This is a genomic window from Allobosea sp. AAP35 (assembly GCF_001295925.1).
Taxonomy (GTDB): domain Bacteria; phylum Pseudomonadota; class Alphaproteobacteria; order Rhizobiales; family Beijerinckiaceae; genus Allobosea.
The window spans coordinates 1-48,435 of the sequence record NZ_LJHQ01000044.1; the positions used below are offsets into that span (position 1 = coordinate 1).

The 48,435-nt window shown below is 66.8% G+C and carries 51 protein-coding genes, 1 pseudogene and 1 riboswitch; of the genes and pseudogenes, 17 read left to right on the forward strand and 35 right to left on the reverse strand.

What is annotated here, in order from left to right:
* The coding region (locus IP69_RS14900) for an inositol monophosphatase family protein (RefSeq protein ID WP_282568243.1) at nucleotides 1-505 on the reverse strand (505 nt) is incomplete at its 3' end.
* A gap of 250 nt (nucleotides 506-755) precedes the next feature.
* On the opposite strand from IP69_RS14900, the gene IP69_RS14905 reads away from it, so the two are divergent.
* A complete protein-coding gene (locus tag IP69_RS14905) occupies nucleotides 756-1,277 on the forward strand; it encodes a DUF6101 family protein (RefSeq protein ID WP_054143625.1) in 522 nt (173 codons plus the stop codon).
* A gap of 7 nt (nucleotides 1,278-1,284) precedes the next feature.
* Here IP69_RS14905 and ubiA read toward each other — a convergent pair whose 3' ends face one another.
* On the reverse strand, nucleotides 1,285-2,265 hold the full coding sequence (gene ubiA, locus IP69_RS14910) for a 4-hydroxybenzoate octaprenyltransferase (protein ID WP_054143626.1): 981 nt from the start codon (nucleotides 2,263-2,265) through the stop codon (nucleotides 1,285-1,287).
* A gap of 19 nt (nucleotides 2,266-2,284) precedes the next feature.
* Nucleotides 2,285-2,734 (reverse strand): hypothetical protein, encoded by a 450-nt coding sequence (locus IP69_RS14915; RefSeq protein ID WP_054143627.1) that lies wholly within the window; start codon nucleotides 2,732-2,734, stop codon nucleotides 2,285-2,287.
* 264 nt (nucleotides 2,735-2,998) lie between these two features.
* Here IP69_RS14915 and IP69_RS14920 point away from each other — a divergent pair, with 264 nt between their 5' ends.
* The 4 genes from IP69_RS14920 to IP69_RS21510 all read left to right on the forward strand — a co-directional run bounded on the left by IP69_RS14920 (nucleotide 2,999) and on the right by IP69_RS21510 (nucleotide 6,919).
* The gene (locus IP69_RS14920; protein WP_054143628.1) at nucleotides 2,999-3,745 is read left to right on the forward strand and encodes a 16S rRNA (uracil(1498)-N(3))-methyltransferase; all 747 of its coding nucleotides are present in this window, start codon (nucleotides 2,999-3,001) and stop codon (nucleotides 3,743-3,745) included.
* Nucleotides 3,746-3,914: 169 nt separating this feature from the next.
* Nucleotides 3,915-5,084, forward strand: coding sequence for a carboxylate-amine ligase (locus IP69_RS14925; RefSeq protein WP_054143629.1), 1,170 nt, complete (start codon nucleotides 3,915-3,917; stop codon nucleotides 5,082-5,084).
* A gap of 177 nt (nucleotides 5,085-5,261) precedes the next feature.
* Entirely contained in the window at nucleotides 5,262-6,659 is a 1,398-nt protein-coding gene (locus tag IP69_RS14930) for a glutamate--cysteine ligase (RefSeq protein WP_054143630.1), read from the forward strand.
* A gap of 86 nt (nucleotides 6,660-6,745) precedes the next feature.
* Nucleotides 6,746-6,919: a Flp family type IVb pilin gene (locus tag IP69_RS21510; RefSeq protein ID WP_082359355.1), complete on the forward strand. Its 174-nt coding sequence runs from the start codon at nucleotides 6,746-6,748 to the stop codon at nucleotides 6,917-6,919.
* A 35-nt stretch (nucleotides 6,920-6,954) separates the two neighbouring features.
* Here the strand turns inward: IP69_RS21510 and IP69_RS14935 are convergent, their stop codons facing one another.
* Nucleotides 6,955-7,836 carry a LysR substrate-binding domain-containing protein gene (locus tag IP69_RS14935; protein WP_054143666.1) on the reverse strand — a complete coding sequence of 294 codons (882 nt, stop codon included), beginning with the start codon at nucleotides 7,834-7,836 and terminating at the stop codon, nucleotides 6,955-6,957.
* A gap of 172 nt (nucleotides 7,837-8,008) precedes the next feature.
* Between IP69_RS14935 and IP69_RS14940 the strand changes: the two genes are divergently transcribed.
* Nucleotides 8,009-8,428 carry a DUF1127 domain-containing protein gene (locus IP69_RS14940; RefSeq protein WP_054143631.1) on the forward strand — a complete coding sequence of 140 codons (420 nt, stop codon included), beginning with the start codon at nucleotides 8,009-8,011 and terminating at the stop codon, nucleotides 8,426-8,428.
* Between the two features lie 70 nt (nucleotides 8,429-8,498).
* Here IP69_RS14940 and IP69_RS14945 read toward each other — a convergent pair whose 3' ends face one another.
* The 5 genes from IP69_RS14945 to IP69_RS14965 form a co-directional block, all read right to left on the reverse strand.
* Nucleotides 8,499-9,416 (reverse strand): DUF937 domain-containing protein, encoded by a 918-nt coding sequence (locus tag IP69_RS14945; protein ID WP_082359356.1) that lies wholly within the window; start codon nucleotides 9,414-9,416, stop codon nucleotides 8,499-8,501.
* Between the two features lie 3 nt (nucleotides 9,417-9,419).
* Nucleotides 9,420-10,865, reverse strand: coding sequence for an MATE family efflux transporter (locus tag IP69_RS14950; RefSeq protein WP_054143633.1), 1,446 nt, complete (start codon nucleotides 10,863-10,865; stop codon nucleotides 9,420-9,422).
* Nucleotides 10,862-12,721 (reverse strand): monovalent cation:proton antiporter-2 (CPA2) family protein, encoded by a 1,860-nt coding sequence (locus IP69_RS14955; protein ID WP_054143634.1) that lies wholly within the window; start codon nucleotides 12,719-12,721, stop codon nucleotides 10,862-10,864. The genes IP69_RS14950 and IP69_RS14955 overlap by 4 nt, the downstream gene beginning before the upstream one ends.
* A gap of 136 nt (nucleotides 12,722-12,857) precedes the next feature.
* A complete protein-coding gene (locus IP69_RS14960) occupies nucleotides 12,858-13,163 on the reverse strand; it encodes an addiction module antidote protein (RefSeq protein WP_054143635.1) in 306 nt (101 codons plus the stop codon).
* A 1-nt stretch (nucleotide 13,164) separates the two neighbouring features.
* Entirely contained in the window at nucleotides 13,165-13,461 is a 297-nt protein-coding gene (locus tag IP69_RS14965; RefSeq protein ID WP_054143636.1) for a type II toxin-antitoxin system RelE/ParE family toxin, read from the reverse strand.
* Nucleotides 13,462-13,593: 132 nt separating this feature from the next.
* On the opposite strand from IP69_RS14965, the gene ispH reads away from it, so the two are divergent.
* From ispH to rnhA, 3 genes are read left to right on the forward strand one after another with little or no spacing between them, the layout of a single operon-like run.
* Nucleotides 13,594-14,559 carry a 4-hydroxy-3-methylbut-2-enyl diphosphate reductase gene (gene ispH, locus IP69_RS14970; RefSeq protein WP_082359358.1) on the forward strand — a complete coding sequence of 322 codons (966 nt, stop codon included), beginning with the start codon at nucleotides 13,594-13,596 and terminating at the stop codon, nucleotides 14,557-14,559.
* A gap of 24 nt (nucleotides 14,560-14,583) precedes the next feature.
* The gene (locus IP69_RS14975) at nucleotides 14,584-15,549 is read left to right on the forward strand and encodes a homoserine kinase (RefSeq protein ID WP_054143638.1); all 966 of its coding nucleotides are present in this window, start codon (nucleotides 14,584-14,586) and stop codon (nucleotides 15,547-15,549) included.
* 11 nt (nucleotides 15,550-15,560) lie between these two features.
* On the forward strand, nucleotides 15,561-16,007 hold the full coding sequence (gene rnhA / locus IP69_RS14980) for a ribonuclease HI (RefSeq protein ID WP_054143667.1): 447 nt from the start codon (nucleotides 15,561-15,563) through the stop codon (nucleotides 16,005-16,007).
* 35 nt (nucleotides 16,008-16,042) lie between these two features.
* On the opposite strand, the gene IP69_RS14985 is transcribed toward rnhA, so the two are convergent.
* From IP69_RS14985 to IP69_RS15000, 4 genes are all read right to left on the reverse strand, one after another.
* The gene (locus IP69_RS14985; protein ID WP_054143639.1) at nucleotides 16,043-17,116 is read right to left on the reverse strand and encodes a PAS domain-containing sensor histidine kinase; all 1,074 of its coding nucleotides are present in this window, start codon (nucleotides 17,114-17,116) and stop codon (nucleotides 16,043-16,045) included.
* Between the two features lie 238 nt (nucleotides 17,117-17,354).
* Nucleotides 17,355-17,804 (reverse strand): GNAT family N-acetyltransferase, encoded by a 450-nt coding sequence (locus IP69_RS14990; RefSeq protein ID WP_054143640.1) that lies wholly within the window; start codon nucleotides 17,802-17,804, stop codon nucleotides 17,355-17,357.
* A 153-nt stretch (nucleotides 17,805-17,957) separates the two neighbouring features.
* On the reverse strand, nucleotides 17,958-18,443 hold the full coding sequence (locus IP69_RS14995; RefSeq protein WP_054143641.1) for a peroxiredoxin: 486 nt from the start codon (nucleotides 18,441-18,443) through the stop codon (nucleotides 17,958-17,960).
* Nucleotides 18,444-18,494: 51 nt separating this feature from the next.
* Complete coding sequence (locus IP69_RS15000; RefSeq protein ID WP_054143642.1) at nucleotides 18,495-19,346, reverse strand: protein-disulfide reductase DsbD domain-containing protein; 852 nt, start codon at nucleotides 19,344-19,346, stop codon at nucleotides 18,495-18,497.
* A 163-nt stretch (nucleotides 19,347-19,509) separates the two neighbouring features.
* Between IP69_RS15000 and IP69_RS15005 the strand changes: the two genes are divergently transcribed.
* On the forward strand, nucleotides 19,510-20,121 hold the full coding sequence (locus IP69_RS15005; protein WP_054143643.1) for a YqgE/AlgH family protein: 612 nt from the start codon (nucleotides 19,510-19,512) through the stop codon (nucleotides 20,119-20,121).
* A gap of 234 nt (nucleotides 20,122-20,355) precedes the next feature.
* On the opposite strand, the gene IP69_RS15010 is transcribed toward IP69_RS15005, so the two are convergent.
* The 14 genes from IP69_RS15010 to coxB form a co-directional block, all read right to left on the reverse strand.
* Nucleotides 20,356-20,940 carry a Fic family protein gene (locus tag IP69_RS15010; RefSeq protein WP_054143644.1) on the reverse strand — a complete coding sequence of 195 codons (585 nt, stop codon included), beginning with the start codon at nucleotides 20,938-20,940 and terminating at the stop codon, nucleotides 20,356-20,358.
* The gene (locus IP69_RS15015; RefSeq protein WP_054143645.1) at nucleotides 20,937-21,158 is read right to left on the reverse strand and encodes a hypothetical protein; all 222 of its coding nucleotides are present in this window, start codon (nucleotides 21,156-21,158) and stop codon (nucleotides 20,937-20,939) included. The genes IP69_RS15010 and IP69_RS15015 overlap by 4 nt, the downstream gene beginning before the upstream one ends.
* 59 nt (nucleotides 21,159-21,217) lie before the next feature.
* Entirely contained in the window at nucleotides 21,218-24,127 is a 2,910-nt protein-coding gene (locus IP69_RS15020) for an EAL domain-containing protein (protein WP_248306848.1), read from the reverse strand.
* A 121-nt stretch (nucleotides 24,128-24,248) separates the two neighbouring features.
* On the reverse strand, nucleotides 24,249-24,848 hold the full coding sequence (locus tag IP69_RS15025; protein WP_054143646.1) for a GNAT family protein: 600 nt from the start codon (nucleotides 24,846-24,848) through the stop codon (nucleotides 24,249-24,251).
* A gap of 3 nt (nucleotides 24,849-24,851) precedes the next feature.
* Entirely contained in the window at nucleotides 24,852-26,225 is a 1,374-nt protein-coding gene (locus IP69_RS15030) for a pitrilysin family protein (protein ID WP_248306849.1), read from the reverse strand.
* Nucleotides 26,222-27,637 (reverse strand): threonine synthase, encoded by a 1,416-nt coding sequence (gene thrC, locus IP69_RS15035; RefSeq protein WP_054143647.1) that lies wholly within the window; start codon nucleotides 27,635-27,637, stop codon nucleotides 26,222-26,224. Before thrC ends, IP69_RS15030 begins: the two co-directional genes overlap by 4 nt.
* 200 nt (nucleotides 27,638-27,837) lie before the next feature.
* Nucleotides 27,838-28,611 (reverse strand): SURF1 family cytochrome oxidase biogenesis protein, encoded by a 774-nt coding sequence (locus tag IP69_RS15040; RefSeq protein WP_054143648.1) that lies wholly within the window; start codon nucleotides 28,609-28,611, stop codon nucleotides 27,838-27,840.
* On the reverse strand, nucleotides 28,608-28,982 hold the full coding sequence (locus IP69_RS15045) for a DUF983 domain-containing protein (protein WP_054143670.1): 375 nt from the start codon (nucleotides 28,980-28,982) through the stop codon (nucleotides 28,608-28,610). The genes IP69_RS15040 and IP69_RS15045 overlap by 4 nt, the downstream gene beginning before the upstream one ends.
* A 163-nt stretch (nucleotides 28,983-29,145) precedes the next feature.
* Nucleotides 29,146-29,985 (reverse strand): cytochrome c oxidase subunit 3, encoded by an 840-nt coding sequence (locus IP69_RS15050; RefSeq protein ID WP_054143649.1) that lies wholly within the window; start codon nucleotides 29,983-29,985, stop codon nucleotides 29,146-29,148.
* A 52-nt stretch (nucleotides 29,986-30,037) separates the two neighbouring features.
* Nucleotides 30,038-30,688 carry a cytochrome c oxidase assembly protein gene (locus IP69_RS15055; protein ID WP_054143650.1) on the reverse strand — a complete coding sequence of 217 codons (651 nt, stop codon included), beginning with the start codon at nucleotides 30,686-30,688 and terminating at the stop codon, nucleotides 30,038-30,040.
* Entirely contained in the window at nucleotides 30,688-30,861 is a 174-nt protein-coding gene (locus tag IP69_RS22165; protein WP_197279895.1) for a hypothetical protein, read from the reverse strand. Before IP69_RS22165 ends, IP69_RS15055 begins: the two co-directional genes overlap by 1 nt.
* Complete coding sequence (locus IP69_RS15060; RefSeq protein WP_054143651.1) at nucleotides 30,858-31,805, reverse strand: heme o synthase; 948 nt, start codon at nucleotides 31,803-31,805, stop codon at nucleotides 30,858-30,860. Before IP69_RS15060 ends, IP69_RS22165 begins: the two co-directional genes overlap by 4 nt.
* Nucleotides 31,806-31,955: 150 nt before the next feature.
* Nucleotides 31,956-33,587: a cytochrome c oxidase subunit I gene (gene ctaD, locus IP69_RS15065; protein ID WP_054143671.1), complete on the reverse strand. Its 1,632-nt coding sequence runs from the start codon at nucleotides 33,585-33,587 to the stop codon at nucleotides 31,956-31,958.
* Between the two features lie 85 nt (nucleotides 33,588-33,672).
* Nucleotides 33,673-34,458 carry a cytochrome c oxidase subunit II gene (gene coxB, locus IP69_RS15070; protein ID WP_248306850.1) on the reverse strand — a complete coding sequence of 262 codons (786 nt, stop codon included), beginning with the start codon at nucleotides 34,456-34,458 and terminating at the stop codon, nucleotides 33,673-33,675.
* A gap of 505 nt (nucleotides 34,459-34,963) precedes the next feature.
* Here coxB and IP69_RS15075 point away from each other — a divergent pair.
* The 6 genes from IP69_RS15075 (at nucleotide 34,964) to gcvPB (ending at nucleotide 41,102) form a co-directional block, all read left to right on the forward strand.
* Nucleotides 34,964-35,473: an invasion associated locus B family protein gene (locus IP69_RS15075; protein ID WP_054143653.1), complete on the forward strand. Its 510-nt coding sequence runs from the start codon at nucleotides 34,964-34,966 to the stop codon at nucleotides 35,471-35,473.
* On the forward strand, nucleotides 35,470-36,081 hold the full coding sequence (locus tag IP69_RS15080) for a hypothetical protein (RefSeq protein WP_156323483.1): 612 nt from the start codon (nucleotides 35,470-35,472) through the stop codon (nucleotides 36,079-36,081). Before IP69_RS15075 ends, IP69_RS15080 begins: the two co-directional genes overlap by 4 nt.
* Nucleotides 36,082-36,191: 110 nt before the next feature.
* Nucleotides 36,192-36,291: riboswitch (glycine riboswitch) on the forward strand.
* 162 nt (nucleotides 36,292-36,453) lie between these two features.
* A complete protein-coding gene (gene gcvT / locus IP69_RS15085) occupies nucleotides 36,454-37,611 on the forward strand; it encodes a glycine cleavage system aminomethyltransferase GcvT (protein WP_082359360.1) in 1,158 nt (385 codons plus the stop codon).
* A gap of 36 nt (nucleotides 37,612-37,647) precedes the next feature.
* Nucleotides 37,648-38,022 carry a glycine cleavage system protein GcvH gene (gene gcvH, locus IP69_RS15090; protein ID WP_054143656.1) on the forward strand — a complete coding sequence of 125 codons (375 nt, stop codon included), beginning with the start codon at nucleotides 37,648-37,650 and terminating at the stop codon, nucleotides 38,020-38,022.
* 165 nt (nucleotides 38,023-38,187) lie between these two features.
* Nucleotides 38,188-39,528, forward strand: a complete 1,341-nt coding sequence (gcvPA, locus tag IP69_RS15095; protein WP_054143657.1) for an aminomethyl-transferring glycine dehydrogenase subunit GcvPA — start codon at nucleotides 38,188-38,190, stop codon at nucleotides 39,526-39,528.
* The gene (gcvPB, locus tag IP69_RS15100; RefSeq protein ID WP_054143658.1) at nucleotides 39,528-41,102 is read left to right on the forward strand and encodes an aminomethyl-transferring glycine dehydrogenase subunit GcvPB; all 1,575 of its coding nucleotides are present in this window, start codon (nucleotides 39,528-39,530) and stop codon (nucleotides 41,100-41,102) included. The genes gcvPA and gcvPB overlap by 1 nt, the downstream gene beginning before the upstream one ends.
* A 5-nt stretch (nucleotides 41,103-41,107) precedes the next feature.
* On the opposite strand, the gene IP69_RS15105 is transcribed toward gcvPB, so the two are convergent.
* Nucleotides 41,108-41,530 (reverse strand): type II toxin-antitoxin system VapC family toxin, encoded by a 423-nt coding sequence (locus IP69_RS15105; protein WP_054143659.1) that lies wholly within the window; start codon nucleotides 41,528-41,530, stop codon nucleotides 41,108-41,110.
* On the reverse strand, nucleotides 41,527-41,790 hold the full coding sequence (locus tag IP69_RS15110) for a type II toxin-antitoxin system Phd/YefM family antitoxin (RefSeq protein ID WP_054143672.1): 264 nt from the start codon (nucleotides 41,788-41,790) through the stop codon (nucleotides 41,527-41,529). The genes IP69_RS15105 and IP69_RS15110 overlap by 4 nt, the downstream gene beginning before the upstream one ends.
* A 180-nt stretch (nucleotides 41,791-41,970) precedes the next feature.
* Here IP69_RS15110 and IP69_RS15115 point away from each other — a divergent pair, with 180 nt between their 5' ends.
* The gene (locus IP69_RS15115) at nucleotides 41,971-43,209 is read left to right on the forward strand and encodes a L,D-transpeptidase family protein (protein ID WP_054143660.1); all 1,239 of its coding nucleotides are present in this window, start codon (nucleotides 41,971-41,973) and stop codon (nucleotides 43,207-43,209) included.
* Nucleotides 43,210-43,401: 192 nt separating this feature from the next.
* Here the strand turns inward: IP69_RS15115 and IP69_RS15120 are convergent, their stop codons facing one another.
* The 6 genes and pseudogenes from IP69_RS15120 to IP69_RS15145 all read right to left on the reverse strand — a co-directional run.
* Entirely contained in the window at nucleotides 43,402-43,878 is a 477-nt protein-coding gene (locus IP69_RS15120) for an ATP F0F1 synthase subunit B (protein WP_054143661.1), read from the reverse strand.
* Between the two features lie 112 nt (nucleotides 43,879-43,990).
* Nucleotides 43,991-44,596 (reverse strand): hypothetical protein, encoded by a 606-nt coding sequence (locus tag IP69_RS15125; protein WP_082359361.1) that lies wholly within the window; start codon nucleotides 44,594-44,596, stop codon nucleotides 43,991-43,993.
* 90 nt (nucleotides 44,597-44,686) lie between these two features.
* Nucleotides 44,687-44,914 (reverse strand): F0F1 ATP synthase subunit C, encoded by a 228-nt coding sequence (locus IP69_RS15130; RefSeq protein ID WP_054143662.1) that lies wholly within the window; start codon nucleotides 44,912-44,914, stop codon nucleotides 44,687-44,689.
* Between the two features lie 74 nt (nucleotides 44,915-44,988).
* Complete coding sequence (locus IP69_RS15135; RefSeq protein WP_054143663.1) at nucleotides 44,989-45,750, reverse strand: F0F1 ATP synthase subunit A; 762 nt, start codon at nucleotides 45,748-45,750, stop codon at nucleotides 44,989-44,991.
* A 46-nt stretch (nucleotides 45,751-45,796) separates the two neighbouring features.
* A complete protein-coding gene (locus IP69_RS15140) occupies nucleotides 45,797-46,147 on the reverse strand; it encodes an AtpZ/AtpI family protein (RefSeq protein WP_197279898.1) in 351 nt (116 codons plus the stop codon).
* A gap of 231 nt (nucleotides 46,148-46,378) precedes the next feature.
* Nucleotides 46,379-48,435 (reverse strand): annotated as a pseudogene (locus tag IP69_RS15145) (chromosome segregation protein SMC); the annotation flags it as partial.

A 48,435-nucleotide genomic window follows, 5' to 3' on the forward strand; every position in this document is an offset into this window, starting at 1 on the left:
GCTTGGGCCCGGCAATCCGGGCCGAGCCGAGGCTCGTGATCGTCGTGGCCGCGATGCCGGCGCCGTTCTTCTGGGCCCCGCCGCCGCGCAGGGTCGTGTAGGTGGCGTCGCAGGCCGGCGCATGGACGACGCCGAGGATCGGCTCGCCCTCGTCGAGCAGCGCCACGCAGACCGCCCAGTCCGGCGAGCCGCTCATATAGGCGCGGGTGCCGTCGATCGGGTCGACCACCCAGACGAAGCGGCGCGACAGCCGCAAGGCGTCGTCGACGGTCTCCTCGGAGAGCCAGGCGGCCTCAGGCAGCAGCACGGAGAGGCGGATGCGCAGGAAGGTGTCGACGCCGATATCGGCTTCCGTCACCGGCGAGCCACCGCTCTTCGACCAGGTTCGCGCGGCAGTCCTGGCGCCGGGGCGAAACAGATCGGTGGCGATCGCGCCGGCCTCCAGGCAGCTTTCGTGGACGGCCTTGAGCAGATCCGGTGCGATGGGTAGCGAGGGCGTGCTCATGGGTTTTCCGTACGAATGGCGCCGTCGCGCTTCAAGCCGAAAATGCGCCCGCGCACCGAAAGATTCCATCAAGCATCATGCATGAAACAGGCCATTGGAGGCATAGAACGGGGCGAAACACGCTCCTTTAACCCAAACGCTTAAGTGCTCGGAGAGGCCTGGGACGCAACCTCACCTGGCAAGCACGAGAGCCCCGAACCTCACAGAGGGCTCCGATGCCGCAGGGATTACAGCAGAGGCGTTTGAACCCATGGCCAGAGTCACCACAGCCGTCGGGGAGTTCGGTTTCAGGCCGGACCTCCCCGGCTGCGCCAGCGATCCGACGATCGTTGCCCGCAACCCGATGCCGGCCCAGCCCGACGCGCCGCGCATCGAGCGGATCGGCTCGGTGCGCATCCTGCGCGGCGCCACCGGCTGGCGTGGCATTGCGCTGCGGCTGGCCAACGCGACCGGCAGCGACGAGGTCTTCCAGCTTGCGCTGACGGCTGGCGATGGTCGTTCGATCACGATTGCGACGGTGGACCAAGACGATGCCGTGGCGCTGTGGCGCGATTGCGGCCGGGCGAGCGGCATGCCGCTTTTGCTGGAAACCAGCGACGGCGAAATCTCCGCGCCCTTCCCGCAGATCGGCCCGCTCGCTCTGGGCCCGATCCGGGTTCGCCGCCGGCATGCCTTCCTGAACGGCCGCCGCCCGCGCTTCCTCGTCCGCCGCAAGACCGGCAAGCTGGCCGAACGCCCGGTCGTGGTCGGCGGCGACCGGCTGACCGACTGAGTCGGCCCTAGATCGAGGTCAGCGAGCGGGCGAGCGCATCGAGCGCAAACCCCGCCGCCAGCAGCAGACCGGCATGCCAGTTCGAGCGGAAAAGGGAGAGCGCGACCTGCGCGCTCGCCCCCTTCAGCTTCGAGACCTGCCAGCCGAGATGGCCCGCGAAAGCGGCGACGCCCGCAAAGGCGACCGGCCCGCCGCCCGCGCTCCAGGCGGCGAGCCCGGCGAGCACGACCGCGAGCGCGAAACACGCGGCGATCGCCTCGCGGCCATGCTCGCCGAAATAGCGCGCGCTCGATTTGATGCCGGCGATGACGTCGTCCTCGATGTCCTGCATCGCGTAGATCGTGTCGTAGCCGACCGTCCAGACGATCGCGGCGGCGTAGATCAGATAGGCCGGTGCCGAAAGCGAGCCGAACACCGCGCTCCATCCGAGCAGCCCGCCCCAGGAGAAGGCGAGCCCCAGCACGAATTGTGGCATCTGCGTGATCCGCTTCATGAACGGATAGACCGCCACGATCGCCAGCGAGGCGATGCCGGCCGCGATGGTGAAGGCGTTGAACTGCAGCAGCACCACGAACCCGACCAGCGACAACGCAACCATGAACACGGCTGCCGCCTTGGTCGTGATCTGGCCCGAGGGCAGGGGGCGCCCGCGTGTGCGCGCCACCTGCGCGTCGAGCTTGCGGTCGATGATGTCGTTGAAGGTGCAGCCTGCGCCCCGCATCACCACCGCGCCGATCAGGAACAGCAGACAATGCCAGGGATCGGGAAAGGGCTGCCCGTCCGCGATCGCCGCCAGCCCCGCCGCCCACCAGCACGGCAGCAGCAGAAGCTGCCAGCCGATCGGCCGTTCGATCCGTGCGAGCTTGAGATAGGGCCGCAGGCGGCGTGGCGCGCGCGTGTCGACCCAGTGACCGGTCAGCGCATCGGGCAGGGGCGCGTCGGACCCCGGCGGGTGCGGCAGGGGCGCGCCAGGCGTCGGAATCGGCATGGCGATCCCGAGCGTGAGATTAAAGTGCGCCCTGCGGAATGCGCATGCCGCCGCCGGTGATGGAATCGCCGCCGCCGAACGGGTTGCCGCTGCCCTGGGCCTGCTGCTGGGCCCGGCGCATCATCTCGGCCTGCTGCTTCACCGCGTTGCAGGCCTGGTTGCGAATGGTGGCGGCCTTCTGGTTGTCCGCCTTCATGCCGTCGATGAACGAGGGCGGGATCTGGCACCAGTCCTGATTGTCGGTGGCGAATTTGACGGTGGTCGCGCCATTGCTGACCAGTTTTCCCATCGTGCTGCACGCCTGTTGCGGCGTCAGCTTGCGCTTCGACTTCTGCGCGGCGTTCAGCGAGGCAACGAGCGACTGGCGCTCCTGCAGAAGCGTCTGCATCTTCTCGCAGCCGGAGGCCTGCGCCTGAGCGGGAGCGGCATCGAGGAAAGCGGCCGTCGCAAGGCCGATCGTTGCGATCATTCCGGAAGCCAACCTACGCCGCATTTTGATGTCGCTCCGACTGGTCTGCGCGGGCGCCGCGCCCCTCGCGATTTCCTTAACAGCAAGGTCGTGCTAGCGCCAAGAACCATTGCAGGTCCACCGACCATTGCAAATCGGCGTCGCGATCACCCGTCATACGCTGCTGAGGTGGTGTGGATAACCCCGGATTGTGGCGGTTTTCGCGCATGGCGATACCACCGGGCCTCGGATACCGGGCGGGGGCATGAAGGAGATGTTGAATCGATGTCGTTGCCCGATTTTGCCCGCTATCGCCTCTGCCTCGCGCATGATCTCGCAGCCGGCGCGCGGCTACCCCTGGAACGCGAGCAGGCGAATTATCTGATCAGCGTCCTGCGGATGAAGCAGGACGACACCGTGCTGGTCTTCAACGGGCGCGATGGCGAGTGGCTGGCCGCGATCACCGTCGAGGGCCGCAAGCAGGCGAGCCTGACACTGGTCAAACAGACGCGCACCCAGCCGCCCGCGCCTGATCTGCATTATCTGTTCGCGCCGCTGAAGCACGCCAGGCTCGACTATATCGCCCAGAAGGCCGTCGAGATGGGGGCGGGAATCATCCAGCCCGTGCTGACGCGCCGCACCCAGGTGGCACGGCTGAATTTCGACCGGATGCGGGCCAATGCCATCGAGGCTGCCGAGCAATGCGGCATCCTGTCCTTGCCCGAGATCCGCAGCGAGCAGACGCTGGATGCCGCGCTGGATGCGCTCGATCCGCAGCGCCTGCTGATCTTCTGCGACGAGGCCATGGCGCAGGAGAGCCCGCTGGCGGCGCTCTCGCGGGCGACGCCGGGGCCGCTTGCCGTGCTGATCGGCCCCGAAGGCGGCTTCGACGACGCCGAGCGCAGCCGCATCCTCGCCAGACCGGGAACCCTGGCGATCTCACTGGGTCCGCGCATCCTGCGGGCGGATACGGCGGCCGTCGCCGCGCTGGCGCTGGTCCAGGCCGTGCTCGGCGATTGGCCGAGGGGCTAAAGCCACGCAAACGGCGGAACGTGCCGTCGTCTGGGACGTTGCCCCGACGTGCCGGGGGACGCATTCTCGACTCAATGCAGAGCAGTCTGGCGCGCGGCCTTTTCAGGCTATCGTGCCGGCCTCTCATCGCCAGCACGTCCGTAGCGACCGTGCCGACGAGGATGACGCCATGAACCAAGCCTGCCGCTTCGGTATCGAGGAAGAGTATTTCCTGTCGGATGCCAACACCCGGGGGATCGTCCGCAAGGTCTCGCCCGCCTTCATCAGGGCGGCCCAGCAGACCTACCCCGACGAGGTCCAGCGCGAGATGCTGCAGTCGCAGATCGAGGTGGCGACGCCAGTCTGCGAGACGATGGCGCAGGCGCGAGCCTCGCTGACGACCTTGCGAACCGGGCTTGCGGGCCTTGCCCTCGAACACGAGATGCTGCTGCTCGCCTGCGGCACGCATCCCAGTGCGGCCTGGGCGCGCCAGCGGACCACCGACGCCTCGCGCTACGATGGGCTGATGCGCGATCTGCAGATGATCGGCAGCCGCAACCAGATCTGCGGGCTGCATGTCCATGTCGAGGTCGAAGACGAGGACACGCGCATCGCCCTGATGGCGCGCATCATGCCGTTCCTGCCGCTGCTGCTGGCGCTTTCGACCTCCTCGCCCTTCTGGCAGGGCCTGCGCACCGGGCTGATGGGCTACAGGCTCGCCGCCCATGGCGAGTTGCCGCGCACCGGCCTGCCCGAATTGTTCATCGATCCCGCCGATTATCGCTCTTATCTGGACACCATGGTCGCAGCCGGGGCGATTCGGGACGGCAGCTATATCTGGTGGGCGGTCCGCCCCTCCGACAAGCACCCGACGCTGGAACTGCGGATCGCCGACAGTTGCACCCGCCTCGACGACACGCTCGCCATTGCCGCGCTCTATCGCTGCCTGGTCCACCACCTGCTGCGCAGGCCCGACCTCAATGCCGACCTCACGCCGGCGACGCGCGGCATCGCCGCTGAAAATCTCTGGCGGGCCCAGCGCTATGGCATTCATGGCGGCCTGATCCATGCCGAAAGCCGCAGCATGCGCAGCGTGCCCGACATCCTCGATGATCTCGTCGAGCAACTCGCCGAGGATGCCACCGCGCTCGGCTGCCAAGCCGATCTGGCCGCCTGCCGGGACATCGCCGCGACGGGCACCAGCGCCGATGTCCAGCTCGCGGTCTATGAGGAAGCGCGTGGGCGTGCGGGCGGGCAGGCGGCGGGCCTGGCCGCCGTCGTCGATTGGATCGCGTCCGAAACCCGGCTCGACCGGTCCGGCTGGGCGCGCGACGAGAGGCGCGGCGGCAACGCGGCTTGATCGGCGGATGGTCAGGCCTGCATCGGCTGCTCGGCAATGGCCCGCCAACGCGCAGCACAGGTCGTTGTCGAGCGTTCGCGGGTCGCCTATGTCTGGCACATCTCGAGCCTAATCCGCCGTGCTTGTTTCGGGCGCGGATGGGAGCCTGGCCGTCTTTGTTGTTCTGCCGGAGCGCCCATGGCCCGCGATGTGTCCGATTCGACCCCGGTCGGTTCCAAGGACGAACTGATGTCCTGGATCGCTGCCGGCGAGAAGCCGCCTTCGGCGTTCCGCCTCGGCACCGAGCACGAGAAGTTTCCGTTCTATCGCGACGATCTTGAGCCGGTTCCCTATGAGGGGCGCCCGGCTGCCGAGGGTCGCCCGGCCGCCGGCGGCATCCGCCATCTGCTCGAAGGCATGCAGGCGAAGCTGGGCTGGGAGCCGATCATCGATGCGGGGCATGTCATCGGGCTGGCTGGGCCCGATGGCGGCGGCGCGATCTCGCTGGAGCCGGGTGGCCAGTTCGAGCTCTCGGGCGCCCCTGTCGAGACCCTGCACCAGACCGCAGCCGAACTCGCAGGCCACCTCGCGGATGCGACGGCGGTCGCGCGGGAGCATGGCATCGGCTTCGTCTCGCTCGGCCATTCGCCGCTCTGGACGCGGGCCCAGACGCCGATGATGCCCAAGAGCCGCTACAAGATCATGGCCGACTATATGCCGAAAGTCGGCACGCGCGGCCTCGACATGATGTTTCGCACCTGCACGGTGCAGGTGAATCTCGATTTCGCCACCGAGGCCGACATGGTGCGGAAGCTCAGGGTCTCGCTGGCCCTGCAGCCCCTGGCCACCGCGCTCTTTGCCGCCTCGCCCTTCACCGAAGGCAAGCTCAACGGCTTCCAGTCGATGCGTTCGGAAATCTGGCGCGACACCGACAAGGCGCGCTCGGGCATGCTCGCCTTCGCCTTCGACGAGGCGATGTCCTATGAAGCCTATGTCGATTGGGCCCTCGACGTGCCGCTCTATTTCGTCAAGCGCGGCGATACCTATCACGACGTCGCCGGGGCCTCCTTCCGCGATCTGATGGCGGGAAACCTGGCGCAGTTGCCGGGCGAGACAGCGACGATTTCCGACTGGGCGAACCATCTCGGCACGCTGTTCCCCGAGGTCCGGCTCAAGCGCTTCCTGGAAATGCGCGGTGCCGATGCCGGCCCGCCCGCGATGCTGAACGCGCTGCCGGCCTTCTGGGTCGGTTTGCTCTACGACCCCTCGGCGCTCGATGCGGCCTGGGATCTGGTCAAGGGCTGGAGCGAGGAGGAGCGCCAGTCGTTGCGCGACGCCGTTCCAAGGCAGGGACTTGCCGCGACGGTGGCCGGGCGCAACCTGCGCGACATCGCCCGTGATGTGCTGGCCTTGGCACGCACCGGTCTGGTGCGCCGCGCGCACCGCAACGAGGCGGGCGCCGATGAAGCGGCGTTCCTCGATCCGCTCGACGCGATCGTCGCCAACGACCGGACGCTGGCGCAGCAACTCGTCGCGCGCTTTGACGGCACCTGGGGCGGGCGGATCGCGCCGCTGTTTGCTGAATTCGCGCTGTAGCAGGCCGGGGCAAAATGCAGAATCGGGAAGGATCAGCGCGATCGCATTAACGATTTGGCGGAACTTTCGCTTTATCGTCTCTCATCATGCGCAAATTCGCCGCCCTTGTCGAAAATTTTGTCCGCGACCAACGGGGCGCGACGGCAATCGAGTACACCTTCATCGCCGCGTTGATGTCCGTCGCGACGATCGCGGCCATGCGCCAGATCGGCCTCAGCGTGAACGATTTGACCAGCGGCGTGATGGCTGGCCTCAAATAAATCGCGCCGCCACCAGCGTCCGTCGGCTCGCGCCGTTATTCCGCCGCCGCCTTGAAGCTCGCCAGATTGTCCAGCGACTGGATGATGTGCTCGGCCAGCGCATTCGACAGCACCGACGGGTCGAACCGCGTCCGCAGCAGACCGATCTTGCATGAGGGCAGCGCCGCATAACCCTCGGACGGCCCCAGGATCCGCATGCCGGGCCTGACCGCGCTTTCCGGTAGCACCGAGACGGCGAGCCCCGCGATCACGGCCGCGCCGACCGCAGTCGAGTTCCAGCTCGCATAAAGCACGCGGAAACGCCTCCCCTTGCTCTCGAGCGAATCGACCGCCGCCTGGCGCCAGTTGCAGTTGGGCCGGCCCAGCGCCAGCGGCAGCGGGTCTTCCTCATGCACGGCATGGCGCGCCGAAGTCACCCAGAGCAAGGGCTCGATCCGGATGATCTCGCCCTGCCCGCGGCTTTCGACATGGGTGATGATGGCCAGGTCGATGTCGCCGGTGGCGATCCGTTCGGCCAGCATCGGCGTCGGCTCGCAAACGACCGTTACTTCGGCACGCGGGTTGGAGCGGGCGAAGCGGGCGAGAATCTCCGGCAGATAGCGATCGGCATAATCATCGGGCACGCCGAGCCGGATGCGCCCCTTGAGGTCGGCATCGGTGAAGCTAGCGACGCATTCGAGGTTGAGCCGCACGATCCGCCGCGCATAGTCGAGCAGCCTTTCGCCATCCTCGGTCAGCTTGGCGTGGCGCCCGTCACGGCCGAACAGCGGCCGGCCGACGCGTTCTTCCAGCCGCTTCATCTGCATCGAAACCGCCGACTGCGTCTTGAAGACGATCTCGGCGGCACGGGTAAACGAGCCGGTGTCGGCAATGGCGACGAAGGTCTTCAACTGGTCGGCGTCGAGCACATGCGCCATGGCGGCCTCTTGCGATCGGATCATCAATATTCGTGGCGTCAGGCATCATAAGCATTCGTTTGGCTGATGACCAGCGCAAAGCTATCGTCTCGGCAGTCTCCAGTCCCTGCCAGCGGCGCGTCCAGGCAGGGTCGGGGGATGCCCCGTCGCTTTTGATCCACAGGAGGCCGTCATGCTGCTCATGACCATCGCCACGAAGTCGCTCTCGTCCGTTTCGGCCGGTGCCACGCGCGTTGCGACCCGTGGATCGGCCGCCATCGTGTCCCTCGCGAAAGCCCTGATCCACCGCCGCGAAGTCTTGCGCCTCGGCGAACTCGACGAGCGCGGTCTCAAGGATATCGGCCTCGTCCGCTCCGATCTCGATGGCGCGCTCGCCGTCTCCTGGCGGTCCGATCCATCCGTCATCCTGGCGCAGCGGTCGAGCGCGAGGTCCGGCGTCGCCGCGCTTCGCAGGCAGGCCGCGCTTCACCACGCAGAACTGCATCCGACCGCGCAGTCCCCTGCGGTGCAGCCCGTCGAGGCCATCCGCCAGTCAGCCCAGCCGCTGGCCGCGCAGGCCCTTAGCGCCATTCCGGTTGCGTGCAGCGCCTGACCCCTTGGGGCTGCACGTTCCTCAGGGCGGGAGCTTCGTGCTTCCGCCCTTTTTTATGCGCGGTCACCCCTCAGCGTCTGGCCTGCCCGCCGAACATCGTGTCGAAGATCGATTTCATCGCCTGCTGATGGCTGTCCTGCACCTGTCGGCCGGTCTCGAACATCTGGTTGAGCGCATCGAGCCCGATCGCGCCGGGCCCGGACTGAGCGGTCGAGGGCGCGTCGTCCGCTGCGCGTTCCGCCGTCGCGCGCGGGGAAGGCGCCGCGCGGGGCTCTGGCTCGGCTGGCGGCGCTGACGCGCCACCCAGCATTCCGCTCAGGATCTGGCCGAGCATGCCGCCCATCTGGTCCATGCCCATCTGCCCGCCCGGCATCTGACCGCCGCCGAAGGGACCGCCGCCTTGCGTCTGGGCCCCGGTCGGCGCCTGGGCGTTGCCGAACATTCCGCCGAGGATCGCTTCGAACGGGTTGGCCGGCGGGGCCGGCTGCGGGGGTGGCGCCGGCTGCATCCCGGGCATCTGGCCGCGCATCATCTCGGAAAACTGCCCGAGGATGCCGCCCATGCCCTGGCTGTTCATCGATTTGAACAGCCCGCCCATCACCATCGAGGCGATGATCGGCAGCATCTGCTTGAGCACGGCCTGACCGACGCCGCTCGTCGCCGCAGCCTGCGCCGCGACCGCGTTGCTGACGTCCTTGGAGCCGAAGATCTGGCTGAGGACATCGTTTCCGGCGCTCGTGGCATTGTCGGGAATGCCGTTGCCATTGGCATCGAAGATGCGGCCGAAGGGCTGGGCCGTCATCATCTGCGCCAGCGAGCCGAAGGAATAAGGGTCCGTCGTCTGGCGCTGCAGCCCCATCGAGAACGCCGGCAGCAGCGCCTCAATCGCGGCCTGCGTCTGCTGGGGGCTGAGACCGTATTGCTGCGACAGGTTCTGCATCGCCTGGCCGTTCTGGGCCTGCTGCATCATCTGGAACAGGTTCATCATGGCTTAGCCTCCCGCGGCCGCGCGGTCTGACGCCGCCTGCCGCGAGACGATAGCAGCGTCGGGGGGCGAGGCAAGCGGGGCGCGACGAGCGGCTGCGCGCTCCAGCCGCGCAATGCCGCGATAGGCGAAGACCAGCGCCAGCACGCCGAAGGCGACCGCGCCCAGCGCCGAGCCGACGAGCGCCCCCTGCGGACCCGCGTACTGCGCGCCGAGCCAGGCCAGCGGCATCGTCCCCAGCGTCGCTCGGCCCCAGCTGAACAGCGTCGACTGGAACGGCATGCCAAGATTGTTGAAGGCGGCATTGGCGACGAAGAGCAGACCGACGAACAGCCACATCGGCCCGGCGATCAGGCAGAAGAACATCACCAGTTCGCGCGTCAGCCCGGTCGCGTCAAAGGCATCGACGATCGGGCCGCGCGCCAGCGCCAGCGCCAGCCCCGACACCACGACGCAGCCGATCGCAAACACCGCCGAAGCGGTCAGCCCGTTTTTCATCCGGTCGAACCGGCCCGCACCCCAGTTCTGGGCCAGGATCGGACCGACCGCGCCAGTCAGCGCAAACAGCACGCCGAAGGCCACCGGCACGAGCCGGTCCATGATGGCCAGCGCCGCCACAGCCGCATCGCCGAACCGCGCGAAGATGCTGGCAAAGACGGCGTTGGCGATCGGGTTCGACAGATTGGTCAGGATCGCCGGCCCTGCGATCGTCATGGCCGCACCGGTATCGCCCCTCAGCCCGGCCGGGCTTGGCCGGGCGATCATGTCGTGGACCCGGACCGCGCCATGAAGGCCCGTTGCAACGATGATGACGCGCGATACCACGATCGCCCAGGCCGCGCCGTCTGGCCCCAGGCCAGCCCAGAAGATCAGCAGCGGATCGAGCCCGGCCGTGACGATGCCGCCGCCCAGCGTCACGAACATGGCGCGTCGCGCATCGCCGACGGCACGCAGGACGCCCGACAATCCCATGCCCACCGCCATCAGGACATTGGAGGGCAGGACGATCCAGAGGAAGGACAGCGCGACCCGGTAGGATTCGTCATGCGCTCCGAGCAGGCGCAGGAGCCAGGGCAGGCAGGGCAGCGCGATGGCGGTCAGCACGACGGCGGCGATTGCCATCAGCGTCATCGTCGAGCCGGCGATCCGCCGTGCGCCGGGCCGGTCGCCGGCGCCCAGCGCGCGTGCGGTCAGGGCCGAAACCGCGATCATCAGCCCGATATTGATCGAGATCATCAGGTAGAGCACGATCGTGGCGAAGCCGACGCCGGCCGTGGCCTCCGGGCGGCCGAGCCAGGACACGTAGAGCAGCGACAGAAGATCGACCACGAAGATCGCCATCAGGCCGATCGCGCCCGTGCCCGTCATCACCGCGACGTGGCGCATCAGCGAGCCGCTGACGAAGGCGGCCTGTCTGGGACGGGCAGTCTTCGGATCGAGGGTTGCGCTCACCGTTCGGGCTCGCCGACACCGCCGACCGCGACCTCCGCCCCGCCATCCTCGATCACCTCCTGCGTCTCCGCCGTCAGCGCCTTCGATTTCGCCTTGGGCGCCACCAGCGGTTCGGGCGAGACACGCGGCACCTTGTTGATGCCGGCCGCGATGCCTTCATGGAACTGGATCTCCATGCGCTGCGCGTCGCGGTCGCGTACGTTCTCGATGACAAGGCTGGCCTCGTCATAGCTCAATCCCAGCCCCTCCAGCGTCACGCGACCGAAGCCCAGCGCCGATTCGAAGGTCTCGCGCATCTGGAAATCGACATCGGCCTTCATCAACTCGATGGCGTGGACGCGGTCATAGGCGCGCGCATGCAGCCGCGCCTGCGCGAATTCGGCCTTGGCCATCTCCACGATCCGGGATGCCGCATGCCGATCGTCGATGCACACGCAGATGATGCGCGCCTTGCCGGCGCCGGCCGCGCGCAGCACGTCGAGGCGCGTGCCGTCGCCATAATAGATCTTGAAGCCGAACTTGGCCGCCGAGCGGATGCGCTCGACATCGGAATCGATCACGGTGACGTCGATATGCTGCAGCAGCAGCGCCTGCGTCACCACCTGGCCGAAGCGGCCGAAGCCGATGACGACGACCGAGGCTTGGCCCGCGCCCTCGAACGTCTCGTCGATCGTCTCGCGCGTGTCGCGCGACAAGAGCCAGCCATCGATCAGCTTGGCGAGGACCGGCCCGATCAGCATCGACAGCGCCGCGAGCGCGGTCACGATCGCCCCTTGCGACGCGTTGAGCAGGCCCAGCGACACGCCCAGCGGCAACAGCACGAAGGCGAATTCGCCCGCCGGCGAGAGCAGGGCCCCGGCCCGGATCGCCTCCGTGGTGGAGGAGCAGGAGGCGCGCAGGATCGCCGCCGCGATCGCGATCTTGAACAGCACCAGCAGCGGCGCCGCGATGGCGAGCAGGAGCGCGTTGTCGAGCACCAGCCGCAGATCGAGCGACATCCCCACCGCCATGAAGAACAGGCCGAGCAGCACCCCGCGGAATGGCTCGATATCGGCCTCGAGCTCATGGCGGAAATGTGATTCGGCCAGCAGCACTCCGGCGAGGAACGCCCCCATCGCCATGGACAACCCGACATGCTCCATCAGCAGGGCGGCGCCGAGCACCACCAGCAGGGCGGCTGCCGTCATGACCTCCTTGGCGCCGGCCTTTGCGAGCAGATGGAAGAACGGGTTCAGCACATAGCGGCCCGCCAGCACGATCGCGATCAGCGCCAGGATTGCCAGGCCGATCCCCGTCAGGGCCTGCCCCGTGCCGCCGCTGGCCGCCCCCGTGGTCGCCAGCAGCGGCAGCACGGCCAGCGCCGGCGCGATCGAGATGTCCTGGAACAGCAGGATCGAGAAGGTCCGCCTCCCATAGGTTTCGTGCCCGTCGCCGCGCTCTTCCAGCACCTGCAGGGCGATCGAGGTGGCAGACAGGGCGAGCGCCAGCCCGACCGCGACCGCCCCGCCGACCGATAGGCCCAGCCACCAGGCCACAGCGCCGATCGCGAGCGCGCTCAGCGCCATCTGCGAGAGGCCGGCACCGAGAATGTCCTTGCGCATCGAATAGAGCCGCGACGGCTGCAGTTCGAGGCCGACCAGAAACAGCAGCAGCACGACACCGATCTCGGCCGTGCCGCGAATCGCGTCCGGGTCGGCGATCAGCGCCAGCACCGAGGGCCCGATGATGATGCCCGCCGCCAGATAGCCCAGCACGGCCGATTGCCCGAGCTTTCGGAACAGGGGCACGGCGATGACCGCCCCGGCACAGAAGGTCAGGATCGGCGGCAGATAGCTGGTGTGGGATGCGTCGGCCATGGGCAATCCACCGCAATGATGAAGGGCGTGTCAGCGATAACGCTGACGACAGAGGTCCTATCTAGGACGTGCCGCCCGATGATGCGACGCCCTGAACGTAGATGGATCATGCGGGGCTCGCTGGTGCATGCCAGTACTAGCCAAGCGTGGGTTGATGAGATTGCGCTTTCGCCGTCAGCTCGATGCCGAGCGCTTTCATGACGGCAATCGTGGTTTTAAGGGTCGGATTGCCGTTCTCGCTGAACGAGCGATAGAGCTGTTCGCGCGACAGCCCCGTTTCGTTCGCGATCTGCGTCATGCCTTTGGCGCGCGCAACGACGCCAAGGGCGTGAGCGATATAGCTGGCATCTTCCGACGCGAACGCCTCCACCATAAAGGCTGCGATCGCCTCATCGGAAGTCAGTCCCTCGGCCGGGTCAAAGATTGTCAGCTTTTCGGCCACTTTACTCACTCCATTCTTTCGACAGACGTTTCGCCATCTTGATATCCCGCTCTTGGGTGCTCTTGTCGCCGCCGCAGAGCAGCACGACGATGGTGTCGCCGCGCTTCTGGAAATACACGCGGTAACCGGGGCCATGATGGATACGCAATTCGCTGATTCCTTCGCCCACAGGCTCGACATCCCCCGCATGTCCAAAGGCCAGCCTGTCGAGCCGCGCGAAAATCACGGCCCGGGCGCGAACGTCTTTCAGACGCATCCACCATTTCCGGAATGTTTCCGTTTGCCGCAGTTCGATCATGTCTTGATGTAGTTTAAAAACGACATTTCGTCAATGAAAGTGAACGTGGTCATACCGGCCCGCGGCACCGCACTTTCTTGACATCCCCGCCCCGACACCGAAAGAAGACGCCACGCTCACCGGATCGTTTTTGTGACCAAGCCGCCGCTCGATATCCTGCTCTGCGCGCCGCGTGGCTTCTGCGCCGGCGTCGTGCGCGCCATCGACGCGGTCGAGAAGGCGCTGATCCTGCATGGCGCGCCGGTCTATGTCCGCCATGAGATCGTCCACAACAAATACGTCGTCGAATCGCTGAAGCGGAAGGGCGCGGTCTTCGTCGCCGAGCTCTCGCAAGTGCCCGATGCGACGCGGCCGGTGATCTTCTCCGCCCATGGCGTCGCGAAATCGGTTCCCGCCGAGGCCGAGGCGCGAAGGCTCTTCGCCATCGACGCGACCTGCCCGCTGGTCACAAAGGTCCATCGCGAGGCCGAGGTCCACCACAAGCGCGGGCGCCATATCCTGCTCGTCGGCCATGCCGGCCATCCCGAGGTGATCGGCACCATGGGACAATTGCCGCCGGGCGCGATCACCCTGATCGAGACGCTCGACGACGTCGCCACGCTTCAGCCGCCGGCCGGCTCGCCTTTGGCCTATGTCACCCAGACGACGCTCTCGGTCGACGACACCCGCGGCATCGTCGAGGCCTTGCAGGCGCGCTTCCCGGAGCTGATCGCGCCGCACAAGGAAGACATCTGCTATGCCACGACCAACCGCCAGGAGGCGGTCAAGCGCGTCGCGCCGCTGGTCGATGCGCTGATCGTCGTCGGCTCGCCGAATTCCTCGAACTCCCAGCGCCTGCGCGAGGTGGCCGAGCGCGCCGGCTGCCCGGTCGCCCGCCTCGTGCTGCGCACCGACGAGATCGACTGGGACGCATTCGGCGCCATCTCCAGCCTTGGCATCACGGCCGGCGCCAGCGCGCCCGAGGTGCTGGTCGAGGAAATTATCGACGCGTTTGCGCAGCGCTATGAGGTCCGCGTCGAGACGGTTTCGACCGCTGACGAAAACGTTTTTTTCCCGCTGCCGCGCGCGTTGCGCGACGCTCCGGCCGCGGCCGAGTGAGCGGCTCCTTCAGAAAGCGATCCCTTGGCCGTCTACACCGAAGTCCCCGATGACGAACTGGCGGCGTTCGTCGCGCGCTATGGCATTGGCGATCTGCTCTCCGCCAAGGGCATCGCCGAGGGCGTCGAGAACTCGAATTTCCTGCTGCACACGACGCAGGGCTTCTACATCCTGACGCTCTACGAAAAGCGTGTGAACCCCGACGACCTGCCGTTCTTCCTCGGCCTGATGCAGCATCTGGCGGCGCGCGGGTTGATCTGCCCGCAGCCGGTCAGCGACAGCCGCGGCGAGATGCTGGGCCGCCTAGCCGGACGGCCGGCCGCGATCGTGACCTTCCTCGACGGGCTCTCGGTGCGCCGCCCGACGGCGACCCACTGCCAGGAACTCGGGCGCGGGCTCGCCCTGCTGCATCAGGCCGGCGCCGATTTCGCAATGGAGCGGGTCAATGCGCTCTCGGTGCCGGGCTGGCGCCCGCTCGCGCAGCAGGCGGGGCCGGCTGCCGACACGGTCTCGGCGGGGCTCGCCGCCCGCGTTGCGGCCGAGATCGCGGTGCATGAGGCCAGCTGGCCGCAAGACCTGCCGCGCGGCGTCATCCATGCCGATCTCTTCCCCAACAACGTGTTTTTCCTCAACAACGCGCTCTCGGGGCTGATCGATTTCTATTTTGCCTGCACCGACGCCTACGCCTACGACCTCGCCATCTGTCTCAACTCCTGGTGCTTCGAGGCCGACGCGTCCTTCAACCTGACCAAGGGCCAGGCCATGCTGGCGGGCTATGAGAGCGTGCGGCCGCTGACGCAAGCCGAGGTAGAGGCCCTGCCGCAGCTCTGCCGCGGCTCGGCGCTGCGCTTCCTGCTGACGAGGCTGGCCGATTGGCTCAACGTCCCGCCGGGCGCGCTGGTCAAGCCGCTCGATCCGCTCGAATACGATCGCAAGCTCGCCTTCCACCAACGCGTCGCCGATGCGCGCGATTACGGGCTGCGGCGATGAGCGAGACGGCGATGAACGACGTGATCGAAATCTGGACGGACGGCGCCTGCTCCGGAAACCCGGGTCCCGGCGGCTGGGGGGCGATCCTGTCCTATAAGGGCACGCAGAAGGAGCTCTCCGGCGGCGAGGCGATGACGACCAACAACCGCATGGAGCTGATGGGTGCGATTTCGGCGCTGGAATCGCTGACGCGGCCCTGCACGGTCGCGCTGCACACCGACAGCCAGTATCTGCGCCAGGGCATCACGGCCTGGATTCATGGCTGGAAGAAGAACGGCTGGAAGACCGCCGATCGCAAGCCGGTCAAGAATGAGGAGCTCTGGAAGCGCCTCGACGCCGCGCTTGGCCGCCACAAGATCGAGTGGAAATGGGTCAAGGGCCATGCCGGCAACGAAATGAACGAGCGCGCCGACGTCCTGGCGCGCGACGGCATGGCGCCGTTCAAGCCGGGGCGCTGATAGGGCGGCCCGTTGGGGCGCTCGCCCGGCCAGGCTCAGACAGACGCGAAGGCCTCGGTCGCGAGCGGCGCGTCGTCCCGGTCGGCAGCCAGCATGTGCCGCAGGCTCACGACGGTTCCGGGCTTCGCGTCGGTGACGGTGATGTCGGCCTCAAGCTGCTGGGCCAGCGCCCTGACGATGCTCGTCCCCAGCCCTCCCTTGGCGTCGTCGGCTGCTTTGGACATGCCGACCCCGTCATCGACGACATCGAGCGTCCAGGAGGTCTCGTCCGCGCGATAGATCACCTTGATCGTGCCGCCGCGATCGCCCGGAAAGGCGTGCTTCAGGGCGTTGATCACCAGCTCGGTGACGACCAATCCGAGGCTGATCGACATATCCGCATCCACGGTGCTGTCGTCGATCTCGGTCTCGAGCGTCAGCAGCGCCTGATCGGGGATCATCGAAGCCGCGATGCTGCGACAGAGATTGGTCAGATAGGCCCTGAGCGGAACCTGCCCGAGCTGGGATGTCGCCAATTGCTGCTGCAGGGACGCGATCGACATGACGCGGTTGTGAGCGTCCCGGAGATGGCCCCGGCTCTCCTCGGACTGCACCTTGCGCGCGCTCTGCATCAGGATGCTGGCGATGATCTGCAGGCTGTTGGCGACCCGGTGCTGCAATTCCTGCAGGAGGATGGCCTTTTCGCGCAGAAGCTCGTCCTTCTGCCTCTCGCTCCGGCGGGCGTCGGTGACGTCGCTGACCGAGAGCAGCAGGCGGCCCTGGCCGGCTTCCCCGTAGTCGAGCTTATGCGCGTTGACGATCAGGCGCCGCGGATTGCCCGTGCCATGCAATGTCATCTCATAGGCTTCGACGGCGGCAAGGCCGTCAGCAGTCGCCCGCAGCAGCGAGACCAGCTGCGGCACGTTCCATTCGCCCGCTCCGATCGCGCTCAGATGTTGCCCCTCCATGCTGGCGGGATCGAGCTCGAAGGTCCGACAAAACGAACGGCTTGCCACGATGATGGCGAGATCGGAATCGAGCAGCAACAGTGGAGCGTCTGAGGTCGAGATCACCGCGAGTGCCAGTCCAAGTGAAAGCTCGGGCGGGGTTCCGGTTGATGAGGGGGCCATGACTGGCCTTTTTGACTGCCGTGAGCCTTCGGAGTGAAAGCGGGAATCCACAGGTCTCACTGCGGATATCGACCGCTCTGATGGGCGGTCCGTCTCCTCGTGGCGGCATCCTAGCATGCCTTCGCGCCAAGCGCGGGACTATCGCACCGCCAGGTTGTCTTTTGATTCAGATCAAAGGGGGGCGGTCGTGCCGGCGATGAACCACCGTCCAGGCCTGAGGCGAGCCGATCCGCTCCCGTCAGCCCAGGGGCTGGCGATAGACGATGAAGCCCGACTTGTCGGCGACCTTGTCATAGAGCGCGCGCGCCTCGACATTGCTCTCATGCGTCTGCCAGTAGACGCGAAAGCAGCCCTTCGCCTGCGCCATCTGCCTGACCGCCTCGATCAGCGCGCGACCCGCACCGGTGCCGCGCGCTTCGGGGGCTGTGAACAGATCCTGCAGATAGCAGATGTCCCGCGTGTTCCAGGTCGAGCGATGGACCACCCAATGGACGATGCCGATCAGCCGGCCGTCGCGCTGCGCAACGAAGCCGCCCATCGGCTCGGTGCCGCCGGTCAGCCGCGCGAAGGTGGCCTCGGTGATGTCGGGGGTAAGCGTGGCCTTGTAGAAGGTCAGGTAGCCCTGCCAGAGCGGCTCCCAGGCCGCGCGGTCGGTGACGGCGAGGGTACGGATGGTGATGGACGACATGGCGGGCTCCAGTGGCTGGCAGTCACGCTAGCGCCAGGTCCGCCGCCTGTCTCATGACAAGGCGATATCACACCGATCAAGCAGGTCGAACGCCGCATGAAAAAGCCCGCATCGTCCCTCGGACAACGCGGGCCAGAACGAAAGCGCCGGCGCTCAGAGTTTCTCGAGCAGCGCCACGGCGCCGGAGATATCGGCCTTGCCCGGGCCGTCCTCGACATTGAGCGCGCTCACCACGCCGTCCTCGACGATCATCGAATAGCGCTGCGAGCGCGTGCCCAGGCCGAAGCCCGTGCCGTCGAGCGAAAGACCGATCTCCCTGGCGAAATCGGCATTGCCGTCCGACAGGAACTCGATCACGCCTTCGCCGCCGGTCGCCTTGGCCCAGGCGTCCATGACGAAGACGTCATTGGTGCTGGTGACCATGATCGCATCGACGCCCTTGGCCTTGATGTCGGCGGCCTTCTCGATGAAGCCCGGCAGGTGGTTCTTGTGGCAGGTCGGCGTGAAGGCGCCGGGAACGGCGAAGAGCACGACCTTCTTGCCCTTGAACAGATCGTCCGTGGTCTTGGCCGCCGGGCCCTCGCCGGTCATGACCCGGAACGTCGCCTGCGGAAGCTTGTCGCCCACCTTGATGGTCATCGCGCCTGTTCTCCGTGAATGCCTGCGGCAGCCTGCCGCTCGGCACAGGGATTAGGGCTTGGCGGCGGGGATGTCGAGATCGAGCCGCGTTTCGATCGCCGAGGGTCTGCCGCGAACGGTGATGATGAAGGGCACCGGCCCGGCCGAGCCCTTGGGCCGGTCGACGATCCGCAGCAGCGCGACCGTCAAGCCGTCGGCCTGGCGGCTCAGGGTCGGCTTGCCGAAGGACCACATGCCGGCGCCTTCGATGAAGACGTCCTGGACCGTGCCGTCGGCCGGGGCCTGCAGCACGAGCCGCAAGCCCGGCTCGATCGCGCCCTCGTCGAGCTTGGCCTCCAGCACCGCGATCTTGTCCTTCTGCGGCCCGAGCTTGACCGGCGCGGGCACGCGTGCCTCGAAGGACTCCAGCCGGGGCGACGTCACCGCTGTCACCCCCGGCTCCAGCCAGAGCCTCGCCTCGCCCTTGACGGGAACGCAGATCTTCTCGCAGACGGCATAGTCGAGCTTCAGCACGAGCATGACCGGCTTGCCCGGGTCCGTCGGCTGCACCGAGACCGGAATCACCACCTCGCCGACATAGCCCAGCGAATGGCCGGTCGCGTCCTGGAAACGCTCGGGCGCCGGCCAGCGCACGTCGAGCCCACCGATATTGGTCGATCCGCTCCAGTCGAACACCGGTGGCACGCCGAAATCGCCGGGGCTGCGCCAATAGGTCTTGTAGCCGGGCGCCATGACGATCTCGACGCCGACGCGCTGCTTGCCCGATGCGGCGGTGGCGCCGGCGATCAGCCTCAGTGACGAATGGATGCCCTTCGACCAGGGCGACATGGCCGCGTCCTGCGCATGAGCAGGCGCAGCCAGCACCGCCGCGACCAGGACCAGGAGGGACAGAATGCGTTTCACGACCGAGATTTAGGATGCACGGCCTGAAATTGCGACCAAAACCAGCGCCGCTATCGCAACAATCGCGTGATCGCTTGCTGAGGCGGTCGCAGGGGGAGCGATCGTGAATTTCCACCGCCGCCCCCTGTTCCCAGCGCGGGGCAAAGTGCTCTAGCATGGCGGCATGAAAATCGGCTCAAATCAGCGTATCAGTGGCCGCAGCTATCTCGACGGGCAGTGCCTGATCGCGATGCCCGGCATGGCCGACACACGCTTCAGCCGCAGCGTCGTCTATGTCTGCGCCCATTCCGAGGATGGCGCGATGGGCATCATCGTCAATAAGCCGGCGGCCGATACGCGCTTCCCCGATCTCCTCGTCCAGCTCGACGTTATCCCGTCCGAGGAGCTGATCCGCCTGCCGAGCCAGGCCGAGCGCCTGCAGGTGCTGCGCGGCGGGCCGGTCGAGACCAAGCGCGGCTTCGTGCTGCACACGGCCGATTTTTTCCTCGAATCGGCGACGCTGCCGATCGACGACGGCATCTGCCTGACCGCGACGCTCGACATCCTCAGGGCCATCGCCATCGGCAGCGGGCCGGAGAACGCCGTTCTGGCGCTGGGCTATGCCGGCTGGGGTGCGGGCCAGCTCGAATCCGAGATCCAGGCCAATGGCTGGCTGCATTGCGCGGCCGACGCGGCTCTCCTCTTCGACGACGGCATCGAGACGAAATATACCCGCGCGCTGGGCAAGATCGGCATCGACCCCGCCTTCCTGTCGAGCCAGGCGGGACATGCCTGAGGCTGAAGAGATATGAACGGCTGGCTGATTGCTTCCACCGATCTGAGACCCTCGCCGTCATTCCGGGCGAGCGCGGCGAAGACCCGGAATCCATCATAGAGCCCAGACGACCAAGCGACCGCGCTACGATGGATTCCGGAGCTGCGGCGCTTCGCGCCTTGTCGGGAATGACGGGGCGTTCGAACGATAGGGCGCCAAACCGTTCTGATGGTTGATCAATGCATCCGGCGGCAGTCAGCTACGCCCGGTTGCTCGCACCAGAGCCCCGTGAATGCAGTCGGCAAACGGCCCGTATCGCCCGGCATGCGCGGCTTTCGACGCCTCCATCCAGCTCTCACGGACAAGGCGGGTGAGATCGATCGGGTGGCCGGCCTGTCGCGCCAAGGCTTCCAGATAGAGCGCCTGTGTCCTGCCATTCCCTTCGCGAAACGGATGGACGTAGTTGAGGTCGCCGATGACTTCGCCGGCCTTGTCGGCGAAAGCGCGAGCGGACAGGCCCTTGAGATATGCGGCCGCGACGATGCGCCTGTGAATATCGGCCATGCCGGTGGTGATGTACTGGCGGAACTGAAACTGGTTGCCGCCCTTGGCGATCTCGACGGTGCGAAGCTCGCCGGCCCAGTCGTAGACGTCCTGGAACAGGTGGCGATGGATCGCGCGGAGATGGGCGAGGTCGAAGGCGCCGAAGGGGATGCCTTGAGCTGCACGTTGAGAGGCCGCTCGTCGCTCGAAGCGATCAAGCAGTTCGGCATCGCGGAGATTAAGCTTGTTCTTGAGGACGACGAAATCCGGTGGATAACAATAGGCTTCGTCGCTCATTCGGCAGCGTCAGTGAAACGCGCCATGGTGGCCCGTTCGATAATGTGCGCGATCCGCCTTTCATGCGACCATCGCTCACGCTCGAACATTTCGAACATGGCGATATCCTCGGCATCCAGCGGATTGCTCTCGATCTCTTGCAGATGCATGGCTACCAGCCGCCGCTCGCGCGCGGACTCGGCATCGGCCTCTGTCAGTTGATCCGGCACGTGACCCATATCCGCATTCTACCAGATCAGGTGGCTGAGGGCCACTGACTCCGCGCCTGAGCGCCCGCTCAAGCCGCCTCGCTGGCACTCGCCGCCGCCGCGCCCATCAGCCTCCGCGCCTCGGCGGCGCTCATCGGCTGGCCGAAGATGTAGCCCTGCGCATATTGGCAGCCGAGCTGGTAGAGCTCGATGGCGTCCGACTCCGTCTCGGCGCCCTCCGCAACCACATCCATGCGCAGATCGGCCGCGAGCTGGACGATCGAGCGCAGGATCACCGGCGGCTTGCCGTTGCCCATCTGGCGCACGAAGCTCTGGTCGACCTTGATCGTATCGAAGGGGAAGCGCTGCAGGTAGGACAGCGAGGAATAGCCCGTGCCGAAATCGTCGAGCGATAGGCCGGCGCCGAGATCGCGGATGCGCGAGAGCATCTGCGCGGCATATTCCGGGTTCTCCATCACCAGGCTTTCGGTGATCTCGAGCTTCAGCGTGCCGGGCAGGATGCGCCGCCGCGCCAGCACGGTCTTCACATCATGCAGCAGATCGTGCCGCAGCAACTGCCGGCTGGAGACGTTGACGCTGGCGAAGATCGGCGGGTCGACTTCCAGCGCCGCCTGCCAGGCTTCGAGTTCGCGGGCCGTGCGGTCCATCACATAGACGCCGAGATCGACGATCAGCCCGGTCTCCTCGGCGATGGAGAGGAAATCCTGCGGCATCAGCCGCCCCTCGCGCGGATGGTCCCAGCGCACCAGCGCCTCGAAGCCGGCGATGGTGCGGTCTTCCAGCCGCACGATCGGCTGGTACATCACCTGGATCTCGCCGCGTTCGATCGCGCGCCGCAGATCGCTTTCGAGTGCCAGCCGGTCATTGCGGTCGGTCCGCATCGCCGGCACGAAGACCTCGATCTTGTTGCCGCCCTGGCGCTTGGCATGGGCCATGGCGAGTTCGGCATTCTTCAGCGCATCGTCCTTGCGCGCCGCCGGTGCCGGGTCGAACAGGGCCAGCCCCACCGAGGGCGTCAGCAGGATCTCGCGCTCGGCGAAGGTGATCGGGGTCGAGACGGCGCGGCGCACGAGTTCAGCCAGCGCCAGGATGCGCTCGGGGTCGCGCTCGGAGACCAGGATCATCGCGAAGGTGTCGCCGCCGATCCGGGCCAGCGTGTCCTGCGCCCGCAGCAGCCGGCCGAGGCGGCGCGCCAGCGTCAGCAGGATCGAATCCCCGGCCGAGAAGCCGACCGATTCATTGACCTGCTTGAACCGGTCGATGTCGATCACTAGCACGGTGGGACGGATGCTCTCATCGGCGCGGGTGAAGCCGAAGACGGCGATGAGCCTGTCCTGGAACAGCTTGCGGTTGGGCAGGCCGGTCAGATTGTCGTGGACGGCGTCATGCAGCATGCGCTCCTGCGCCGTGCGCTGCTCGGTGACGTCCGACAGCGTGCCGATGACGCGGATGACCTCGCCATCGGAGCCGATCACCGGGCGCGCCTTGAGGTTGAACCAGTGGTAATTGCCGCCGGCCGCCCGCAGGCGCAGATCGAGGCTGAGCTTGCCGCGCCGCTGCTCCAGCACGGCGTCGAGCGAGACGCGGTAGCGGTCGCGATCGGCGACATGCATGTGCTCGAACCAGCGCGAGGCCGAGCCCTCCAACGCGCCACGTGGCAGCCCCAGCAGCGTCTCGATCTGCGGCGAGACGAAGATCTTGTCGGCGCTGACATCCCAGTCGAAGACGAGGTCGCCCGAGCCCGACAGGGCCAGCGCCCGGCGCTCGGTATCCGAAACCAGCCCCTGCGACAGGCCGCTGCCGGCAAAGGCATGCTGGATCACGGTGAAGCCGATCAGCAGCACGATCAGCACCAGCCCGCCGAGCAGCGCCGGAGCCACGAGGTCACGCTGGAACTGCCCGGTGATCGTGAAGCCCGCCGCCGTGACCCAGACCGCCAGCAGGAACCAGGTCGGGATCAGCATCACGGCGCGTTCATAGCCATGCGTGGCCAGATGCAGGATCAGCACGAAACCGACCGCCGCCACCGCCGCAATCGAGATGCGCGCGATGCCAGACGCCATCGGCGCATCGAAGACGGCAAGCCCGACCAGCGCGGCGAGCCCCAGCATCCAGACGATGGTGACGTGGCTGTAGCGCACATGCCAGCGCGCCAGGTTGAGATAGGCGAACAGGAACACCAGCAGCGTCGCCGCCAGCACCACCTCGGCACCGGCGCGGTAGATCCGCTCGATCGCCGGCGTCAGCGGGAAGATGCGCTGGAAGAAGCCGAAATCCAGCCCGGCATAGGCGAGCACAGCCCAGGCCAACGCGGCGGCGGCGGGGAAGATCACCGCGCCCTTGACCACGAAGATGATCGTCAAAAACAGCGCCAGCAGTCCGGCGATCCCGATGATGATGCCCTTGTAGAGCGTCAGCCCGTTGGTCTTCTGGCGATAGGCTTCCTGCTCGTAGAGGTAGAGCTGCGGCAGGTTGGGCGATTTCAGCTCGGCGACGAAGGTCACCGTGGTGCCCGGGTCGAGCGTGATCAGGAAGACGTCGGCGTCGGGGCTAGCCTCCCGCTCGGGACTTAGGCCCTGGCTTGCGGTCACGGCCTCGATGCGGCTGTCGCCGAGATCGGGCCAGATCACGCCCGAGCCAATCAGCCGGTGGAACGGCGCAACCAGCAGCCGGTCGATCTGCTCGTCGGAATCATTGGTGAGCGCGAACACGATCCAGTCCGGCCGCGCGCCGGATTCGCGCGCCCTGACCGCAATGCGGCGCACGATGCCATCGGGGCCAGGCGCGGTCGAGATCTGGATGACGTCGCCGTCGGATCGGTTGCGTTCGACCACATTGGTCAGGTCGAGCACGGCGGCATCGACGGGCACGCGCACGGCCTCGACCGCGACTGCGGGGCCGGCCGCCGCGAGGACGAGCCAAAGCGCCAGCCCGACAAGGCTCAGGCCGAACCGGCTGACGCGGTCGGAGAGGCGCAACCTGCGCTCTGATCTGGGGCGGGAAATCATCATATCTTTATCGGCGTCAGTCCTATCGGCGGCACGTGGCAAGGGCAAGGCGCTGACCCGTCTCGCGGGGTGGCCATGCACCGTCCTTGAGTCACCGCGCCTCGCCGGGCAGCTTGTCGCTCGCCAGCGCCGCGTAGAGCAGATGGTCGGCCCAGGATCCGTTGATCCGCAGATAGGACCGCGCCACGCCCTCCGGCTGGAAGCCGACCCGCTCGAGCAGCCGGCGGGAGGGGGCGTTGTCGGGCAGGCAGGCCGCCTCGACCCGGTGCAGCGCCAGTTCCTGGAAGGAGAAGCGCAGCGCGCCACGCACCGCCTCGCTCATATGGCCCTTGCCGGCATGGCGCGCGCCCATCCAGTAACCCAGCGTGCAGGCCTGCGCGACACCGCGCCGGACGAGCCCAAGCGTCAGCCCGCCCAGCAGCGTTTCGGTGCGCGCGTCGAGGATGAACAGGGAATAGGCTTCGTCGGCGGCGATCTCGCGGGCGGCGCGCTTGACCCGCAGGCGAAACGAGGTTCGCGTCAGATCGTCCTCGTTCCAGGTCGGCTCCCAGGGCGTCAGGAAGCTTCGGCTCTCCATCCGCAGCACGGACCAGGCGGCATAGTCGCTGGCCTGCGGCGCGCGCAGAATCAGATGCTGGGTCCGGACCAGCGGGCGGCTCGGCGGCTCTGTCGAGAAGCGAAACAGCGCCATTGGCTAATCCGCCGATCGCGCCGCATGTTTTAGCCGCTTGGCCGGCGGCAGGCCCTGCAGGGGGCCGACCGCCGCGATCGTTGGCTGGTGGCCGAGCAGCGAACGCCCCGCCGCGCGGACATCCTCCAGCGTCACGGCATCGAGCCGTGCCGCCAGTTCCTCGCGCGGGATCGCCCGCCCGAACAGCAGCACCTGGCGGGCCATCTGCTCGAGCTTGCCGCCGGGGCTCTCCAGCGAGGCCAGCAGGCCGACCTTCATCTGGGCCCGGGCGCGGGCGACCTCCGCCTCGCTGGTGTCCTCCGCGGCCTGGCGCAGGCAGGAAAGCGCAACCTCGATCAATTCGCCGACATCCTCCGGCGCGGTGCCGGCACCGATGCCGAAGACGCCGCAATCCGAGAAGGGCCAGTGGAAGGCATCGACGGCATAGGCAAGCCCGCGCTTCTCGCGCACCTCCTGGAACAGCCGCGACGACAATCCGCCGCCCAGCACCGAGGAGAAAATCTGCAGCGGGTAATGCGCACCGTCCTTGAAGGCCTGGCCGGGGAAGCCGAGCACGAGATGAACCTGCTCCTCGTCACTGCCGATCCGGGCTTCGCCGCCGCGATACTCTCCGTCCTCGCGCAGTGGCTGCACGGCCGGGCTTGGCGGCAGCGCGGAGAGATGAATCTCGGCGAGCTTGACCAGTTCGTCATGGTCGACGGCACCAGAGGCCGCCAGCACCATGTTGCCGGCGTGGTAGTTGCGGGCGAGATAGGCGCGGATCGCATCGGGGGTGAAGCTCTTGACCGTCTTGGCGGTGCCGAGAATCGGCCGGCCCAGCGGCTGGTCGGGGAAGGCCGCCTGCAGGAAGCGGTCATAGACGAGATCGTCGGGCGTATCCTGCACGGCGCCGATCTCCTGCAGGATCACGCCCTTCTCGCGCTTCAGCTCCTCTTCGGTCAGCGAGGACGCGGTCAGGATGTCGGCCAGGATATCGACCGCCAGCGGCAGGTCGGAGCCGAGCACGCGGGCGGTGTAGCAGGTGTATTCCACCGAGGTCGCGGCATTGAGATCGCCGCCGACGCTCTCGATCTCCTCGGCGATCTGGAGCGCACTGCGCCGCGCCGTGCCCTTGAAAGCCATGTGCTCGAGCAGATGCGCCAGCCCGTGCTCGTGGGGCAGCTCGTCGCGCGAGCCCGAGCCGATCCAGATGCCCAGCGAGACCGTCGCCGCATGCGCCATGTGCTGCGAGACGACCCGCAGGCCCGATGGCAAAACGGTAAGCCCGACATCGGGATCATGCGCGCCGCGCACGCCGCTGGCGGCAACCTCTGCCGCCTCGGCGGGCCCCGTCGCGCTCATCTTCGCCTGCATCCCTGTTCTCGTTTTCACACTCATGCCGCCGCGCTCCGCACCGCCCGGGCCTTGGCCCGGACGAAGGCCTCAATGGCGTTCTGGTCGTTGGGCAGCGAGGAGAACCGCTCCTGCCGCTCCATCAGATCGGCGAGATGGACCGGCAAGGCCGGCGTCTCGCCGCTGGCGAGCTTGACCGCAGCCGGGAACTTGGCCGGGTGGGCGGTGCCGAGCACGACCATCGGCGTCGCCGGATCCTTGAGCAGCCCGCCGCGCGCCGCCACCACGCCGACTGCCGTATGCGGATCAAGCAGATAGCCGGCCTCCCGCCAGGTCCGGCCGATCTCGGCCGAGGTCGCCGCCTCGTCGATGCCGACGGCGTCGAACTCGGCGCGGATCGCTGCCAGCGGCCCCTCCGCGATCTCGAAGCGCCCTGATTGCTGCAGCGACTGCATCAGCCGGCGCACGGCGGCGCCGTCGCGGCCGTGTGCCTCGAACAGCAGCCGCTCGAAATTCGATGAGATCTGGATGTCCATCGAGGGCGAGGTCGTGGCATGCACGCCCTTCATCTCGTAGACGCCGGTGGCGAGCGTGCGCGCCAGGATGTCGTTGCTGTTGGTGCCGATCAGCAGGCGCTCGATCGGCAGCCCCATGCGCTTGGCGACATATCCGGCCAGCACATCGCCGAAATTTCCCGTCGGCACGGCAAACGACACCTTCCGGTCGGGCGCGCCCAGCGAGACGGCGGCGGTGAAATAATACACCACCTGCGCCGCGATGCGGGCCCAGTTGATCGAGTTCACGCCCGACAGGCCGATCTCGTCGCGGAAGGCATGGTGGTTGAACAACGCCTTCACCAGGTTCTGGCAATCGTCGAAGGTGCCATCGACCGCGACCGCATGGACGTTGTCGGCCTCGACCGTCGTCATCTGCCGGCGCTGCACGTCGGAGACGCGGCCCTGCGGGTAGAGGATGAAGATGTCCACCCGCTCCAGCCCCTTGAAGGCGTCAATCGCGGCGCCGCCGGTGTCACCGGAGGTCGCGCCGACGATGGTGGCGCGCTCGCCGCGCAGCTTCAGGACATGGTCCATCAGCCGCCCGAGCAGCTGCATCGCCACATCCTTGAAGGCGAGCGTCGGGCCGTGGAACAGCTCCAGCACGAAGAGATTGTCGCCGATCTGGTTCAGCGGGCAGACGGCCGGGTGCCGGAAGGTCGCATAGGCCTCCGCGATCATCGCAGACAGCGCCGACCCCTCGACATCGCCATCCGCCAGCGCGCCGATGACCCGCTCCGCCACCTGCGCATAGCTCTGGCCAGAAAAGCCGGCGATTTCGTCCGGCGTCAGCGCAGGCCAGCTCTCGGGCACATAAAGCCCGCCATCGCGGGCGAGCCCGGCGAGAAGCGCATCGGAGAAGGAGAGGGCGGGAGCCTCCCCGCGGGTCGAGATATGCAGCACGGCGTCTTGTCTCGGTGATCGGGGCAGGGCGTGATGGTGGGGAAGCTATAGGCCCGTGGGGCGGCGAGGGCAAAGCATTGAACACGGCTGAAGCCCATCAGTTCACGCGACGCAGGCTCAACCCACACCGTCATCCCGGCCTGCGCGGCTTCGCCGCTTGGCCCGGATGACGGCCGAAGGGATGACCCGCTCCATCCGCCTCAAACCGTCTCGCCTTTCCGCCGCCCCTGCCAGGCGAAGGCCACGAACACCCCGATCAGCGTCGCCGCCAGCCCGAACCAGGTCAGCGCATAGGAGAGGTGGTTGTCGGGAATACGCGCGATCAGCTCCTTGGCGTCGACGCCGGCCGGGGGCGTCAGCCCGTCGCCCTGGCGCTCGGCCTCAAGGTAAAAGGGGGCTGCCGGCCCGATGCCCAGCGAGGCGGCGATGGCGGCCGGATCGCGCGTGTAGAACTCGCGATTGGCGGGCAGGTCGTCCGGGGTGAAGGAGCCGCGGCCTTCTGGCGCGCGCAGGAAGCCGGTGACAGTCGCAGCGCCTGAGGCCGGCTTGATCTCGCCCAGCCTTCCCTCCGGCACGAAGCCGCGATTGACCAGGATGACGCCGCCATCGTCGAGCCTAAACCCCTGGAAGATCCAGCGGCCGAAACCCGAAAGCTGGCGGGTGCCGCGCTCGCCGGCGGCGATGGTGGTGCGGACCCCGGCGAAGGAGCCGTCGATGAAGCTGCCGCTTGCGCTGACCCGCGTCAGGTCGAGTGCGGCGGGGTCGAGCCGGGGCCAGTTCGCGGTGGCCGGCATCGCGGCGGGCGCGCCGGCCGCCTGCGCGGCGAGCCGGTCGATGAAAACGCGCTTCTCGCTCATCCGCGCGATCTGCCAGGCGCCCAACGTGCACAGGATCGCGACGCCCAGAAGCGACAACAGCGCCGGCCAGAGCAGGCGCGGCCGGGTGTGCGGGGAGGGGGCGGTGATATCGCTCACGTGTCCAGCCTGCCTTCCTGCGCCTTGTTCACAAATTGCAGCGACACCGCGAGCCCCTTCATCGGGCGCAGCAGCGCAAGGCAGACGACCACCGCCAGCGGCAGCCAGATCGCCAGATGCAGCCAGATCGGTGGCTCATAGGCGATCTCGACATAGAGCGCCGCGCCCAGCACCGAAAATCCCGCGATCAGCATGATGAACACCGCTGGCCCATCGGCCGAATCCGCGAAGCTGAAATCGAGCCCGCAGGCCTCGCAGCGCGGCCGCACCTTGAGATAACCCTGAAACAGCTGGCCTTCGCCGCAGCGTGGGCAGCGGCCCTTCAGACCGGTCGCATAGGGCGAGGGCAGGCTGGGCTGGTCGTCGGCCATGGGCGGCCTCCTGAAATGCGAAAGGCGGCCGAGGCCGCCTTGGGTCGTCATTGCGAGAGCGGAGCGACGAAGCAATCCAGGGGGCGTGAAGCTCACGGCTCTGGATTGCTTCGCTACGCTCGCAATGACGCTGGTGACCGGATGCTCAGTGCGCGCCCGACGTTCACGCAGCCCAGACATAGATCGCGGCGAAGAGGAACAGCCAGACGACGTCGACGAAGTGCCAGTACCAGGCGGCGAATTCGAAGCCGAGATGCTGGTCCGGCTTGAAATGGCCGAGATAGGCCCGGTAGAGGCAGATCGCCAGGAAGATCGTGCCGATCACCACATGCGCGCCGTGGAAGCCGGTCGCCATGAAGAAGGTCGCGCCATAGATGTGGCCGGCGAAGGCGAAGGAGGCGTGGGAATACTCGTAGACCTGACAGATCGTGAACAGCACGCCCAGGATCACGGTCAGCCACAACGCCTGCTTGAGCCCGGCGCGGTCGTTATGGATCAGCGCGTGATGGGCCCAGGTCACGGTCGTGCCCGAGGTCAGCAGGATCAGCGTGTTGAGCAGCGGCAGGTGCCAGGGGTCGAAGGTCTGGATCCCGGTCGGGGGCCAGACGCCGCCGGTGAATTCCTTGCGGGTGTAGTTGATCGCCTCGCCGGCAAACAGGCTGGCGTCGAAAAAGGCCCAGAACCAGGCAACGAAGAACATCACCTCCGAGGCGATGAACATCAGCATGCCGTAGCGATGATGCATCTGCACGACGCGGGTGTGGTGGCCCTCATGCTCGGCCTCCCGCACCACATCCATCCACCAGGCGAGGAAGGTGTAGAGCACGCCGAGCGTGCCGATGCCGAAGACGAGCGGGCCGAGCTTCATGCCCCCCACTTCCATTGCCTTCATCCACATCACGGCGCCGGTCGCCATGATCGTCGCGCTGGCCGAGCCGACGAGCGGCCACGGGCTCGGATCGACGAGGTGGTAATCGTGGTTCTTGGTGTTGGCCCCGGCCATCGTGATCAGTCTCCGCGTAGGACGTTGCAGCGCCCGTGTCCGGCGCCGCTCTTTACAGGTTCGATTGGCCCGCGTCACCCTTGCCCGCGTTGCCGCGAGCGGGACCGGTGCCAGTCTGGACCACAGGCTGCCCCGACTTCGAGGGGAAATAGGTGTAGGACAGGGTCAGCGCCCTCAACCCGTCGAGGTCCCGCCGATCGGCGATCTCGGGGTCGATATAAAACACCACCGGAGCCTCGAGGCTCTCGCCGGGCTGCAGCGTATGCTCCGTGAAGCAGAAGCACTGGATCTTGACGAAGAAGGCGGCGCCCTTGTCGGGTGCGATGTTGTAGCTGGCGATGCCGGTCGTGGGCCGGTCGGTGCGGTTGGTGATCTTGTAGAACACCGTCTTGGTCTCGCCGACGCGAAGCACGATCTCCGGGCTCTCGGCCTCGAACTTCCAGCCGAGATTGGGCGCGACATTGGCATCGAAGCGCACCGACATCGTCCGGTCGAGGATCTTGGATGCCCCTGCCGTCCCGACCATAGGCGTGCCGCCAAAGCCGGTCGCGCGGCAGAACATGTCGTAGAGCGGCACGGCGGCGAAGGACAGCCCGGTCATGCCCATCACGACGCCGACGCAGATCAGCGCCGTGCGACCGAGATTTTTGGGCCTCGGCGACACTGGCGTAGCGTTGCGGGTGGGATTGGGAGACGTTTCCATCACAGCGGCCTGTTCAGGATAGCGGGGCCAGTCTTGACCAGCGTAACCACGAAAAAGAACACGACAAGCCCGGCGAGCACCAGCGCCAGCGCGACCGAACGACGCCTGCGCCGCGCCATGTCCTCGCCGGTGAAGGCGGCCGGCGCGACAGGTGGCTTGCGGGGTTCGGTCATCCGATCACCTTCGGCAGCGCCCACATCAGGCCAAGCCCATTCTCGACCAGCAGCACGGCAAACAGCCCGAACAGATACAGGATCGAGAAGCCGAACAGGCGGTAGCAGGCCTTGGTCGCCGCCTCGCCCTCGGTCGTCCGCCAGACTTGGATGGACAGCCAGACCATGACCAGCCCGGTCGCGACCGACACGACGAGATAGGCCAGGCCGGCGAAGCCCATCAGGGCGGGAAGCACGGCCACCGGCGCCATCGCCAGCGAGTAGGCAACGATCTGCCGGCGGGTGGAGGCCGGGCCGGCGGCATTGGGCATCATCGGGATGCCCGCGCGGCCGTAGTCGGCCGCCTTGACCAGAGCCAGCGCCCAGAAATGCGGCGGGGTCCACAGGAAGATGATCGCAAACAGCACGATCGAGTGGATGCCGAGATCGCCGGTGACGACCGCCTCGCCGATCATCGGCGGGAAGGCGCCGGCCGCACCGCCGATGACGATGTTCTGCGGCGTCCAGCGCTTCAGCCACATCGAGTAAACGACGGCATAGAAGAAGATCGTGAAGGCGAGCATGGCCGCCGACAGGAGGTTCGCGACGAGCCCCAGCACGACCACCGATCCGATCGACAGCGTCAGCCCGAAGGCCAGCGCCTCGGAGGGCAGAACGCGGCCCGCCGGGATCGGGCGCTTGGCCGTGCGGCTCATCAACTCATCGATGTCGGCATCGTACCACATGTTGAGGCAGCCGGACGCACCGGCCCCCACGGCGATCGCCAGCAGCGCGGCCAATGCGATCACGGGATGGACCGCCCCAGGTGCGGTGGCCATGCCGGCCATGGCCGTGATCACCACGAGCGACATGACCCGCGGCTTGAGCAGCGCAAAGAAATCGCGGGCCTCGCCGATCGAGGTCAGCGTGGCGCCGTCGGTGCGGGTTTCGAAGGCAGCAGACATCAGCGTGTTCGTTTCGATCCTTGCAGGCGCGCGACTGGCACCTCTCGGCCTCGTGCAGCGGCTGGTGCCGCCCGTCTCCGGAACGCCCCTTGGCAGGGCGCTCGGGGGAGGGGCGGCGGCGGGCCGGTGGGCCCGCCGCCAAAATCACGTTCAGTGGTCGGAGCCGGCGATGCGCGGCAATGTCTCGAACTGGTGGAAGGGCGGCGGCGAGGACAAGGTCCACTCCAGCGTGGTCGCGCCTTCGCCCCAGGGGTTGTCGCCGGCGAGCTCCTTGCGGGAGAACGCGACATAGAGGCCGTAGAAGAAGATCAGCAGACCGGCTGCGAAGATGTAGGAGCCGATCGACGACCAGAAATGCCAGCCCGCGAAGGCATCCGGATAGTCCACATAGTGACGCGGCATGCCGGCGAGCCCGAGGAAATGCTGCGGGAAGAACAGCAGGTTGGAGCCGAAGAACGCAACCCAGAAGTGCAGCTTTCCGATCCAGTCCGGGATCACATAGCCGCTCATCTTCGGGAACCAGTAGTAGAAGCCCGCGAAGATGCCGAACACGGCGCCCAGCGACAGGACGTAGTGGAAGTGCGCCACGACGTAATAGGTTGCGTGCAGTGAGCGGTCGACGCCGGCATTGGCCAGCACGACGCCGGTCACGCCGCCGACGGTGAACAGGAAGATGAAGCCGATCGCCCACACCATCGGCGCGGTGAAGCGGATCGAGCCGCCCCACATCGTCGCGATCCAGGAGAAGATCTTGATGCCGGTGGGCACTGCGATGACCATCGTCGCGAACACGAAATAGCGCTGCGTGTTGAGCGACAGGCCGGCGGTGTACATGTGGTGCGCCCACACAATGAAGCCGACGACACCGATCGCGACCATGGCATAGGCCATCCCGAGATAGCCGAAGATCGGCTTGCGCGAGAAGGTCGAGATGATGTGGCTGATGATGCCGAAAGCCGGCAGGATCATGATGTAGACTTCCGGGTGCCCGAAGAACCAGAACAAATGCTGGTACAGGACAGGATCGCCGCCGCCCGCCGGGTCATAGAAGGTCGTGCCGAAATTGCGGTCGGTCAGCAGCATGGTGATGGCGCCCGCCAGCACCGGCAGCGCCAGCAGCAGCAGGAAGGCCGTCACCAGCACGCCCCAGGCGAACAGAGGCATCTTGTGCATGGTCATGCCAGGTGCGCGCATGTTCAGGATGGTGGTGATGAAGTTGATCGCGCCCAGGATCGAGGCCGCGCCCGCCAGATGCAGCGCGAAGATGCCGAAATCGACAGCCGGCCCGGGATGCCCGGAGGATGAGAACGGCGGGTAGATCGTCCAGCCCGTGCCGACGCCCTGCGAGCCGGGCGCGCCCTCCATGAACATCGAGGTGATCAGAAGGACGAAGGCCGCGACCGTCAGCCAGAACGAGATGTTGTTCATGCGCGGAAAGGCCATGTCCGGCGCGCCGATCATCAGCGGGACGAACCAGTTGCCGAAACCGCCGATCACGGCGGGCATGACCATGAAGAAGATCATGATCAGACCATGGCCGGTGACGAAGACGTTGTAGCTCTGGCCGTTGGCGAAGATCTGCAGGCCGGGCTGCTGCAGTTCGATCCGCATCATGATCGACAGGAAGCCGCCGACCAGACCCGCGAAGATCGCGAAGATCAGGTAGAGCGTGCCGATGTCCTTGTGGTTGGTCGACATCAGCCAGCGCCGCCACCCGGTCGGGTGAGCGTGCTCGGCGTCGTGATGTCCGTGGGCGGGAGCGTGCGGAGCCGCTGTTGCCATCGCCTTGGTCTCCTCGTGCGAAATCGCTTCGCGACAATCAGTCAAATCAGGATCGCGGGCTCAGCCCGCATGATGGAAAGAAGCGTCACTCGCCTGCGACGGCGACCTTGTCTGCCGCGCCGCCGGCACGGGCGAATTTCTGCTTCGATTCAGCCAGCCAGGCGGTGTACCGCTCTTCGCTGACGACGCGGAAGGCGATCGGCATATAGGCATGGTTTTGCCCGCAGATGAACGAGCACTGGCCGTAGAAGATGCCTTCGCGGTCTGCCTTGAACCAGGTTTCATTCAGTCGGCCAGGAATGGCATCGATCTTGATGCCGAAGGACGGCACGGTGAACTTGTGGATGACGTCGGCTGCGGTCACCTGCACGCGGACCACCTTGCCGACCGGCACCACAGCCTCGTTGTCGACCGCCAGCAGGCGTGGAGCCTCGGCTTCGGTGATCGCCTTGGAGGCGATGGCTTCGCCACGCTGCTTCTCGTCGAGCATCAGCGAATCGAAGCCGAAAGCGCCGCCCTCCTGGGCGTATTCATAGGACCAGTACCACTGCTTGCCGGTCACCTTCATGGTGATGTCGGCCTGCGGGATTTCCAGTTGCAGCTTCAGCAGGCGGAAGGAGGGGATCGCGATCACGACCAGGATCAGCACCGGAACGATCGTCCAGGCCACCTCGAGCAATGCGTTATGCGTCGTCTTCGAAGGGGTCGGATTGGCCTTCTCGTTGAAGCGCCAGGCCACATAGAGCAGCAGCCCCAGCACGAAGATCGTGATCGCGAAGATGATCACGTTCAACCAGTCGCTAAACCACCGGATATAGGCGGCCACCTCGGTGACGGCGCCCTGGAGATTCAGCTGCCAGGGGCTCGGCATGCCGGTCCCGGCCAAGACGCTGTCGGGAAGAAGCGTCGTCGCGGCGACGGCAATGGCCGACGCGGCCACGGTGGCGAGAGTCCTGCGCAGAAATCGCATCGATCCGACTTAGCTCCTCATAACGCCCCGCATGGATGCCCGACAGTTCGCGTCGTGGGGACGCTCGCCGGCGGCTTCATTCATGCACGACCCTTGCAGCCGCGAGGCCGCCTTGCTCTTCGCGATTGCGATAAATCAAAGATCACGCTTGCGCCAGAGGGGCAATGCGAGCCGCCGACGCATCCCGTGCGGCATAATCACGCGAGATCGATCCGCATGCCGGGGCGATCGAGGTTCTTCGCCTTGACAGGGCGGAGTCTGCATGGTCCCAACGCTGATCTTATCAATGAGCAGAATGCAGGGCTTCCTTGGCACGTCCGGCATTCTGCCCGAATGCTCCTGTTCAACAGGGCGCAATTTGGTGTCGAGTCCGGCGAAGGCGCCGTGGTGTGGAGGAATCGCAACGATGGGTAAGATCATCGGACCTGTCTGGGCGACAGCCCTGACGCTGGCCGGGGCTGCCCTGGGCGTGAGCCCGGCGCTCGCGCAGGGCGCGGTCAAATCCACGCATGGCGACTGGCAGATGCGCTGCGAGGTTCCGCCCGGCGCCAAAACCGAGCAATGCGCGCTCGTCCAGAACGTCGCGGCCGAGGACAGGCCGAATCTGACGCTGCTGGTGATCGTGCTCAAGACAGCCGACCAGAAAAGCCGGCTGCTGCGCGTGGTCGCGCCGCTCGGCGTGCTTTTGCCATCGGGCCTCGGCCTCAAGATCGACGACAAGGACATCGGCCGCGCCGGTTTCGTGCGCTGCCTGACCACGGGCTGCGTCGCCGAGGTGGTGATGGACGACACGCTGCTCGGGCAGCTCAAAGGTGGCAAGAGCGCCACTTTCATCGTGTTTCAGACGCCGGAAGAGGGGGTGGGCGTGCCCGTCTCCCTGAACGGCTTTGGCCCCGGCGTGGAGACTTTGCCGTGAGTGATGCGCTTTTCCGTCGGCACAGCCTGCTGGCTTTGCCGCTTCTGTGTCTTGGCCTGGCCGGCTGCGGCTCGTCGGGTTCGTCGTCGGGCCAGCCGAGCGCGATGCAGACGCTCGGCAATGTCGTGATGTTCCAGTCGACGACACCGCCCCCGGCCGACCAGTTGCCGACGGATGAGGAAGACGAGCGGCTGATCTGCCCGGAAGTGATCATCGCCGATGGCGGCGCGGCCGTCCGCGCCCAGTCGGGGCCCGACAGCGGCAGCCTGCGTCATCAGATCTCGATCCTGAATGTCGCGCGCGAATGCACGCCGACCGGCAATGGCGGATTCCGGCTCAAGGTCGGGGTCGAAGGCCGCATCCTGCTCGGCCCCGCCGGCGGTCCTGGCACCTATGGCGCGACGCTGACGACGCTCGTGACCCGCGGCTCGACGCAGGTGGCCCGCCGCGCCGCCCGCGTCGGTGGCACCGTGGCCTCGGGCCAGGGCGGCACCGATTTCTCCCATGTCGAGGATGGCATCGTGGTCCCCGCGGGCCGTAGCGATGTCGAGATCATCGTCAGCCTCGGCAGCGGAGCGGCCACCCCCGCCCGCGCGCGCCGGCGCTGATCGACGGTCCTGACCGGGCGCCGCTGCAACAAGCCGCGGGCGTTGCCTGTTAAGAAGGCAGCGCCGCAATTGACTAAGCCGCGCCGTCTTGTATCTCTGCCTCCAGCCGCAACATCCCCGCGGGAGAGACTGGGACTGGTTTTGGCCAGACCCGGCGCCGAAGGCGCAACCGCCCCGGAAACGCTCAGGCAAACGGACCGCGTGGGAACTGGCACTCTGGAAAGCGGCGGGGGAAACTCCGTCCACCGACGGGTGTAACCTGTCCGGCGCAACGTCGCTGGCTCGGGGAAATCTCTCAGGTTCCAAGACAGAGGGGGCGCGTTCCGGACACAGCCGTCCGGGGCTTGCGCTTGTCTCTGGAAGGGGCCGTCGATGGATGCCGCTGTTGCCGATGCCGGGGTTATGCCCCAGGCGACTGTACTCAAGACTCCGCTCCATGCCCGCCATGTCGCGCTCGGCGCCCGCATGGTGCCCTTCGCCGGCTACGATATGCCGGTGCAGTATCCAACTGGCATTCTGACCGAGCACAACTGGACGCGCGAAAAGGCCGGCCTCTTCGACGTCTCGCATATGGGCCAGTGCTTCCTGGTCGGCCCCGATCACGAGACGGTCGCCCGCGCTCTTGAAGCCCTGATTCCCGCCGACATCGTCAATCTCGCGCCGGGCAAGCAGCGCTATTCGCAGCTTCTGAACGAGGACGGCGGCATCCTCGACGATCTGATGGTGACGCGCTCCATCGATCCAGACGAGGACGGCGCGCTCTATCTCGTGGTCAACGCCGCCTGCAAGACGCAAGACTACGCTCATATCGAGGCGCGGCTCCCGGCCAATGTCAGGCTGGTCAAGGCCGAGCACCGCGGCCTGATCGCGCTGCAGGGGCCTGCCGCAGAAGCGGCGCTGGCATCGATCGCGCCCGAAGCCCGCGAGATGGGCTTCATGACCTCGCGCACGATGAAGGTCGCCGGCATCAAGGCCAATGTCAGCCGCTCGGGCTATACCGGCGAGGACGGCTACGAGATCTCCGCCGCCGCCGGCAAGATCGGCGAGATCTGGGACACGCTGCTGCTCGACGCGACCGTCAAGCCGATCGGGCTCGGCGCGCGCGATTCGCTGCGGCTCGAAGCGGGCTTGTGCCTCTACGGCAACGACATCGACACCACCACCTCTCCGGTCGAGGCCGCGCTGACCTGGTCGATCCAGAAGCGCCGCCGCGAGGAAGGCGGCTTCCCCGGCGCCGAGCGAATCCAGCGCGAATTTGCAGACGGCGTCGCGCGCGTCCGCGTCGGTCTGCTCCCCGAAGGCCGCGCCCCGGCGCGCGAGGGCGCCGAGATCGCGACCCCCGAGGGCGAGATCGTCGGAAAGGTCACCTCCGGCGGCTTTGGCCCAACCCTGAACGCGCCCTGCGCCATGGGCTATGTCGCCAAGGCCTATTCAGCGCCTGGCACGCAGCTCCATCTGATCGTGCGCGGCAAGCCGTTGCCGGCGGTCGTGGCAGCGATGCCCTTCGTTCCCAACGGCTACAAGCGCTGAACCTCATCCCGTTTTCTGCTTCCGGAGACTGAACTCATGTCCGAGACCCGCTACACCAAGGACCACGAATACATCCGCGTCGAGGGAGACACCGGCACGGTCGGCATCACCGACTTCGCCCAGGGCCAGCTCGGCGACGTCGTCTTCGTCGAGCTGCCCAGCCTCGGAAAGACCGTCGCCAAGGGCGGCGAGGCGGCCGTGGTCGAGAGCGTCAAGGCTGCCTCGGAGGTCTATGCCCCCGTTTCAGGTGAGGTCGTCGAGGTCAACAGCGCGCTTGAAGCCGCGCCCGGTACGGTCAACGAGGACCCCTCCGGCAAGGGCTGGTTCCTCAAGCTCAAGCTCACCGACGTGGCCGAGCTCGAGGGCCTGATGGGCGAGGCCGAATACCAGAACTACCTCAAGACGCTGTGAGCAACAGCGGCGTCATCCTAGACAAGCGGCGAAGCCGCGCAGCTCCGGGATCCATCATAGAGCACCGTCGAGTCCTGTGATGGATCCCGGACGACCTTCGGTCGCCCAGGATGACGTCGTGGTCTGGCCGGCCTCATCGCCCATTGAACGATACGGACATTCCCCATGCGCTATCTCCCCCTGACCGACACCGACCGCGAGGACATGCTGGCGCGCATCGGCGTGGCCGATGTCGACGCCCTGTTCTCCGATGTGCCAGCCGACAAGCTCCTGACGGCGCCGGTCGATCTGCCCCGCGCCAAGGGCGAGCTCGAGGTCGAGCGCATCATGGCGAAGATGGCGGCGCGCAACGTCGCGGCCTCCTCCGTGCCGTTCTTCGTCGGGGCCGGCGCCTACAAGCACCATGTCCCGGCCACGGTGGACCATCTGATCCAGCGCTCCGAGTTCCTGACCAGCTACACGCCCTACCAGCCCGAGATCGCGCAAGGGACCCTGCAATATCTCTTCGAGTTCCAGACGCAGGTCGCGGCGCTGACCGGCATGGATGTCGCCAACGCCTCGATGTATGACGGCTCGACCGGCACCGGTGAGGCCGTGCTGATGGCGCACCGCGTCACAAGGCGCAAAAAGGCCGTGCTCTCGGGCGGCCTTCACCCGCATTATGCCGATGTGGTGCGCACGCTGTCGGAAATGGCGAGCGACACGGTCGTCTCGCTGCCGCCGGACGTCACCGCAGGCGAGGACATCCTCGCCCGGATCGACGACGAGACCTCCTGCGTCGTCGTCCAGAACCCCGATGTCTTCGGCAATCTGCGCGACCTCAGGCCGATCGCTGCCAAGGCCCATGCCCATGGCGCGCTGCTGATCGCGGTCTTCACCGAGGTGGTCTCGCTGGGCGCCATCGAGCCGCCGGGCGCGCAGGATGCCGACATCGTCGTCGGCGAAGGCCAGTCGATCGGCAACGCCCTGAACTTTGGCGGGCCCTATGTCGGGCTCTTTGCCGCCAAGTCGAAATACATCCGCCAGATGCCGGGAAGGCTGTGCGGCGAGACGGTCGACGCCGCCGGCCAGCGCGGCTTCGTGCTGACGCTGTCCACCCGCGAGCAGCACATCCGCAGGGACAAGGCGACCTCCAACATCTGCACCAATTCCGGCCTCTGCTGCCTGGCCTTCACCATCCATATGACGCTGCTTGGCCAGGCCGGGCTGGAGCGCCTCGCGCAGGTCAACCACGCCAATGCGGTGGCGCTCGCCGATGCGCTGGCGGGCGTGAAGGGCGTCACGGTGCTCAATGACAGCTTCTTCAACGAGTTCACCGTGAAGCTGCCCAGGCCCGCCGCCGAGATCGTCGAGGCGCTGGCCGAGAGAGGCATCCTCGCCGGCGTGCCGGTCTCGCGCCTGCTGCCGAGTGCAGGGCTCGACGATTTGCTCCTGGTCGCTTCGACCGAAGTCAACACGAACGAAGATCGAGCAGCCTTCTTGGCGGCGCTCGCGGAGGTGCTGTGATGCTGAACCGTCAGGGACGTCCCACGCAAGGGTCGGTGTCCGCCCATGAGCCGCATGCCACCTTCACCGGCAACCGCGCGCTGCAGCAGATCGAGCCGCTGATCTTCGAGATCGGCCATCCCGAGACCACCGGCGTCGACATCGACGCGCCGGCTCCGTTCAAGTCCCGCCTCGGCAGCCACGCGCGCAAGGGCGAGATCGGCCTGCCCGGTCTCTCCGAGCCCGAGGCGATGCGCCATTATGTGCGCCTGAGCCAGAAGAATTACGGCATCGACACGGGGCTGTTCCCGCTCGGCTCCTGCACGATGAAGCACAATGCCCGCCTCAACGAGAAGACGGCGCGCATGCCGGGCTTCTCCGACGTGCACCCGCTCCAGCCGGTTTCGACCGTGCCGGGCGCGCTCGAGGTCATGCTCGAACTCTCGCATTACCTGATGACGCTGACCGGCATGCCCGCCGTGGCGCTCTCGCCGAAGGCCGGCGCCCATGGCGAGGCCTGCGGCATGATGGCGATCAAGGCCGCCATCGCCGCCAAGGGCGAGGGCGCGACCCGCAATGTCGTGCTCGTCCCCGAATCGGCCCACGGCACCAACCCGGCGACCGCGGCCCTGATCGGCTTCTCGGTGCGCTCCGTTCCGGCTCGCGAGGACGGCACGGTCGCGGTCGAGGACGTCAAGGCGCTGCTCGGGCCCGATATCGCCGCCATCATGCTGACCAACCCCAATACCTGCGGCATTTTCGAGCCGCAGATCGTCGAGATCGCCGCCGCGATGCACGAGGCCGGCGCCTATTTCTACTGCGACGGCGCCAATTTCAACGCCATCGTCGGCAAGGCCCGGCCGGGCGATCTCGGCGTCGATGCCATGCACATCAACCTGCACAAGACCTTCTCGACGCCCCATGGCGGCGGTGGCCCGGGCTCGGGCCCGGTCGTGCTGTCGGAAAGGCTCGCGCCCTTCGCGCCCGTGCCCTTCATCCATGTCGAGGGCGGCTCGGCCCGGCTCGTCGAAAACGCGGCCGACGCGCCCGCCGGCAACCAGCCCTTCGGCCGCATCACCGCCTTCCACGGCCAGATGGGAATGTATGTCCGCGCGCTGACCTACATGCTCAGCCATGGTTCGGACGGCATGAAGCAGGCCTCAGAAGATGCGGTTCTCAACGCAAACTACATCCGGGCCGGCCTGTCGGACCTGATGTCGCTGCCCTTCCCCGACCACCCTTCCATGCACGAGGCGCTGTTCGACGACGAGTGGCTGAAGGGCACCGGCGTCACCACGCTCGATTTCGCCAAGGCGATGATCGACGAGGGCTATCATCCGATGACGGTGTATTTCCCGCTCGTCGTCCATGGCGCCATGCTGATCGAGCCGACGGAGTCGGAATCCAAGGCCTCGCTCGACCTCTTCATCGCGACGCTGCGCGACCTCGCCATGGCAGCCAAGGGCAATGACAAGGCCCGCTTCACGGGCGCGCCCCACCACGCCCCGCTGCGCCGCCTCGACGAGACCCGCGCCGCCCGCCAGCCGGTGCTGAAATGGGTGCCGCCCGTGCCGCTGGCGGAGGCCGCAGAGTAGGGGCGTCAGGCGGCCTGCCAAGGATCGAACAGGGTCAGGTCGAGCCTGGCGAAGTCTCGCGTGTTTCGCGTGACGAGTGTCAGGCCGTGGGCAAGAGCAGTCGCGGCGAGGAGGCCGTCCATCGCCTGGATATTCGCGCCTCGGCGCTGCGATAGGGCCATGAGGTCGCCCCAAGCTCTGGCCACGGCCGGATCGACATCAAGGACACGATCACCGAAGCGAGCAGGAAGATCATATGTCAGCCAGTTCTCGAGCATCTGCCGTCTGCGGCCGTGATCGAGACAGGCAACGCCATAGCGAACCTCGGCAAAGGAAATGACGCTGACATAGAGCTGATCTTCCCTGGCATCGACAAAGCGGGAAACCTCAGGTGCGGGGCCCGATTTGATCAGTTCGGAAATGACATTGGTGTCGAGGAGATAGCTCACAGGTCGATCTTGCGCGGAGGGTGGTCAAGTCTGACGAGATCGATGCCGCTGTCATGAAGCGGTGAATTCTGAAAAAATTCGGTGAGCGTCCCTTTGCGGGCTGTCTTCCGCTCCCATTCCTCGATCGAAACGAGGACAGCTGCCGGCCGCCCGTTACGGGTGACGGTCTGGGGACCTTCGCTTTCAGCTTTCTCGATCAGTTCGGAGAAGCGCGCCTTTGCCGAGGCGACGCTCCAGCTTTGCTTGGTGATCATGTTCATGCGCAGCCCCGTGAGTAAAATGACCATTGTGGTCACGATAGTCATATAGGAGGCCGCCCGCAATCGGACGCCGCGAAACATTCCGATACGTAAATCTCCGTGCCGCCTTAAGGCTTCCTTGACCATATGCGAGGGATGCTTCGCGTCATGCGTCCGTGACGCAATGTGGGATCGACCGCGATGGCCGTGCGTTTCGTCAAAGCCTCTGTTGCCGCCCTGGCCCTCTTGCTTGGGGCTGCGGGGGCGCGCGCCAATGAGCCGAGCTATGGCCCCAACACCTATGATCGCACCCTCGAGGCGCTGATCGCCCATGAGGACATCGCCGGGCGCGGCGGCTGGCCGAAGGTGCCTTCCACGGTCACGCTGCTCAAGCCCGACATGCAGGGCCCTGATGTCGCGGCGCTGAAGCAGCGCCTCATGCTGAGCGGCGATCTGCCGCCCGAGACGCTGCCGGGCGATGTCTACGATGCCAATGTCGTCGCCGCCGTGAAGCGCTTCCAGATCCGTCACGGCCTGTCCGATCTCGGCACGGTCGGACGCCTGACGCTCAAGGCGATCAACACCCCCGTGGAAACCAGGCTCAATCAGCTCACCGCCACGTTGGAGCGGCTAAAGGGCAACGGCTTCTCCTTCGCCGAGCGCTATGTCGTGGTCAACATCCCCGGCGCCAGCGTCGAGGCGGTCGAGAACGGCATCGTGCAGCGCCGCCATCTGGCCATCGTCGGCCGGCCCGATCGGCCGTCCCCGGTGCTGCAGGCCAACATCACCTCGGTCAACCTCAATCCGACCTGGACGGTCCCGACCTCGATCGTCAAGGCCGATATCATCCCGCATATGCGCAAGGATCCTGGCTTCCTCGCCAAGTCGCATATGCGGCTGCTCGGCGCCGAGAACCGCGAGATCGATCCCGCCACGGTCAATTGGGCGACGCTGACATCACCCTATTTCACGGTCCGGCAGGACCCGGGCCCCGACAATGCGCTCGGGCAGATGAAGATCGACATGCCCAACACGGAAGCGATCTACCTGCACGACACCCCCAAGAAATCGCTGTTTCGCAACGATGTCCGCTTCAACTCCTCGGGCTGCGCCCGCGTCGAGGGCGTGCGCGATCTCGGGGCCTGGCTGCTCGAGGGCACCGAATGGACCTTGCCGGCCCTCGAGGCGGAGATTGCCAAGGGCGAGCGCAAGAACATCTCGCTCAAGAAGTCTGTACCCGTCGCGTGGGTTTATCTGACCGGATGGCAGGGTGCCGACGGACTCGTCCAGTTTCGCGAGGACATCTACGGGCTCGACACACCGCAAGGGATCGTCACATCGACCATTCCCGCGCGCAAACCCAGGCCGAAGCTGATCGGGACCGGAGAACCGGCCAAGCCGGCTGCGGCTCGCGGGCCGGCAAAGACAGCCGCCAACTGAAACGGCCGCTTGGGCAGCCGATCACCGATCCGGTCGGGGGGCCGCTCCGCCAATCATCTGGTTGCAGCGATCTGAATACGGCCGTTGACGTTCGGCCACGAAAAACGCCGCAGCCCGGAGGCCGCGGCGTCGAGGTGAGAACGATTGAATGTCAGGACCGTGTGCGCTCTCGGGCCGCCGGCAGCGGGCGCCTCAGTTCAGCTTGGCCTTGACCTCGCTCAAGCCGGTGGCAAACAGCGCGTCGCCCGTCTGGCCGCCGACCTGGGCACGGATGATAATCTCGGCCGCCTTGGTGGCCGCCTCGGCGGCAGCCGCTCGGACCTCCGCTTCGGCCTGCACCTCGGCCTGGGCGATTTTCTCTTCGGCCGATTTGGTCCGGCGGGTGACGAAATCGTTCAGCTTGGCCTCGGCCTCGGCCGCGAGACGCTTGGCCTCGTCATTGGCTGCGGCGATGATCGAGGCAGCTTCCGATTCCGCCGCCTTGCGCTTGGCCTCGTACTCCGCCAGCAGCTTTTCGGCTTCGATGCGCAGACGGCGCGCCTCGGCGAGTTCATGGGCGACCTTCTCGCCGCGCGCGTCGAGCGCAGCCACGATCGCCTTCGGCACGCCGAAATAGGCCAGGATGCCGAGGAAGATGAAGAATGAGACGCCGACCCAGAAAGTATCCATCTGTCTTCTCCTCAGAGCGTTTTCAAGCGAAGTGGATACCGGTTCGCGTCGAGAAAACGCATCGAAACAAAAAGCCGCAACGCATCACGATCCGCAGGGATCGTGAACGCCATCAGCTGCGCGCCAGAACCTGATCGACTGCCTCGGACGCCTCGGTGGCGCTCGGGGCCTGTCCTGTCAGCTTGGTGACGATCGCAACCGCGACGTCGCTGCCAAGACTGCGAACATTGGTCATGGCGCTGGCCTTGGTCGTGGCGATGGTCGCTTCGGCCTGGGCGAGCTTGGCTGCGAGTTCACCCTCGACCGTCAGACGGCGGGCGTCGGAAGCCTTGGCGCTGGTGTCGCGCGAAGCCTGGGCGATGCCCTGGGCATTCTTGCGCGCCTCGGCCAGGGCCGCCTCATAGGCGATGGCGGTCTCTTCCGCCTTGGCCTGCATCCGCGCGGCATTGTCGAGATCGCGCCCGATGGCCTGGGCACGTTCATCGAGGATCGCGCCCATGCGGGGCAGGGCGATCGTCGACATCAGCCAATAGAGCGCGCCGAAGCTGATGGCGAGCCAGAACAGCTGGCCGGCGAAGGTGGCCACGTCGAAGGGGGGGAAGGCGGCTTTTTCGCCGCTCAGGGGCGGCGTCGCGGCACCGGCCGCGCTTGCCACCAGCACGAAGGCGGCAACGCCGGCCAGACCTTGCCTGACGAACCGTGAAGATCGAACCGGCATGGGCTGCCTTTCAGCGGAAGGAAATCGAAAGTCGCGCCCGGGCCCGAGATTGGGCTTCGGGCGCAACAGGAAGGCAGTGGTCGAAACGGATCAGACCACGAAGAGCAGGATCAGCGCCACGACGAAGGCGAAGATGCCCAGGCCTTCGGCAAGCGCCGCGCCGATGAAGGCGCGCGGGAACTGGCCGTCGGCCGCCGAGGGGTTGCGCAGCGCGCCGGAGAGGAAGTTGCCGAAGATCGTGCCGACGGCGATGGCGGCGAGGCCCATGCCGAGGCAGGCGATACCTGCGGCGAGATACTTGGCAGCGACGGGATCCATGAGTTTTCTCCAGGTGACAGGTTAACGGACGAGGGAGCGGAAAGGGTGAAGGTGGATGCTCGCGAAGGGCTGGTTCAGTGGCCCGGATGGAGCGCATCGTTGAGATAGACGCAGGCCAGGATGGCGAAGACATAGGCCTGCAGGAATGCGACGAGGAATTCGAGCGCCGTCAGCGCCACCGCCAGCATCAGCGGCAGCGGGGCGAGCACCGTGAAGATGCTGATCTGCGCCGTCAGCATCACGACGAACCCGCCGAAGACCTTGAGGCCGATATGGCCGGCCAGCATGTTGCCGAACAGGCGCAGCGCCAGAGAGACCGGCCGCGAGGCGAAGGAGACGACCTCGATCAGGACCATGAAGGGAATGAGCCAGCCCGGCGCGCCGGACGGCACGAAAAGCCCGAAGAAATGGCTGCCATGCCGCATGATGCCGTAAATCAGCACGACGCTGATCACGAGCACGGCGAGCCCGGTCGTGACGATGATGTGGCTCGTCACCGTGAACGAGCCCGGGATCATGCCCAGCATGTTGGCCGTGAGCACGAACATGAACAGGGAGAAGACGAGGGGGAAGAACTTCATGCCTTCCTTGCCCATCACGCCGGTGACGGTGGAGGCGACGAATTCGTAGATCATCTCGGCAAGCGACTGCAGCCGGCCGGGAACGACCGAACGCTGGCTCGAACCGTAGATCATGATCGCCGAGATCACGGCAACCGTGAGGGCCATGAACAGCGAGGCGTTGCTGAACGACAAATCGAGGCCGAACGGCCGCAAGCCGATGATCGGCGTGATCTCGAATTGGTGGATCGGATCAATTCCGCCGCCAGCCGCCATTGTGTCTCAGCCCCTTGTCGTGCGGCCTGTCGGCCGCCAGCCTCGGTCAGTCCTTCGGCGCGCCGTCCTTCGACCCTGAGGTCGGACGCGAACCGAGCCGATAGACGGAACGCAGCCCTGCAATGGCCCCGATCACCAGGAAGATGATCAGCAGGAACGGCGACGTTCCCAACCACCGGTCTGCGAGGATCCCGATCAGGGCGCCCGCGATGATGCCGCCTGCGAGATCCGTCGCGGCGCGAAAGCCTGAAGACACGGCGCCAACCATGGCGCCGTCTTTTCCAGCCGGGCTCGCGCCCGGCTTTTCGCCCCCTTCAGCCTGCCCGAGGGCGGTCTTCAGGGAACCCAGTCTTGCGCGCAACTCCGAGTCTGAGGCGTTTTTGTCGGGTTCGGACATGTTGGTGGCTCCTTGCATCATCGTGACATGGCCACGATCCAGCAAATAACCACACGATCCCTGTCCGAGCCCGCGCATCGAGCCGTCGTCAGCACGGCCTCCTTTATTGCCCGTCCCGGATGCTGTCAAGGCAGGCAAATCAGGCGTAACACGTTGTAATATCTATAAATTCAGCTCAACTGCGACATTCTTGCCGCAGTGCGAAGACGATTGTGGGGTTTTTTTGGCGCTTCAGAGCGCTTCGCGGATGCGCTCGGCCGTTGTGAGATCGACCGAGACCATCTGGCTGACGCCGCGTTCGGCCATGGTGACGCCGAAGAGCCGGTCCATCCGCGCCATGGTGATCGGGTTGTGGGTGATCAGGATGAAGCGGGTCTGCGTATCGCGCGCCATCTCGTCGAGTAGGTTGCAGTAGCGTTCGACATTGGCGTCGTCGAGCGGCGCATCGACCTCGTCGAGCACGCAGATCGGGGAGGGATTGGTCAGGAACACCGCGAAGATCAGCGCGATCGCGGTCAAGGCCTGCTCGCCGCCCGAGAGTAGCGTCATCACCTGCGTCTTCTTGCCCGGCGGGCGGGCGAAGATCTCCAGCCCCGCATCGAGCGGGTCCTCGGCATCGACCAGCTTCAATTCGGCGGTGCCACCGCCAAACAGAACCGAAAACAGCCGCTGGAACTGCCCGTTGACGATCTCGAAGGCGGCGAGCAGGCGCTCGCGCCCCTCGCGGTTCAGCGCCCCGATCGCCTGCCGCAGCCGGCGGATCGCCTCGCCGAGATCGTCGCGCTCGGCGGTCAGCCCCTCGCGCTTGGCCTTGACCTCGGCCAACTCGTCCTCGGCCCGCAGATTGACAGCGCCAAGCCGTTCGCGTTCGGCCTTGAGCCCCGACAGACGCCGCTCGACCCCCTCCTGCTCCGGTGGCGGCTGCCCCGCTTTCAGGCCGGCGAGTTGGGCAAGCCCGTCGAGGCCGGTGCCCAGCCCGTCCTGGATCTGCCGGATCACATCCGCCACGCGCTGGCGCGCCGCTTCCCGTTTCGCCTCAGCGGCGGCGCGGATCTCGCGGGCTGCGGCAAGCCCGTCGAGCGCGATCCGGGCCTGCCGGTCGGCCTCCGCGAGAGAGGCCTCGCCGATCGCCAGCGCGTCGGCGGCAGCCCGCCTTGCCGTCTCGGCACTTTCGATTTCGCCGACGAGCCGGCGGCGCTCCGTCAGGAAGGTGTCGGGGGCTTCGAGCAACGCTTTCTGCTCGGCGACGACCGCCGCGATCCGCCGCTGCGTCTCGGCGGCCGTCTGGCTGCTGCCGGTCGCGCGCTCCCGCCAGGCGGCGACGTCGCGGGCAATGGCGGCCCGTCGCGTGAGCCGCAGATCGGCCTCGCGCGACAATGTCTGCACCCGCGCTCGCGCGTCCGATGCCGCGATGCGTTGCTCGCCCAGCACGACGCGGGCCCGCAGCAGCGCGCTCTCCAGTTCCGCCGAAGGTTCCAGCGCCGCGATTGACTGCTCCTGCGCACCCGCCTGCGTTTGGGTCTCGCTGAAGGTCTGCCCCACGCGTGCGATCGCCTCAGTCAGGGCCGAGCGCCGCGCCGCCGTCTCGGCGGCCTTGCGTTCGGCGGCGGAAAGCTGCTCGCGGGCCTGGTCGAGTGTCCGGCGCGCCAGTCTTGCGGCGTCGAGCTTGGTCGCCTCGGCCTGCGCCATTGCCCTGGCCTCGTGCGTCGCGGCGTCGAGCGCATCCCTGGCGGCCTCGGCGGCTTCCTGCGCGGCTTGCGCTTCGCGTTCGAGATCGCCGAGCCGGTTCTTCTCGGCGAGGCGCCGGGCAGCGGGGGAGGGCGCCTCTGCCGCGCCGGTGAACCCGTCCCAACGCCAGAGATCGCCCTCGCGCGACACCAGCCGCTGGCCCGGCTTCAACACCTCCCGCAGGCGCGGGCCGTCGCCGCGCGCGACGACGCCGATCTGGGCCAGGCGGCGCTTCAGCGCAGCCGGGCCGCGGACATGCAGAGCCAGTGGCTGCGCGCCCTCGGGCAGGGTCGGATCGTCGCTGCCGGAGCCGGTGTCGCGCCAATGGCTCGGCGCCGCCAGATCGGTTGCCGCATCGAGATCGTCGCCGAGCGCCGCGCCCAGCGCGATTTCAAAGCCCTTCGCGACGGTGATGGCTTCGAGCGCCGCCGGCCAGCGGCCGCCGCTCACTGGGGCCAGCAGCTTCTGCAAGGTCCGGATTTCGGTTTCGAGCCGCTGCGCCTTGCGGTCGGCCTCCGCCAGCGGCGCGCGCATCTGCGTCTCGCGCTCGCGGGCGCCCG

Excerpts from the sequence above, each read along its gene's own strand:
- IP69_RS14965 (WP_054143636.1), bottom strand. The coding sequence starts at position 13,461 with ATGATCGAACTGCGGCAAACGGAAACATTCCGGAAATGGTGGATGCGT.
- IP69_RS14925 (WP_054143629.1), top strand. The coding sequence starts at position 3,915 with ATGAACCAAGCCTGCCGCTTCGGTATCGAGGAAGAGTATTTCCTGTCG.
- IP69_RS14905 (WP_054143625.1), top strand. The coding sequence starts at position 756 with ATGGCCAGAGTCACCACAGCCGTCGGGGAGTTCGGTTTCAGGCCGGAC.
- gcvH (WP_054143656.1), top strand. The coding sequence starts at position 37,648 with ATGTCCGAGACCCGCTACACCAAGGACCACGAATACATCCGCGTCGAG.
- IP69_RS15025 (WP_054143646.1), bottom strand. The coding sequence starts at position 24,848 with ATGGCGCTGTTTCGCTTCTCGACAGAGCCGCCGAGCCGCCCGCTGGTC.
- IP69_RS14995 (WP_054143641.1), bottom strand. The coding sequence starts at position 18,443 with ATGACCATCAAGGTGGGCGACAAGCTTCCGCAGGCGACGTTCCGGGTC.
- IP69_RS14915 (WP_054143627.1), bottom strand. The coding sequence starts at position 2,734 with ATGATCGCAACGATCGGCCTTGCGACGGCCGCTTTCCTCGATGCCGCT.
- IP69_RS15030 (WP_248306849.1), bottom strand. The coding sequence starts at position 26,225 with ATGAGTGTGAAAACGAGAACAGGGATGCAGGCGAAGATGAGCGCGACG.
- IP69_RS15075 (WP_054143653.1), top strand. The coding sequence starts at position 34,964 with ATGGGTAAGATCATCGGACCTGTCTGGGCGACAGCCCTGACGCTGGCC.
- IP69_RS15140 (WP_197279898.1), bottom strand. The coding sequence starts at position 46,147 with ATGTCCGAACCCGACAAAAACGCCTCAGACTCGGAGTTGCGCGCAAGA.
- IP69_RS15010 (WP_054143644.1), bottom strand. The coding sequence starts at position 20,940 with ATGAGCGACGAAGCCTATTGTTATCCACCGGATTTCGTCGTCCTCAAG.
- IP69_RS15115 (WP_054143660.1), top strand. The coding sequence starts at position 41,971 with ATGGCCGTGCGTTTCGTCAAAGCCTCTGTTGCCGCCCTGGCCCTCTTG.
- IP69_RS15050 (WP_054143649.1), bottom strand. The coding sequence starts at position 29,985 with ATGGCCGGGGCCAACACCAAGAACCACGATTACCACCTCGTCGATCCG.
- IP69_RS15130 (WP_054143662.1), bottom strand. The coding sequence starts at position 44,914 with ATGGATCCCGTCGCTGCCAAGTATCTCGCCGCAGGTATCGCCTGCCTC.
- IP69_RS15015 (WP_054143645.1), bottom strand. The coding sequence starts at position 21,158 with ATGGGTCACGTGCCGGATCAACTGACAGAGGCCGATGCCGAGTCCGCG.
- gcvPB (WP_054143658.1), top strand. The coding sequence starts at position 39,528 with ATGCTGAACCGTCAGGGACGTCCCACGCAAGGGTCGGTGTCCGCCCAT.
- IP69_RS15125 (WP_082359361.1), bottom strand. The coding sequence starts at position 44,596 with ATGCCGGTTCGATCTTCACGGTTCGTCAGGCAAGGTCTGGCCGGCGTT.
- IP69_RS15135 (WP_054143663.1), bottom strand. The coding sequence starts at position 45,750 with ATGGCGGCTGGCGGCGGAATTGATCCGATCCACCAATTCGAGATCACG.
- IP69_RS14955 (WP_054143634.1), bottom strand. The coding sequence starts at position 12,721 with ATGGCCGACGCATCCCACACCAGCTATCTGCCGCCGATCCTGACCTTC.
- IP69_RS15005 (WP_054143643.1), top strand. The coding sequence starts at position 19,510 with ATGAAAATCGGCTCAAATCAGCGTATCAGTGGCCGCAGCTATCTCGAC.
- ubiA (WP_054143626.1), bottom strand. The coding sequence starts at position 2,265 with ATGCCGATTCCGACGCCTGGCGCGCCCCTGCCGCACCCGCCGGGGTCC.
- IP69_RS15045 (WP_054143670.1), bottom strand. The coding sequence starts at position 28,982 with ATGGCCGACGACCAGCCCAGCCTGCCCTCGCCCTATGCGACCGGTCTG.
- IP69_RS14940 (WP_054143631.1), top strand. The coding sequence starts at position 8,009 with ATGCTGCTCATGACCATCGCCACGAAGTCGCTCTCGTCCGTTTCGGCC.
- IP69_RS14985 (WP_054143639.1), bottom strand. The coding sequence starts at position 17,116 with ATGGCCCCCTCATCAACCGGAACCCCGCCCGAGCTTTCACTTGGACTG.
- gcvPA (WP_054143657.1), top strand. The coding sequence starts at position 38,188 with ATGCGCTATCTCCCCCTGACCGACACCGACCGCGAGGACATGCTGGCG.
- coxB (WP_248306850.1), bottom strand. The coding sequence starts at position 34,458 with ATGCCGAGCCCCTGGCAGCTGAATCTCCAGGGCGCCGTCACCGAGGTG.
- rnhA (WP_054143667.1), top strand. The coding sequence starts at position 15,561 with ATGAACGACGTGATCGAAATCTGGACGGACGGCGCCTGCTCCGGAAAC.
- IP69_RS22165 (WP_197279895.1), bottom strand. The coding sequence starts at position 30,861 with ATGACCGAACCCCGCAAGCCACCTGTCGCGCCGGCCGCCTTCACCGGC.
- IP69_RS14945 (WP_082359356.1), bottom strand. The coding sequence starts at position 9,416 with ATGATGAACCTGTTCCAGATGATGCAGCAGGCCCAGAACGGCCAGGCG.
- ctaD (WP_054143671.1), bottom strand. The coding sequence starts at position 33,587 with ATGGCAACAGCGGCTCCGCACGCTCCCGCCCACGGACATCACGACGCC.
- IP69_RS14990 (WP_054143640.1), bottom strand. The coding sequence starts at position 17,804 with ATGTCGTCCATCACCATCCGTACCCTCGCCGTCACCGACCGCGCGGCC.
- IP69_RS15110 (WP_054143672.1), bottom strand. The coding sequence starts at position 41,790 with ATGAACATGATCACCAAGCAAAGCTGGAGCGTCGCCTCGGCAAAGGCG.
- IP69_RS15055 (WP_054143650.1), bottom strand. The coding sequence starts at position 30,688 with ATGGAAACGTCTCCCAATCCCACCCGCAACGCTACGCCAGTGTCGCCG.
- IP69_RS21510 (WP_082359355.1), top strand. The coding sequence starts at position 6,746 with ATGCGCAAATTCGCCGCCCTTGTCGAAAATTTTGTCCGCGACCAACGG.
- IP69_RS15060 (WP_054143651.1), bottom strand. The coding sequence starts at position 31,805 with ATGTCTGCTGCCTTCGAAACCCGCACCGACGGCGCCACGCTGACCTCG.
- IP69_RS14930 (WP_054143630.1), top strand. The coding sequence starts at position 5,262 with ATGGCCCGCGATGTGTCCGATTCGACCCCGGTCGGTTCCAAGGACGAA.
- IP69_RS15120 (WP_054143661.1), bottom strand. The coding sequence starts at position 43,878 with ATGGATACTTTCTGGGTCGGCGTCTCATTCTTCATCTTCCTCGGCATC.
- gcvT (WP_082359360.1), top strand. The coding sequence starts at position 36,454 with ATGGATGCCGCTGTTGCCGATGCCGGGGTTATGCCCCAGGCGACTGTA.
- IP69_RS14920 (WP_054143628.1), top strand. The coding sequence starts at position 2,999 with ATGTCGTTGCCCGATTTTGCCCGCTATCGCCTCTGCCTCGCGCATGAT.
- IP69_RS14935 (WP_054143666.1), bottom strand. The coding sequence starts at position 7,836 with ATGGCGCATGTGCTCGACGCCGACCAGTTGAAGACCTTCGTCGCCATT.